At 68.4% G+C, this 57,671-nt stretch carries 48 protein-coding genes and 3 pseudogenes (1 of these 51 running past the window's edge); 15 read left to right on the forward strand and 36 right to left on the reverse strand.

The window, feature by feature from the left end; translation table 11 throughout:
• Positions 1-182: 182 nt before the first annotated feature.
• Entirely contained in the window at positions 183-620 is a 438-nt protein-coding gene (locus tag FHR84_RS20925; RefSeq protein ID WP_179537262.1) for an SPW repeat protein, read from the reverse strand.
• Positions 621-950: 330 nt separating this feature from the next.
• Positions 951-2,609, reverse strand: a complete 1,659-nt coding sequence (qcrB, locus tag FHR84_RS20930; protein WP_179537263.1) for a cytochrome bc1 complex cytochrome b subunit — start codon at positions 2,607-2,609, stop codon at positions 951-953.
• Positions 2,610-2,764: 155 nt separating this feature from the next.
• Between qcrB and FHR84_RS20935 the strand changes: the two genes are divergently transcribed.
• On the forward strand, positions 2,765-3,421 hold the full coding sequence (locus FHR84_RS20935; protein ID WP_179537264.1) for a class I SAM-dependent methyltransferase: 657 nt from the start codon (positions 2,765-2,767) through the stop codon (positions 3,419-3,421).
• Positions 3,422-3,661: 240 nt separating this feature from the next.
• Complete coding sequence (locus FHR84_RS20940) at positions 3,662-4,060, forward strand: DUF2267 domain-containing protein (RefSeq protein ID WP_179537265.1); 399 nt, start codon at positions 3,662-3,664, stop codon at positions 4,058-4,060.
• A gap of 145 nt (positions 4,061-4,205) precedes the next feature.
• On the opposite strand, the gene FHR84_RS20945 is transcribed toward FHR84_RS20940, so the two are convergent.
• On the reverse strand, positions 4,206-5,000 hold the full coding sequence (locus tag FHR84_RS20945) for a DeoR/GlpR family DNA-binding transcription regulator (RefSeq protein ID WP_179537266.1): 795 nt from the start codon (positions 4,998-5,000) through the stop codon (positions 4,206-4,208).
• 229 nt (positions 5,001-5,229) lie between these two features.
• On the opposite strand from FHR84_RS20945, the gene fdxA reads away from it, so the two are divergent.
• From fdxA to FHR84_RS20965, 4 genes are all read left to right on the forward strand, one after another.
• Positions 5,230-5,553, forward strand: a complete 324-nt coding sequence (gene fdxA, locus FHR84_RS20950) for a ferredoxin (protein WP_179537267.1) — start codon at positions 5,230-5,232, stop codon at positions 5,551-5,553.
• Between the two features lie 169 nt (positions 5,554-5,722).
• Entirely contained in the window at positions 5,723-8,218 is a 2,496-nt protein-coding gene (locus FHR84_RS20955; RefSeq protein ID WP_179537268.1) for a WS/DGAT domain-containing protein, read from the forward strand.
• Positions 8,215-9,138, forward strand: coding sequence for a DMT family transporter (locus FHR84_RS20960; protein WP_179537269.1), 924 nt, complete (start codon positions 8,215-8,217; stop codon positions 9,136-9,138). The genes FHR84_RS20955 and FHR84_RS20960 overlap by 4 nt, the downstream gene beginning before the upstream one ends.
• A gap of 5 nt (positions 9,139-9,143) precedes the next feature.
• On the forward strand, positions 9,144-9,896 hold the full coding sequence (locus FHR84_RS20965; protein WP_343075366.1) for an SDR family NAD(P)-dependent oxidoreductase: 753 nt from the start codon (positions 9,144-9,146) through the stop codon (positions 9,894-9,896).
• A 78-nt stretch (positions 9,897-9,974) separates the two neighbouring features.
• On the opposite strand, the gene FHR84_RS20970 is transcribed toward FHR84_RS20965, so the two are convergent.
• From FHR84_RS20970 to FHR84_RS21010, 10 genes and pseudogenes are all read right to left on the reverse strand, one after another.
• A complete protein-coding gene (locus tag FHR84_RS20970) occupies positions 9,975-10,676 on the reverse strand; it encodes a VC0807 family protein (protein ID WP_179537271.1) in 702 nt (233 codons plus the stop codon).
• 186 nt (positions 10,677-10,862) lie between these two features.
• On the reverse strand, positions 10,863-11,864 hold the full coding sequence (gene hpnH / locus FHR84_RS20975; RefSeq protein ID WP_179537272.1) for an adenosyl-hopene transferase HpnH: 1,002 nt from the start codon (positions 11,862-11,864) through the stop codon (positions 10,863-10,865).
• Positions 11,864-12,484, reverse strand: coding sequence for a phosphorylase family protein (locus tag FHR84_RS20980; protein ID WP_179537273.1), 621 nt, complete (start codon positions 12,482-12,484; stop codon positions 11,864-11,866). Before FHR84_RS20980 ends, hpnH begins: the two co-directional genes overlap by 1 nt.
• An 8-nt stretch (positions 12,485-12,492) precedes the next feature.
• On the reverse strand, positions 12,493-14,358 hold the full coding sequence (shc, locus tag FHR84_RS20985; protein ID WP_179537326.1) for a squalene--hopene cyclase: 1,866 nt from the start codon (positions 14,356-14,358) through the stop codon (positions 12,493-12,495).
• A 146-nt stretch (positions 14,359-14,504) separates the two neighbouring features.
• Complete coding sequence (locus tag FHR84_RS20990) at positions 14,505-15,515, reverse strand: polyprenyl synthetase family protein (protein ID WP_179537274.1); 1,011 nt, start codon at positions 15,513-15,515, stop codon at positions 14,505-14,507.
• Positions 15,516-15,518: 3 nt separating this feature from the next.
• Entirely contained in the window at positions 15,519-16,877 is a 1,359-nt protein-coding gene (gene hpnE, locus FHR84_RS20995) for a hydroxysqualene dehydroxylase HpnE (RefSeq protein WP_179537275.1), read from the reverse strand.
• The gene (gene hpnD / locus FHR84_RS23415; RefSeq protein WP_343075370.1) at positions 16,874-17,785 is read right to left on the reverse strand and encodes a presqualene diphosphate synthase HpnD; all 912 of its coding nucleotides are present in this window, start codon (positions 17,783-17,785) and stop codon (positions 16,874-16,876) included. The genes hpnE and hpnD overlap by 4 nt, the downstream gene beginning before the upstream one ends.
• Before the next feature lie 3 nt (positions 17,786-17,788).
• Positions 17,789-18,643, reverse strand: a pseudogene (gene hpnC / locus FHR84_RS23420) (squalene synthase HpnC); the annotation flags it as partial.
• A gap of 147 nt (positions 18,644-18,790) precedes the next feature.
• Positions 18,791-19,600 (reverse strand): PRC-barrel domain-containing protein, encoded by an 810-nt coding sequence (locus FHR84_RS21005; RefSeq protein WP_179537276.1) that lies wholly within the window; start codon positions 19,598-19,600, stop codon positions 18,791-18,793.
• An 18-nt stretch (positions 19,601-19,618) separates the two neighbouring features.
• Entirely contained in the window at positions 19,619-20,503 is an 885-nt protein-coding gene (locus FHR84_RS21010) for a mechanosensitive ion channel family protein (RefSeq protein WP_246300884.1), read from the reverse strand.
• 196 nt (positions 20,504-20,699) lie between these two features.
• Here FHR84_RS21010 and FHR84_RS21015 point away from each other — a divergent pair, with 196 nt between their 5' ends.
• Together FHR84_RS21015 and FHR84_RS21020 are read left to right on the forward strand one after the other, a co-directional pair.
• Entirely contained in the window at positions 20,700-22,526 is a 1,827-nt protein-coding gene (locus FHR84_RS21015) for a transketolase (RefSeq protein WP_179537277.1), read from the forward strand.
• Between the two features lie 199 nt (positions 22,527-22,725).
• On the forward strand, positions 22,726-25,122 hold the full coding sequence (locus tag FHR84_RS21020) for a Tex-like N-terminal domain-containing protein (protein WP_179537278.1): 2,397 nt from the start codon (positions 22,726-22,728) through the stop codon (positions 25,120-25,122).
• Here FHR84_RS21020 and FHR84_RS21025 read toward each other — a convergent pair.
• From FHR84_RS21025 to FHR84_RS21040, 4 genes are read right to left on the reverse strand one after another with little or no spacing between them, the layout of a single operon-like run.
• A complete protein-coding gene (locus FHR84_RS21025; protein ID WP_343075367.1) occupies positions 25,104-25,406 on the reverse strand; it encodes a hypothetical protein in 303 nt (100 codons plus the stop codon). The genes FHR84_RS21020 and FHR84_RS21025 overlap by 19 nt on opposite strands.
• Entirely contained in the window at positions 25,403-25,645 is a 243-nt protein-coding gene (locus FHR84_RS21030; RefSeq protein ID WP_179537279.1) for a non-oxidative hydroxyarylic acid decarboxylases subunit D, read from the reverse strand. Before FHR84_RS21030 ends, FHR84_RS21025 begins: the two co-directional genes overlap by 4 nt.
• 33 nt (positions 25,646-25,678) lie before the next feature.
• Positions 25,679-27,118 (reverse strand): non-oxidative hydroxyarylic acid decarboxylases subunit C, encoded by a 1,440-nt coding sequence (locus tag FHR84_RS21035; protein WP_179537280.1) that lies wholly within the window; start codon positions 27,116-27,118, stop codon positions 25,679-25,681.
• 36 nt (positions 27,119-27,154) lie between these two features.
• Complete coding sequence (locus FHR84_RS21040) at positions 27,155-27,739, reverse strand: non-oxidative hydroxyarylic acid decarboxylases subunit B (protein WP_179537281.1); 585 nt, start codon at positions 27,737-27,739, stop codon at positions 27,155-27,157.
• 356 nt (positions 27,740-28,095) lie between these two features.
• On the opposite strand from FHR84_RS21040, the gene FHR84_RS21045 reads away from it, so the two are divergent.
• From FHR84_RS21045 to FHR84_RS21060, 4 genes are all read left to right on the forward strand, one after another.
• Positions 28,096-28,566: a MarR family transcriptional regulator gene (locus FHR84_RS21045; protein ID WP_179537282.1), complete on the forward strand. Its 471-nt coding sequence runs from the start codon at positions 28,096-28,098 to the stop codon at positions 28,564-28,566.
• Positions 28,567-28,631: 65 nt separating this feature from the next.
• Entirely contained in the window at positions 28,632-30,608 is a 1,977-nt protein-coding gene (locus tag FHR84_RS21050; RefSeq protein WP_179537283.1) for an ABC transporter ATP-binding protein, read from the forward strand.
• Positions 30,609-30,801: 193 nt separating this feature from the next.
• Positions 30,802-31,365, forward strand: coding sequence for a TetR/AcrR family transcriptional regulator (locus FHR84_RS21055; RefSeq protein ID WP_218863578.1), 564 nt, complete (start codon positions 30,802-30,804; stop codon positions 31,363-31,365).
• 108 nt (positions 31,366-31,473) lie between these two features.
• Complete coding sequence (locus tag FHR84_RS21060; RefSeq protein WP_179537284.1) at positions 31,474-32,448, forward strand: NAD-dependent epimerase/dehydratase family protein; 975 nt, start codon at positions 31,474-31,476, stop codon at positions 32,446-32,448.
• Between the two features lie 105 nt (positions 32,449-32,553).
• Here FHR84_RS21060 and FHR84_RS21065 read toward each other — a convergent pair whose 3' ends face one another.
• The 8 genes and pseudogenes from FHR84_RS21065 to FHR84_RS21095 form a co-directional block, all read right to left on the reverse strand.
• A complete protein-coding gene (locus FHR84_RS21065; RefSeq protein WP_179537285.1) occupies positions 32,554-32,787 on the reverse strand; it encodes a DUF397 domain-containing protein in 234 nt (77 codons plus the stop codon).
• Positions 32,788-32,842: 55 nt separating this feature from the next.
• Positions 32,843-33,064, reverse strand: a pseudogene (locus FHR84_RS23560) (Scr1 family TA system antitoxin-like transcriptional regulator); the annotation flags it as partial.
• A 137-nt stretch (positions 33,065-33,201) separates the two neighbouring features.
• A complete protein-coding gene (locus FHR84_RS21070) occupies positions 33,202-34,002 on the reverse strand; it encodes an IclR family transcriptional regulator (RefSeq protein WP_179537331.1) in 801 nt (266 codons plus the stop codon).
• A 21-nt stretch (positions 34,003-34,023) separates the two neighbouring features.
• Entirely contained in the window at positions 34,024-35,214 is a 1,191-nt protein-coding gene (pcaDC, locus tag FHR84_RS21075; RefSeq protein ID WP_179537286.1) for a bifunctional 3-oxoadipate enol-lactonase/4-carboxymuconolactone decarboxylase PcaDC, read from the reverse strand.
• Entirely contained in the window at positions 35,198-36,544 is a 1,347-nt protein-coding gene (gene pcaB / locus FHR84_RS21080; RefSeq protein WP_179537287.1) for a 3-carboxy-cis,cis-muconate cycloisomerase, read from the reverse strand. The genes pcaDC and pcaB overlap by 17 nt, the downstream gene beginning before the upstream one ends.
• Positions 36,545-36,671: 127 nt before the next feature.
• Positions 36,672-37,247, reverse strand: a complete 576-nt coding sequence (gene pcaG / locus FHR84_RS21085; protein WP_179537288.1) for a protocatechuate 3,4-dioxygenase subunit alpha — start codon at positions 37,245-37,247, stop codon at positions 36,672-36,674.
• Positions 37,237-37,992, reverse strand: coding sequence for a protocatechuate 3,4-dioxygenase subunit beta (gene pcaH, locus FHR84_RS21090; protein ID WP_179537289.1), 756 nt, complete (start codon positions 37,990-37,992; stop codon positions 37,237-37,239). Before pcaH ends, pcaG begins: the two co-directional genes overlap by 11 nt.
• A gap of 141 nt (positions 37,993-38,133) precedes the next feature.
• Entirely contained in the window at positions 38,134-39,315 is a 1,182-nt protein-coding gene (locus tag FHR84_RS21095) for an acetyl-CoA C-acyltransferase (protein WP_179537290.1), read from the reverse strand.
• Positions 39,316-39,434: 119 nt separating this feature from the next.
• Between FHR84_RS21095 and FHR84_RS21100 the strand changes: the two are divergent.
• Positions 39,435-40,685, forward strand: a pseudogene (locus FHR84_RS21100) (RNA-guided endonuclease InsQ/TnpB family protein); the annotation flags it as partial.
• Between the two features lie 28 nt (positions 40,686-40,713).
• Here FHR84_RS21100 and FHR84_RS21105 read toward each other — a convergent pair.
• From FHR84_RS21105 to cysC, 3 genes are all read right to left on the reverse strand, one after another.
• Positions 40,714-41,514 (reverse strand): CoA-transferase subunit beta, encoded by an 801-nt coding sequence (locus tag FHR84_RS21105; protein ID WP_179537292.1) that lies wholly within the window; start codon positions 41,512-41,514, stop codon positions 40,714-40,716.
• Positions 41,511-42,332 (reverse strand): CoA-transferase, encoded by an 822-nt coding sequence (locus FHR84_RS21110; protein ID WP_179537293.1) that lies wholly within the window; start codon positions 42,330-42,332, stop codon positions 41,511-41,513. The genes FHR84_RS21105 and FHR84_RS21110 overlap by 4 nt, the downstream gene beginning before the upstream one ends.
• 633 nt (positions 42,333-42,965) lie before the next feature.
• On the reverse strand, positions 42,966-43,574 hold the full coding sequence (gene cysC, locus FHR84_RS21115) for an adenylyl-sulfate kinase (protein WP_179537294.1): 609 nt from the start codon (positions 43,572-43,574) through the stop codon (positions 42,966-42,968).
• A 315-nt stretch (positions 43,575-43,889) separates the two neighbouring features.
• Between cysC and FHR84_RS21120 the strand changes: the two genes are divergently transcribed.
• The gene (locus FHR84_RS21120) at positions 43,890-45,095 is read left to right on the forward strand and encodes a hypothetical protein (RefSeq protein ID WP_179537295.1); all 1,206 of its coding nucleotides are present in this window, start codon (positions 43,890-43,892) and stop codon (positions 45,093-45,095) included.
• Between the two features lie 32 nt (positions 45,096-45,127).
• Here FHR84_RS21120 and FHR84_RS21125 read toward each other — a convergent pair whose 3' ends face one another.
• The 3 genes from FHR84_RS21125 to wrbA all read right to left on the reverse strand — a co-directional run bounded on the left by FHR84_RS21125 (position 45,128) and on the right by wrbA (position 47,484).
• Entirely contained in the window at positions 45,128-45,745 is a 618-nt protein-coding gene (locus FHR84_RS21125) for an alpha/beta hydrolase (protein WP_179537296.1), read from the reverse strand.
• On the reverse strand, positions 45,742-46,710 hold the full coding sequence (locus FHR84_RS21130; protein ID WP_179537297.1) for a ring-cleaving dioxygenase: 969 nt from the start codon (positions 46,708-46,710) through the stop codon (positions 45,742-45,744). The genes FHR84_RS21125 and FHR84_RS21130 overlap by 4 nt, the downstream gene beginning before the upstream one ends.
• Positions 46,711-46,869: 159 nt before the next feature.
• Entirely contained in the window at positions 46,870-47,484 is a 615-nt protein-coding gene (wrbA, locus tag FHR84_RS21135; RefSeq protein ID WP_179537298.1) for an NAD(P)H:quinone oxidoreductase, read from the reverse strand.
• A gap of 164 nt (positions 47,485-47,648) precedes the next feature.
• Between wrbA and FHR84_RS21140 the strand changes: the two genes are divergently transcribed.
• Positions 47,649-48,143, forward strand: a complete 495-nt coding sequence (locus tag FHR84_RS21140; protein WP_179537332.1) for a MarR family transcriptional regulator — start codon at positions 47,649-47,651, stop codon at positions 48,141-48,143.
• Between the two features lie 101 nt (positions 48,144-48,244).
• Here the strand turns inward: FHR84_RS21140 and FHR84_RS21145 are convergent, their stop codons facing one another.
• The 5 genes from FHR84_RS21145 to gltB all read right to left on the reverse strand — a co-directional run.
• A complete protein-coding gene (locus FHR84_RS21145) occupies positions 48,245-49,165 on the reverse strand; it encodes a sulfite exporter TauE/SafE family protein (RefSeq protein ID WP_343075368.1) in 921 nt (306 codons plus the stop codon).
• A gap of 138 nt (positions 49,166-49,303) precedes the next feature.
• Entirely contained in the window at positions 49,304-49,759 is a 456-nt protein-coding gene (locus FHR84_RS21150; protein ID WP_017974635.1) for an RrF2 family transcriptional regulator, read from the reverse strand.
• 170 nt (positions 49,760-49,929) lie between these two features.
• Complete coding sequence (locus FHR84_RS21155) at positions 49,930-51,069, reverse strand: S1 family peptidase (RefSeq protein ID WP_179537299.1); 1,140 nt, start codon at positions 51,067-51,069, stop codon at positions 49,930-49,932.
• Between the two features lie 603 nt (positions 51,070-51,672).
• Positions 51,673-53,124, reverse strand: coding sequence for a glutamate synthase subunit beta (locus FHR84_RS21160; protein WP_179537300.1), 1,452 nt, complete (start codon positions 53,122-53,124; stop codon positions 51,673-51,675).
• A protein-coding gene (gltB, locus tag FHR84_RS21165) for a glutamate synthase large subunit (RefSeq protein ID WP_179537301.1) crosses the window boundary here: on the reverse strand, positions 53,117-57,671 show its 3' portion. It continues 17 nt past the right edge of the window; 4,555 of the gene's 4,572 nt are visible here — the last part of the coding sequence; its start codon lies off the right edge, out of view; its stop codon occupies positions 53,117-53,119. Before gltB ends, FHR84_RS21160 begins: the two co-directional genes overlap by 8 nt.

Here is a 57,671-nt window from a genome sequence, read left to right on the forward strand (position 1 = left end):
GGGAAACCCGCGACGACATGCACCAAGCCCTCCTCCAACTCGCCCACTGCATGATCCTCGCCCGCAAACACCCCGCATTCTGAAAGCACCCCTAAGTCCACCAACAACTCGACCGGAAGACATCAGCGAGCCGGGGAGCTCGGGCCGGTGCGATTCCCGGACCACCGGCCCGAGCGTCCCGATCAACCACGGCCACGACGCATGAGCACCAGGGAGCTCATCCCCAAACCGAGCAGCACTATCGCTCCACCCACGATCACGTTGCTGAGCATCATCCCGAGACCGACTCCGGCTCCGACGATCACGAACGGAGCGATTATCGTCCACGCTCCCAGCAGCGGAACCACCCAGGAGACGGTGTGCGTGCGGCTGTACGCGGAGGCGAAGCCGAGCGCCAGCACGGCCACCGTCAGACCGATGACCAGATTCCCCATCGCCACGTCGAAACTCGTGGCGCTGAACTGGATCACCCAGGGCGAGATCGCCAGGTACACCCCGGCCAGCAGCGTCCCCCCTTCCAAGGTCTGGCCCTGCGGAGTCTCGCTGGCCTCCTCGTAGCGCGCCCGCATCTCGACGAGATCGGGATGCCTCTCGATCGAACCGGCTTGCGACATCTCCATCACCCCTACCGTTCGCCGTTGCAAACGGCCCCCTCTGTCCGGCCGCCTCGATCGGTCGCGGCTCAATCCGCGGAGGTCGTAGGGCACCTCGTCGTTCCGCGGCCGGTTCGGAGAGCCCGCACCGCTACTGTGAACCCGTACACCGCGAATGTCCAGCTACAACCACCCGGCACACCCGAGTATTTTCCGTCGCACCGCCCGCCGGGGTTCGCCCCCGCGGAACCCGCTTCCACCCCTTCTCCGACATCCGGGCACGCACCTCGCGACGAGGGGCCCGGTACTCGGCCGGACCGGTGGCGGGGCGACGCTCCGAAGCCGGCCCCCGCTGGATCAGTCCTCCGAACCTCCCGGGTGACCACTCGTCAGCTCGTCCCGATCCCGCGACTGCCGCTCCTGCTCCTCCTGCTCGGCCGCCCGCAACTGCTCGGTCTCCTCGGAAGGATCGGGCCACAGCAAACTCCCCGGCATGGGACGTCCGGCGGCCCCCAGCTTGTTCATCTTCTTCGGAACCGGCGCCCCCTGGTAGGACAGCGGTTCGGGGTGACCGTGCTCGTCGGTGGGGCCCAGCGGTTGGTGAATCTCGATCACCTCCCCGTGGGGCAGTCTGCGGACGACGCCGGTTTCCACACCGTGCTCCAGCACGTGACGGTCGGCCCGCTGCAGACCCACGCAGATCCGATACGCCGTGTAGTAGGCGATGGGCGGTCCGAGCAGCACACCGATACGGCCCAACCAGGTCATCAGCTCCAACGCGATGTCGAACTTGAAGGCGACGATGTCGTTGGCCCCGCTTACCAGCACGATCGTGAAGAACGTGATGGCCATGGCCCCCAGCCCGGTCCGGACGGGGACGTCTCTCGGACGTTGGACCAGGTTGTGATGAGCGTCGTCACCGCTGAGTTTCCGTTCCAGGAACGGATAGGCCAGCGCCAGCGTGAACACCAGCCCCAGCCCCAGAACGAGCGGGAAGAACGGAGCCGGAAGTGTGACGCTCCCTCCGAAATAGACCTCCCAGGGTGGCCAGAGCCTTCCCATCCCGTCGGTCCACATCAGGTACCAGTCGGGTTGTGAGGCCGCCGACACCTTGGAGGCGACGTAGGGACCGAGGTTCCAGACCGGGTTGATCTGGAAGATCCCGGCCATGATGATGACCACTCCGGCCACCGTCGCGAAGAAGCCTCCGGACTTGAGCGCGAACACGGGCAGGATGCGCACCCCGACGACGTTGCTCTCCTTGCGGCGCACCCCCGGGAACTGCGTGTGCTTCTGGTACCAGACCAGCGCCAGGTGGACGGCGATCAGAGCGGCGATTATCCCGGGCAGGAGGAATATGTGGATCATGTAGAAACGCTGGATGATCTCGTCACCGGGGAACTCGCTGCCGAACAGCAGCCAGTGCAACCAGGTACCGATGACCGGAACGGAAAGCGTGATCCCCGAGGCGATCCGCACCCCGGTTCCCGACAACAGGTCGTCCGGGAGGGAGTAGCCGGTGAACCCCTCGAACATCCCGGTGATGAACAGCAGTATCCCGATGGCCCAGTTCGTCTCACGCGGGCGGCGGAACGCCCCCGTGAAAAAGATCCGGAACATGTGCACCACGATCGCGGCCACGAATATGAGCGCGGCCCAGTGGTGTATCTGCCGGGCGAACATCCCACCGCGCACTTCGAAGGATATGTCCAGCGTGGATTCGTAGGCACGGGACATTTCGACGCCCCGCATGTCGGTGAACACCCCGTTGTAGGTGACCTCGGTCATCGAGGGGTCGAAGAAATAGGCGAGATAGGTTCCCGTGAGCAGCAGCAGGATGAATGTGTAGAGGGCTATCTCACCGAGCAGGAAGGACCAGTGCGTCGGGAAGACCTTGTTCATCTGCCGCCGCGCCCCGGAGGCCAGCTGCAGACGTTCGTCCACTTCGTTCGCCTGACTCGCCGCAATCCGGTAGGCCTTGCTCGACTGCCTCGTCGGCCGTGTCAATCTGCTCATCGCGACGATCACGCCTACCCTTCGGGAGCTCCCCGGTCGGCGGTTTCCGCAATCTCCGCGTGTAAGCGTAAACAGACAGACCACGCTACGCGACTGCGCCGAGCCGGGTGCCGCGCTGAGTTGCGCAGGTGCCCCGCTCGAGTAGCGTCGGTGAGGTGACCCGCAAGTCGGCTCAGCTCGACGAGCAACTACACGAGTACCTGCTGGAGCACGGAGCACGGCCGGACCCGCTGCAGCGGGAACTGATCACCGACACCGAACGGTTGTGGCCGGACAGCGCGGAGATGCAGATATCGCCGGAGCAGGCCGGTCTGCTGACCCTGCTCGCCAAGGCGATCCACGCGCGGACCGCGGTGGAGGTGGGCACGTTCACCGGCTACTCCGCCCTGGCCATAGCCCGCGGGCTGGACAAGAGCGGAAAGCTGTTGTGCTGCGACATCAGCACCGAGTACACCGATGTGGCACGGGATTTCTGGCACCGCGCCGGTATGACCGAACGCATCGAGCTCAGAATCGGGCCCGCTCTGAGCACGCTGCGTGACCTCGAGGCGGAACCGAAGATCGACCTCAGTTTCATCGACGCCGACAAGACGAGCTACATCGCGTACTGGAACGAGATAGTGCCGCGCACCCGTTCCGGTGGCTTCGTCGTCGTGGACAACGTCCTGGCCGGTGGCAACGTGCTGGCCGCGGAACAGGACGAGAACGCGCACGCGATTCACGAGTTCAACAGGTACGTGCTGCGCGACCACCGCGTGGAACTCACGATGCTGCCGATCAGCGACGGGATCACCCTGGCGCGTCGACGCTGATCGAGGTCTCCGTTCCCCCGCCGTGAGTGGCTGCTGAGCGGAGCATCCCGCGGCGGGGCCGACGGTCGGGGGTTCCGGCGCCGCCTGCTCCGGAGAAGTCCCCGACCCGACCAACGACTCGACCGGAAAACACCGGTGAGTTCCCGGCCGGGACGCGGCCCGTGCCGCCTCGCGCGTTTCGATCAACGTCGGTGCGGGTAGCTCGTCACTGCGAGTTCCCGAAACGACGAAGGGCGAGTCATGACCCAACCGGAGTCCACTGGCCGCACGATGGCCAGCTTCCAGGAGCAGATCCAGCAGCGCACCGGGTTGACCGACGACACGGAGACCGAGAGGTTGGCCCGTGCGACGATCCGGGCGCTCTCCGAGCGGCTGGCGGCGGGCCAGCTGAACGACCTGGAACCCGCGCTGCCTCCGGAACTGCACGAGGAGTTGTACCGGTTCGACGGCCAGGCCATCTCCTTCGACAGGGACACCTTCCTGGACCAGGTCAGCGGGGAGGTGGACACGGTGGACATCGACGAGGTCGAACGCAGGGTCCGTGCCGTCTTCGAGGTGCTGCTGCAGTGGGCCCCCAGCGAGGAGATCGAGGACACCATCGCACAGCTGCCCCCGGACCTCGCGGAGATGTTCCGCTGACGGAGGTCCTCCGTCGAGGCCGTCGGGCCGGCAGGACCTCGGCGGCCCGGTTCTCTTGTCGCCCCGGTTCACGGGGTGTCCGGTTGGCGGATCCCACGGTCCCGGGAGCGGGTGTCCCGGCCTCGGGAATTGCTTCCGGGCCGGTTCACGCTCCGTCCGTGGGGGCGATCGTCACGTCGATCACGTCGCCCGCCGCCGTGAGCAGTTCCCGGTCGGCCCCGTCGTCGACGACGAGCCTGTCGTAGTCGCTCAACGGGGCCATCCGGTGCAGGGCCTTGCGCGGCATCTTGCTGGAATCCATCAACAGCACGTTCGTCCCCGCGGCCGAGAGCATGGCCCGCTTCACCTGCACGAGTTCGTGTTCCTGGTGGAAGGTCATGCTCGCGTTCATCGCCGAAGTCGACACGAAGGCCATGTCCACGGACAGCGCCCCGACCGCTTCGATGCAGGGCAGCCCGAGGAAGGAGTCGTGCGTCGCCGAGTAGTTGCCCCCCAGGCACATCAGGTGCACCTCGGAGAAGGTCTTGAGCACCTCGATGGCGGGGAGGTAGTTGGTGGCCACCGTCAGCGGGCCGACGCCTCCGAGCAGACCGGCGAGGGTGAGTGCCGTGGTCGAGTCGTCGAGCAGGATCGACGAGCCCGGTTCGACCATCTCGAGGGCGACCTTGGCGATGGCGTCCTTGAGTTCGCGATTGGCCCCCATCCGGTACTCGGAGCTTCCCTCGAAGACCGTGGAGGGCTGGGCCGAGACCCCTCCGTGGAACTTGCGCAGCAAACCGCGTCTGGCCAGCTCGTCCAGATCGCGATGCACCGTCATCAGGCTGACGCCGACCAGCTCGGCGAGTTCGGCGGCGCTGGCCGAACTCCTGTGGAGGACGTAATCCACGATCTGCTGCTGACGCTGCTCCCTCGAGCGCGTCCCCTTGGATGTCCTGCTCATTCCTCACGCCTATGCATTGGCCGTTCCGGCGCTCCCCGGCGACCGCGGCACGTGTCGGACCCCGCCGAGAGGTGGTCCCGCCGACCGCCGACACGGCTGCCGAGAACCCGACCGGGCAAATCTACCAATCGAGCGGAGGATCTTTCGCAGTCGATCTGTGCCCGCATGTGTCGCGTCGGCACCGCGTGGGTATCCCGAGGCGAAATCCCCCATAGCTGGAACGGTTGCCTTGACTTACGTGATCACTCAGCCCTGCGTGGACGTGCTGGACAAGTCCTGCATCGACGAGTGCCCGGTGGACTGCATATACGAGGGCGACCGCATGCTCTACATCCACCCCGACGAATGCATCGACTGCGCCGCGTGCGAACCGGTGTGCCCGGTGGAGGCCATCTACTACGAGGACGACGTGCCCGACGAATGGGCCGGTTACACCACGGCCAACGCGGAGTTCTTCAACGCCACGGGCCTGGGTTCCCCCGGCGGGGCCGCCAACGTCGGGAGGACCGGCACGGACGTGGCTCCGGTGTCCGAACTGCCACCGCAGGCCTGACCCCGGGAGCACTGGCACCAGGAAGGGTGGCGACACACAGCAACGGTACGATCGCCAAACGCACACGGGAGCGGTACCGTTCCGCGGAGACGAATGGTGCACACACCGGTACTCACGAGCCCGGAACCACCGCCGTCGAGTGCCGAGATCGGTGGAAGGACATTGGCCGGTGACCCCGCACGATCCACCCGACCGGAAACCGGAACGCGTGCTGCTGCTCAGCGCCGACATAGGTGAGGGGCACAACGCGACCGCGCGCGCCACCGAGGAAGCGCTGCGGCGGCTGTGGCCGGGGTGCGAAACACTCCGGTTGGACACCCTGAAGGTGATGGGACCCGGTGTGGGGCCGCTGTTCAGGTGGATCTACGTGCGCAACGTCGAATCCACACCGTGGCTCTACGACCTGTTCTACAACGCGCTGTGGCGTCAACGCTGGTTCGCCGACGCGTCCCGCGGGTTCGTGGGGGCCTGGGTCGGCCCGCTGCTGCGACGACGGATCCGGGACCACGCCCCCGATGTGGTGGTCTCCACCTATCCGATGGCCACTGCCGGGCTGGACCGTCTTCGCCGCGGAGGTGAACTGGCCGAGGTTCCGGTTTCGGCGATCGTCTCGGACTTCTGCCCCCACCCCTTCTGGGTCTACCCCGAGATCGACCTGCACTACGTCATGAGCCGGGCCAGTCTGCGGGCTCTCCACCGGGCTCAGCCCGACGCGGCCGGAGCCGTCTGCGTCCCTCCGGTAAGCGGGGACTTCCGGCCGGTCGCGAAGGAAACCGCCCGGGGCTCGGCCGGCGTGCCGGTGGCGGGGTTCCAACTGCTGGTCGCCTGTGGCTCGCTGTCGTTCGGTGCCGTGGAACGCGCCGTCGACACGGCACTGGCCGAACCGGGGATCGACCACATCGTGGTGGCCTGCGGCCGCAACGAACAACTGCGCCGGCGGCTGCTCGAACGCCCCGATCCCACCGGGAAACTGCTCCCGCTCGGCTGGCGCGACGACATGCCCGAGCTCACGGCCGCGGCCGACCTGGTGCTGTCCAACGCGGGCGGGGCCACGGCGCTCGAGGCGATGGCCTGCGGGCGCACCGTGCTCATGTTCGAACCGATCGCCGGACACGGCCGGGCCAACGCGGAGCTCATGGCCCGTGCCGGTCTGGCCGAGCTCTGCCACGACACGGACGAGCTGGCGAAAACGCTGCACGACCTCTCCACGGACGGGCAGCGGCTCGACCGGCGTGAGCGAGAAGTGCTGCGGCACGCCACTTCCGGGGATTTCACCGAACAGGTGAGCCGCCTCGCCCACCTGCCCCTGCACCGGGGAAGACGCGGACTGCGCGCGCAGGACCGGTTCTTCGTGCACGCGGCCGAGGCGGCCGTTCCACAGCAGACGGGAGCGATCCTGCGCCTGGACGGGGCGCCGGAGGGCAGCACCGCGCGGGACTGGGCGGGCCACCTCGCCGAGCTGATCGAACGGCGCGCCCGGCAGCTCCCCGTGCTGCGCAACGTGCTCGTCCAGCGTCGCCTGCGGGCTCCGAGCTGGTACACCGCCCCCCGGATCGAGCCCTGGCAGCATCTCGATCACCGGGACACCGACGAGCACGAGGCCTCCGGGGTGATCCGGGAGTTCTTCACCTCCGCGGTGCGCACCGACCGCCCACCGTGGCAGCTCATGGTGCTGCGCACCCCGGAAAGAACGCTGATCCTGGCCAAGCTCCACCACGCCCTCGGGGACGGCATAGCCGTCACCAGCACCCTCGTCCGGCTACTGCGCGACGACGGCGACCGGGGCGAGCAGCACGCCGAGGCCGCGAAACGGCAGGGGAAGTCCGCGGCCGGATCGGCACTGCCCACCCTCCTGAGCTCCCGGTTCCGGGAGGTCCGCACGGCGGCACGCGGCTTCCTCAGCCTGGCGAAGGCAGGACCCGCCCCGGACGGCCCCCTGAACGGCCCGAGCACACCGGGGCGTTCCTTCGACTCGGTCGAGCTCCCGATGCGGGAGGTGCGGGCCGCGGCCAGAGCGCACGGCGTTCCACGCAGCGTCCTGTTGATCGCTCTGGTCGCCGAGTCGCTGCACAGGGTGCTCGACGAGCACGAGGGCACCACGAGCGGGCAGCGAATGCGCGTCATGGTGCCGCGCACCACGCGCACACCGCGCGAGAACGCGACTCCCGAGGTCTTCGGCAATCACACCGTCGCGGTCTCGGTGGACCTCCCCGTCGGGCCGATGAGCCCCGCGGAACGCCTCGAACGGGTCACACGGCTGCTCCAGGACAGCCAGCGCAGCGGGCAGCCCCTCGCGGCCGGGATCGTCATGTCGGCCCTCGGGCTCCTCCCGACCCCGCTGCACCGTGGAATCGTCCGCACGATCTACCAGCGGCGGTTCTTCAACGCGATCGTCTCCGCGATGCCGGGCTCGCCCCGCCCACCCCGCGTGTGGGGTGCGCTGGTGGCCGGGGTCGTCCCGATCCTCCCGCTGGCCTCCGGTGTGGGAGCCGCTGTGGGGGTGATCAGCTGGGGGGAGATGGTCGGTATCGGGGTCACGGTGGACGCGCACAGCGGCCGCCTCGCCGAACGGCTGGGGCAACGAACACGTGAGGTCCTCGCGGAGCTGTCGAGCTCGCCCAGCGGACCGGAGATCTCACGTCCCATCCCGGAAGGACGAGGTTGAGCGCGGCCGGGGCCTGGTTCACGGTGGCCGTCCCCGCCGCCCTGGTCGGCGCGGCCAGCTTCGGCATGGCGAGCGCGGTACAGCAACGCGCCACCAAACAGGTCCCCAACATCCGCACGCTCAACCCCCGGCTGCTGTTCGAGCTCGTGCGCAAACCCGTCTGGCTGGCCAGCGTCGGAACGGTCATCGTCGGACTGTCGCTGCAGGTGGTGGCGCTGGCCTACGGCCCCCTGATGCTGGTGCAGCCGCTGCTGGTCACCAGCGTGCTGTTCGCGGCGGTGCACGCGGCGTGGCTGGCCCACAGGCGGCTGGACCGTCTCGTCGTGCTGGGGGCGCTCGCCTGCATGGGAGGGCTGTCCGCGTTCCTGCTGCTGGCCCGCCCCAAGGGGGGCACCGAGACGCTCGATCCACGGGCCGTTCCGCTGGCGGTGCTGCTGGGGGCGCTCACCGTCGCCTGCCTGCTGGCCGCGTCCCACTTTCCCGGCGAGATCCGCGTGATCGCCCTGGCGCTGGCCACCGGGGTGATATACGGCGTGACCGCGGCGCTGATGAAGGTCGTGGCCGATCAGTTCCGTACGGGCGGCATCGCGGCACCGTTCCAGCACTGGGTGCTGTACGCGGTGTGCCTGGTCGGTCCCTGTGGTTTCCTGCTGAGCCAGAACGCCTTCCAGCAGGGCAAGTTGATCTCCCCGGCCCTGGCCGTGATCACCACCGTCGACCCGCTCGTCGGTGTGGCCATCGGCATCAACTGGTTCGGGGAGAGCGTCAACTCCACACCGGCCGTGCTCGGCGGTGAGGCGGTGGCCGCGCTCGCCATAGTCGGGGGCATAGTGCTGCTGACCCATCGTGGGGAGACCCTGCGTCGGGTCCTGGAACGGGCCGACTCCCCCGGAGACGAGAACGACCGGACGTGGGGGTGAGACCGGTGGGAACCGCGCTGCGCGGACGGACGGTGCTGCTGACCGGCGGTTCTTCCGGAATCGGAGCGGCCACCGCCGAAGTGCTGGTACGACGCGGCTGTGACCTGGTCGTCACGGGAAGGGACGAGCAGGGGCTGAATCGGGTGGCCGAAAGGACCGGGGCGCGGACGCTGGCCGCCGATCTCGGTTCGGACGAGGGGCTGCGCCGGGTCGCCGATCGGGCCTCCCACGCGGAGGTCCTGATCAACAACGCCGGAGTCGGCTGGTCCGGGGAGCTGGAGGCGATGACGGGGCCGGAAGTCCACCGGCTGCTGGCGGTGAACCTGACCGCCCCCGTGGAGCTGACCAGGATGCTGCTGCCCGCCATGCGTGCCCGCGGCCGGGGCCACGTAGTCTTCGTCTCCTCGATCGCCGCGGTCGGAGTCGGCGGCGAAGCGGTCTACTCGGCGAGCAAGGCCGCGCTGCGGGCCTTCGCCGCCAGCCTGCGCTACGAGATCTCCGGGGACGGACTCACCGTGACCACCGTGCTGCCGGGCGCGGTTCGCACACCCTTCTTCCAACGTCGCGGTCTTCCCTACGAACGGAGCTTTCCCCGGATGCTGCCCGCGGAGAAAGCGGCCGAACAACTGGTGAGGGCCGTCGAGCGCGGCAGCGAGGAGATCTTCCTTCCCGGGTGGCTGGACCTCGCCGCACGTTTCCAGGGGGTGCTGCCCGGGACCTTCCACCGTTTGGGGCGCAGGTTCGGGCAGGTCCGCTGAGCGTCCCTCGCGGGACGGGCTTTCCACACGGCCGGGCACGAGCGCGGCGCTGCCTCGCCGCGGACGGCCGGGATCCGCTCAGCGAGCTCCGGACGGGAACGGCAACCAGCGCAACAGTCCGGCCGGCGTGACTCCCCCGCCGTCGCCGATCCGCAACCGGATCCCGTGGCCGCGCAGCTCTCTGCGAAACCACAGCAGCGACACCACGGCGGCAAGCGCTACCAGTCCGTAGGAACCTGCGGTGCTCACCAGCAGGAACTCCCCGATGGTGCGTTGTGCGAGCATCCACAGCGCTCCCACGCCGTTGGCGGTGAACACTGCCGCCCACAGCAGCGACACCCGCCTGAAGAACCGCTGCAGCGCCACGTGCCCGATCAGGTGGGGTGGGAAGACGCAGAAGTCGTCCGCGAGCCGTGCGATGAAGGTTCGTTCGAAGGGCACCGTCGCCAGCAGCACGGCCGCTATGAGGAAGTTCTGCAGACTCGGCTGGAGGAAGTAGAGGAAGGCACTCTGGGAGACCACCCCCACCACCGTCCGGACGACCAGCAGCGCGGTCGTCAGCATCAGCACGGCGGGAACCCGCATCCGCAGGACCAGACGACAGGTCACAGCGGCGACCGTCCAGCCGAGGGCGGCCAGCAGGCCGCCCGTCAGATCGGTCAGGCTGAGCAGCAGGTAGAACAACCCGAGCGGCACGAGCGTGGTCTCGAGGAGTTTCTTACCAGCGTGCGCCAAGTGGGTTCGAATCCCGCTCAGCTGGACGGTGGTCGATGTATGCATGCGTACCTCACGCGGCACGTGCGGGAGGGTCGGTCCCGCACCTGTGCCGTGGACGGTTTCATCGCGCTACGACTGTGCGAACTTGTGCGACGAGCGGCGCGGCGGAAACTTGCCTTGGGCTTTCACTGTATCCCGCCGGCACGCTACCGAACCGTCCCGCGTGAGTACAGCCACAACTGGAGACGATCACCCGCGCACGGCGCGCAGGGACTCGCGCAACGAGCCCATCGTGGCCATGACGGCGGTGGGTTCGTACCCGCAGTGCGCCATGCAGTTCGCGCACCGCGAGTCCCGTCCCCTGCCGTAGGACTCCCAGTCGGTCTCCTCCAGCAGCTCGCGGTAGGACTGCGCGTAACCGTCGGCCATGAGGTAGCAGGGGCGCTGCCAGCCGTACAGCGAGTAGGAGGGAATGGCCCAAGCGGTACAGGCGAAGTCCTTCTTCCCCTCCAGGAAGTCCAGGAACAGCGGCGAGTGGTTGAGTCGCCACTTCTTGCGCTTGCCGTCCGCGAAGGCCTTCTTGAACAGCTCCCTCGTCTCCTCGACTCCGAGGAAGTGCTCCTGGTCGGGAGCCTTGTCGTAGGCGTAGGCCGGCGAGAGCATCATCTGGTCGACCTGCAGTTCGTCGTTGAGGTAGTCCAGCACGTCGACGACCGTCTTCGGGGTGTCGGTGCTGAAGAAGGTGCTGTTGGTCGTTATGCGGAAACCGCGCTGCTGCGCGTCCTTGATGTTGTCCACGGCCTGCGCGAACACGCCCTGCTTGCTCACGGAGGCGTCGTGCCGCTCCTCGAGACCGTCGATGTGCACGGCCCAGGAGAAGTACGGGGAGGGTTTGATCTTGTCGATCTTGCGCGGCATCAGCAGGGCGTTGGTGCACAGGTAAACGAATTTCTTCCGCTTGACCAGTTCGTCCACGAGCACCTCGATCTCGGGGTGCATCAGCGGCTCACCGCCCGCGATGGAAACCACGGGGGCACCGCACTCCTCGACGGCGGAAAGGGCCTGGTCCACCGGCATGCGCTGCTTGAGCACGTTGGCCGGGTGCTGGATCTTTCCGCAACCCGCGCAGGCGAGGTTGCACGCGAACAACGGCTCCAACTCGAGAGTCAAAGCGTATTTCTTGCGCCTCAGAATCTTTTGTTTGGCCAAGTAAGCGCCGACCCTGATGGCTTGGCGGGGTGGAATGCCCATCACGGAACCTCTTTGCTCCAGCGAGATCGAACAGTGTCCTGCGAACCGGGCCCCGCAACGGTGCGGGACCACCGCAGCAGGGGGGCACCGGTGTCGCGTAGCCGCCGCAACGCCCCGACGAGTCGCCACGGCATTCCGGGGCCGATCAACGGTTGTCGCGGAGTGTCCAGAACGACCCGCACGACCGCGCAGGGGCGTTCCCCCGCCGCCGGGGCCAACACTCCCGACTCCATGTCCACAACCAGCGCGCCGGTGCGTGCCAGCGCGAGACGTTCGACTCCGGTCACGGGGTGATCGGTCGTCACCACGGTCCCCAGGCGAACGCTCAGACCGGATCGACGCAACTCGCGAGCGAGCGGCTCGGGAGCGCACAGCGGTCTGGTCCGCTCCCCCGTGAAGACCCCGGTCCCCACGACCACGTCGCCGGCACGCAACGTCGGATCGAGTCCGCCACCCAGTCCGGCCACCGCCAGCGCGTCGAAGTCGCCCCCGACGAGCCTCGTGGCCGAACGGGCACTGCGTCGCCGGCCGTATCCGGTTCGTACGACCCTGGGGCCGGAACCGCGCAACGCTGCGGACTCCACTCGCAGCGGCGCACAGACGAGTAGCTCCGGCCTCATGAACGCACCTATTCCCCTCGGACGGCCCGCCGGTACCGACCGAGCGCGGCGAGCGGGAAAACCTGCCGGTAGAGGTGGTAGTTGATGTAGAAGTCACCGGGAAAACCCGTTCCCGTGAACTGCGGCTCCGACCAGTACCCACCCGGTTGCTGGGTCGCCACCAGAAAAGCGATCCCCCCGCGTACCGCTCGCGTGTCGTGGCGCCCCACGGCGAGCAGGGCGAACAGTGCCCAGGCCGTCTGCGAAGCCGTCGAGTCCCCACGCCCGATCCACGCCGGGTCGTCGTAGGAACGCAGGTCCTCGCCCCAGCCACCGTCCGGGTTCTGGTGATCCTCCAGCCAACGCACCGCACGCCGCAACGCGTGGTGCTCCGTGGGGATCCCGGCCCGCACCAGGGCGGGGACCGCCGCCCCGGTGCCGTATACGTGGTTGACGCCCCACCGCCCGTACCACGAACCGTCGCCCTCCTGGTTCTCCAACAACCAGCGCACCCCGTCGCGCACCACCGGGTCGTCGCGGTCGCCGGTCTCGACCAGCGCTTCCACGACGTGGGCGGTCACGTCGGCGGAGGGCGGATCGATCACGGCCCCGAAGTCGCAGAACGGCAGCTTGTTGACCAACCAACGAGTGTTGTCCGCGTCGAAGGCCGCCCACCCCCCGTCCTTGGAGCGCATCCCGCGCAACCAGCGACGTCCCCTGGACACCGCCGAAGCGACCCGGTCCTGTTCGGCGTGGCCGGTGCGGGTGAACGCCAGCAGGACCTCGGCGGTGTCGTCTATGTCGGGATAGCCGTCGTTCTCGAACTCGAACGCCCAGCCACCCCCTCCCGGGAGCGTGGGGCGTCGAACGGCCCAGTCACCCCGGACCATGATCTCCTCACCGCGGACGTACTCCAGGGCGCGGTGCATCGCGGGGTCCTCCCCCGGGACTCCGGCGTCGTGGAGGGCCTGGATCCCGAGCACCGTGTCCCACACGGGGGACTGGCACGCCTCCATCCTGCGCACCCTTCCCTCTTCGGTGTCCTCCCTGATCAGGAACCCCTCCAGACCGGTGATCGCCGTACGCAGCACCGGGTGGTCCAGCGGATAACCCAGCAGGTTCAGGGCGATGATCGAGTACACCCACGGGGGCTGGATACCGCCCCAGCAACCGTCCGCCTCCTGTCGAGCGACGATCCACTCGGCGGCCCTGCGCATCGCCTGCCTGCGCAAGGGACGGACCGGGTGGCGGTCATAGCCGTGCAGCACCCGGTCGAGCGTGTGGAACACGGTGTCCCAGGCGGAACTACTCGAGCCCTGCTGCAGCCGCCCGGTCGGACCACCCGTGCGCAGTTCCTCGGTCCGCACTCCGAGCTCGCGCTGCGGCCGCAGAGTGCTCACCACCGTCAGCGGGACTATGGTCTGGCGAGCCCAGCACCCCCAGTCGGCCAGGTTCAGCGGGAACCAGCTCGGCAGAAAAACGATTTCCGGGGGCATCGTGGGGAGATCGTCCCAGGACCACTGGCCGAACATGGCCAACCACATCCGGGTGAAAACCCGGGTGCGCTCGACGCCGCCCTGCCGCAGGATCCAGTCGCGGGCACTGGCCATGTGCTCCTCGGCGACGTCGTCGCCCGCGATCTTCAGCGCCACATAGGCCTCGACGGTCACCGACAGATCGCCGGGGCCGCCGTAGAAGGTTCCCCACGTCCCGTCGGAGCGCTGCTGGGAGCGTACCCAGCGCGCGCTCTCGGCCGCCTCCTCCGCCGTGAGGATCCCGAGGAACCGCCGAAGCATCAGATCCTCGGCGTCCATCGTCACGTTGGTCTGCAACTCCCCCTTCCACCAGCCGTGCTCGTGCTGCAGGGAGAGCAGGTGGTCGCGGGCGGCCTCCATAGCGGCGAGCCAGTCCGGCTCCCCGCTCTCCCACCGCGTGTCCCCCCGGTCCGCCAGCACGGTGCGCGACCGCTCCCCCGTCTCGGGAGATGTCTCCGTCCCGTGCGCATCGGGCTCGACGGTCTCGGTTTGACGCAGGGATCCGGTCACTGATTCCTCCGGAGAACGAAATCGGCGAGTTCGGTCAGTCCTTCGGTCACGCCTTCGCAGTCGGCGCGGTGCAGTTGGCGGCGCGCGGCCGTCAATCTGCGTTCCGTCTCGGCTCTGGTCCAGTCCTCGGAACCGGAACGGCGCAGCAGTTCGGCCGCCTGCTCCAGCTGCGTCTCGGTGAGGGGTTCCGGCTGTTCGTAAAGCTCGCGCAGCCGCTGCCCCGCGTCCGTGCCGGAGTTGAGCGCATGAACCACCGGAACGGACTTCTTGCGAGCCCGCAGGTCGGAAAGCACGGGTTTTCCCGTCTCCTCCGGGTCCCCCCAGACACCGAGCAGATCGTCGACGAGCTGGAAAGCCATTCCCAGTTCGAAACCGAAGGCGTGCAGTCTTTCCACCGTGTGCTCCGAAGCCCCGGCCAGCAGAGCTCCGATGGAACACGAACAGGCGATCAGCGCGGCCGTCTTGCCCGCGATCATGCGCTGGCATTCCTCGATGCCGACGTCGATGCGTTGTTCGAAGTCCAGATCCGCCGCCTGGCCCGCGATGAGGCTGCGCACGGTTCCCGCGAGATCACGAGCCGCCCGCAGCGCACGCGGCGAGTCCTCCTCCAGCACCACGTCGTTGGCCAGTCCGAGCAGCGCGTCCCCGGCCAACAACGCCGTGGAGCGCCCGAAAACGCTCCACGCGGTCGGACGGTGCCTGCGGGAGAGGTCCCCGTCCATCAGATCGTCGTGCAGCAACGAGAAGTTGTGCACCAGCTCGACGGCGGTCGCACCGGCCAACGCGTCACGTTCCGTTCCGTTCCCCGCACGTGCGGAGAGCAGGACCAGGGCGGGACGCAGCGCCTTGCCCGAACGCTCCTCCGGAGTTCCGTCGGCGGCCGTCCAGCCGAAGTGGTACTCGCTGACCCGTCGGGTGTCCGGGTCCAGTCGGCCGATGGCCCGGCGCAGATGTGGGTCGACCGTTTCCCTGGCTCCGACCAGGACTGAGGGAACCGTCGCGGTCATGCGTCACCTCCACGCCACACTGCGATGGCTGTCGATGGCCCGGTCCACTACCCGGGCCGCCGTGTTCCCACTGCGCACAGCCCCCTCGAGGGTGTCCGGCCAGCCGGTGTCGGTCCACGCCCCCGCCAGCACCAAACCCGGTCGTCCCGTCCGCCCCGAGGGGCGCAGTCGTCCGGTTCCGGGTTCCGGCAGGAAGGTCGCGGCGGGTTCACGGGTGATGAAGAAATCCAGCACCCCGGCTTCACGTGCTGCCGGGAACAAGCTTTCCACCGCGGGCAGGAACTCGGCACGCAACCGCGCCGAGCGCACGTCGACTCGATCGTGTGCCGCCGACAGCGAGACCACCAGGTACTGTCCGCTCTCGGCGTTCGCCACCTCGGTGCGGTCGAACAACCACTGCACCGGCGAGTCGAGCGCAGCCGCCATGGGAAGTCTCGTGACCGGACGGTCGAAGTGGATGTGCACGTTGATGATCGGGGCACGCGACAAACCGCTCCAGTCGGGTTCCTCGGGCGTGCGTCGCTGTTCCAGCAGCTTTCCCGCCGCCACGTTGGGCACGGCGAGTACCACGGCATCGGCCGTGAGCTCCTGGTTCCGGTCCCCTTCCCTGGTCCGAACACGGTAGTCACCGAGTTCGCCGCTCACTTCCAGAACCTTGCTCCGGGGCAACAGCCGCACGCCGGCCTCGAGCAGTTTCTCCCTGGCAGGATCGCCGTGCACCTCGCTCAGCGGTCGTTCGACGGTCCCGATGTCCCCACCCGCGGCGGTGTCCAGCATTCCGGTCCGAAACACCTTGACGGCCAGGGCAAGGGAGGCGTGCTCCGGCACGGCGTTGAGCGCGGCCGTGCAGAACAGTTCCCACAACGCTGTTACCGCCCGGCGCGGCTCCCCGCGGGAACGAAGCCAGGAAGCGAAATCGGTCCGGTCCAGGCTCGGGTCGTCCGGGTCCAACCTCCGCAGCGCGAGCGCCGTGCGCGCGGCGGCGAGCCGCTCGCGCGGGGACAGCGCCTTGTGTCCGATCAGCGCGGGCAGCAAGTGCGCCGGGGCGGGAAGCCTGCTCCGCCGCAGCGTCCAGCTCGCGCCCGTGGGAGTGATCACGGGAACGCGGAAGCGCGGTTGGATCCGTACCTTGTCCACCGTTCCCAACCGACGCAGCAGGGCCGTGTACTCCGAATAGCAGCGCAGGAAAACGTGCTGTCCGGTGTCGACTGTCAGTTCCCCTCTGCGGAAGGAGTAGGTGGCTCCGCCCAGCCGCGCGCGGGCTTCCAGCAGGGTGACTTCGAACCCCGCGTCACGACATCCGAGTGCTGCCGAGATGCCCGCCAGGCCACCCCCGACGACGATCACGCGTCCAGGGGTCATGAGGACATCCCCGCGAAGGAACGCGCGGCGACCACGGCCTTCTGCCAACCGGACAGACCGGTCCGCCCGCGCATCACCAGGGCCGGGTCATCGGTAATGCGCCGCAGCAGTTCGTGGTAGATACCGGCCATCGCGGCACAACAGGCTCGGCTTCGATGATCGAGCATCGGCAACAAGCGGAGTCCTTCCCCGTACCAGCGTTCGGCCCGTTGGCTCTGGAACCGAACCAGCTCGGCCACCTTCGATTCGTCGTCCGTGAACATTCCCCGCGAGTCCAGGTCGAGAGTCACCCCGAAACGGCGCAGATCCTCCTGCGGCAGGTAGATCCGGCCACGGCGGCGGTCCTCCAGCAGGTCGCGCAGGATGTTGGTCAGCTGCAGGGCCACTCCCAGCGCGTCCGCGCGCTCGGCTGCCACTCCGGTCACCGGATGACCGAACACTCCCAGGGAGAGCCTGCCGATCGAGCCTGCCACGCACCTGCAGTACTGCGCGAGCTGCTCGAAGGTCTCGTAGTCGTTTCCGCGCACATCCGCTTCGCAGCCGTCTATGAGCTCGTGAAAGGCATCCAGCGGAATCGGCAGTCCGTGCGCGGCGTCGGCCAGCGCCACCAGCATCGGGTCCTTGGAGTCCCGGTGGATCCCCCGCAACTTCGTCCGCGTGTGGTCGAGTCGCTCGAGCTTCCGCTCGGTCGACAGCGTCCCGTCCCCGATGTCGTCCACTCTGCGCGCGAAGGCGTACACGGCTGACAGGGCCTTGCGCTTGCCCGCGGGGAGCAGCCGGATCCCGTAGGAGAAGTTGCGGGCCTGCGTTCTGGTGATCTGCTCGCAGTACTCGTAGGCGCTCTCGGTCCGGTCGTGCCCGCCCCCGCTCGTGGGCGCCAGCGAGAGCCGGGCCCACTCGCCCAGCATCCGCATCCGCCCCGGGCGGATCCGTACCGCCAGCGGGTCGTGACCTGCGGGCCGGAACGCACGGGCGGTGGCCAGCCCGCCTGCCACATAACCGGCCACGGCCAATCGCGCCAGCCCGGAGAGTCGCGCGACGAGCGGCTGTCCGGCACGAAGCATCCCGACCGCACGGTCCACTTCGAACCAGACGAGTCCGCGTAATTCGCTCGAGGCCGTGGAAGTGGCGAGCTCGGCTTCGCCGCAACCGAATTCGTGCAGGTCCTCGGCAGGAAGGTAGATCCGGTCCTGCTGGTAGTCCTCGGCGATGTCCTGCGAGTGTTCGAGTATCTGCAGCGCGGAGCAGATCCGGTCGGAAAGTTCCGTCAGTTCCGGGTCCGCCCTCCCGAAGATGTAGAGCACGAGCTCGCCCACCGGGTTGGCCGCGTACGTGCAGTAATCCAGCAGCTCCGCGAAAGTCCCGTAACGTCGCACGTACTGGTCCCGCCGGTTGGCGGTTATCAGCCGGGCGGGAACCTCGCGGGGAATCCCGCACTCGTGCACCGTGGGCGCGAAGGCCCGGAGCAACGGCAGGCGCGGACTGCCTTCGTAGACGCGAACGAGGTCGGAATCCAGCAGATCCAGCAGGCCTTCACGAGGCCCGCACGCCTCGTCTCCGGCGTAATCGACGAGCCGGGCGAAGCCGTACACCGCCATCAGGTGCTGCCTGATCCGATACGGCAGCACCCGAGCAGCGACCGTGAAGTTCTCCGACTGGGCCCGCGCCAGCACGTCTCCCGTTTCGGGCAGTTGGCCGGGCAACACCACCTCGAACGATCGTGCAGGCTGCCGAGCGGGGCGGGCACGGTCCGGTAGCGCAGCCATGTCCACCTCCTACCCCGCACAGTTGTTGAGGGCGTCCATTGTCGACAGCGTAGATCGCTGATGGACACGGCGCAGGCCTGCTGAGCTCATCCGATCGGGTGACTTGAAGTGGCAGAACCGGCACCCGGAGTACTCGCCCCGGTCCGATCAGTCCTTGACCGACCGCACGCTCAGCCGTCCCAACGCGACGGACGCGAGTGCAGTGACCAGCGCTCCGACCGCGAAGAAAAAACCGAGCTGGGCCCAAACCCACGTGCTCGGAGAGCCGAGCGGGGAACCGATCGCGGTGGCGACACCTTCGGTACCCCACAGCCGGCTCAGGCTGGGGCCGACCAACAGCCAAACTCCTCCTACCAGAGCAAGAGCACCTCCCATCGCGGCGAGGAAGCGATTACCGGCGGGCCCCAACACGAGCCCGCCCAGCAGAATCGCCACACCGGGCAGCACGCACAGCCACAACCGGTCGGCCGTGAACACCCAGGGCTGCCCCGAACCGAACCCGTAACCGAAGTACGGCCCCACGAAAGGGACCAGCCCCGTCCAGAGTCCCAACAACACCAGCAACAACCCGCTCACCGCGCCGCGACTGCGCGGCACGGCAGCGATGGAACCTCGTGCGGTGTTCGGAGCCCCCGAGTAGTGCTCGGTCAGCCTTCCCTCGAACTCGGGGCGCAGCTCGGGGTCCGTCGAAGCCGTGGGAGCGGATCGGACCTGACGTTTGCTCGCACTGACGCGCACGGCGTTCTCCCCGGGACTCGCGTCGTGCAACGGAACGAAACGCTGCTTGTTCCTGCCGGCTCGAACCACTCCCCAGGTCGGTGATCCCGACTCCGGAGCCAGATAGACCTGTTCCAGGGTCCCGAGTTTCGAACCGCCCCTGTCGACGACGGTTCTACCGGACAGGCTCGATCCCCGCTGCCCTTCGGAGCGCTCGGGACCGTGGGGTGCGGTGGACACGTCCCACCACCTCCACACTTACGTAGCACGATAGGAACCGCCACCGCTCTCGCCGGTGCTCCCACCGGAGCCCTCGGCCCCGCCGGGACTCCGGCGCTGCTCCCCTTCGGGGGCACCCTGCGGTTCCGGGGTGGTGCTGCCCGCACCGCGCATCGTCCAGCTCTGTGCCGATTCCTCGGTTCCCGTCCCCTCCGTGCCCGCGCTCGCGCGCTCCTCACCACGGACGGTCTGCCGATAGCTGGAATTGATCATATCGGCGGCGGCCTCACGCCCGCCCAGCCCGAAGGCGATGGCTGATCCGAGGGCGATGGCCCCCACCAGCGCCACATAAGTCACGGTGACGATCACCGGAGCGATACGCAGCTGCGTGAGGATCATGAAAACACCGATGGCCATCACCAGAGTCGGAGCCGCTGTCCGGGCCATCCGGCCCACAGGGGTGTTGCCCATCGTGCGGTCCACCAGCGACCCGACCGCTCCGGCCACCGCGGCGGCGAGCAGGAATATGGCCAGCGCGGCCAGCACTCTGGGGAGGTAGCCCAACACCGCGTTCATGAATCCGGTCAGGGCGGGAATGCCGAGCGTGCCGATCGCGGAGGAAAGCACGAACAGCATGACCACCGCGAAAACGACCGTGCCGATCAGCCTCGACGGGCTGCCCTGCGGGCTGAGGCTCTCCACGTAACGAGCCCCTTGGCCGGCTCGGGACATTCGAGCGTCCAGATGCAGCTTGCGCAGCACGCGGGTGACGATCATCCGGAGAACCTTGGCGATCAGGTAACCGATCACCAGCACGAGCAACGCGCCGATCAGCTGCGGCAAGTAGCCGACCAGCTGGGTGAAGCCGCTCTGCAGACTGTCCAACACGTTGAACCCGGTTCCTTGCGCGAGGATCATATCCATGGCGCGCCTCCTACTGCCGGCATCGTGTGCAGCCGATTGGAACCCCGCACCCGGGAACGCGCAAATGCAAGCAGTTCCCACTTCCGCGCGGCAGCACCCGAGCTCGCCTCGTGTGCCACGAGCACCTCCGGCAGATCCACCCGCGGGTAGCACAAAGCGGGTTTCGCCACCGCGCCGCGCGGGAACCCCCACGAACGTGGAACGAACGGAATTCAGGCACGAACTCGCCCAACAGCTGCGGGTGGACTCGATCAGGTCCTCCGCCGCCGCGGGATCCGGACACCCGACCTCGTCGATGTCGGCCGCCGATCTGATGGCGGCACTGCTGGACGGTCATCTGCGACTGGACTTCAGCCACCCGGACAATCCGGAAAACGACCATCTGATCTTTTCCAAGGGCCACGCCTCACCACTGCTTTACGCCTGCTTCAAAGCCGCGGGAGCCATCGAGGACGCGGAGATGATGACCTTCCGCGAATTCGGCAGCAGAATGGAAGGCCACCCCACCCCCGTGCTGCCGTGGGTGGATGTGGCCACCGGCTCCCTCGGCCAGGGACTTCCCATAGGCGTGGGGCTGGGGCTGACCATCAGCGCGCTGGACAACCTCAACAGCCGAGTGTGGGTGTTGTGCGGCGACAGCGAGATGGCCGAAGGGTCGATCTGGGAAGCGTTCGAACACGCCGCCCACTACCGGCTGGACAACGTGACCGCGCTCATCGACGTCAACCGGCTCGGGCAGACCGGGGAAACCATGCACGGTTGGGATCTGAGCGCCTACTCGGCCAGGGCACGCGCCATCGGTTGGCACGCCATCGAGGTGGACGGGCACGATCCCGCCCAGATAGAGGAGGCGTTCAACGAGGCGGAGTCCACCACGGGGCGCCCGACGGCCATCGTGGCCCGCACGCTCAAGGGGAAGGGCGTGAGCGAGGTCGAGAACCTCACCGGTAAGCACGGCAAACCGGTCTCGGACTCGGAGGCCGCAGTCACCGAGCTCGGCGGGTACCGCGACCTCGGTGTCAAGGTCTCCGCCCCGGAGGGGAACAACCGGCCGAGGACCTTCGAGAGCTCCGCCGCCGACCTCCCGAGCTTCGAGCTCGGTTCCTCCGTGGCCACCCGCAAGGCCTACGGGCAGGGGCTGCGCGCGCTGGGCACCCGGCGCGGTGACGTGGTCGCCATGGACGGCGAGGTGTCCAACTCGACCCATTCGGAGCAGTTCCGCGAGGGGCACCCCGAGCGCTACTTCGAGATGTACATCGCCGAGCAGCAGATGCTGGCGACCGCGGTCGGGATGCAGGTGCGGGGCTGGACGCCGTTCTCCTCCACCTTCGCGGCGTTCCTGACCCGTGCCTACGACTTCATCAGGATGGCGGCCGTCAGCCGGGCCGACCTGTGCCTGATGGGCTCGCACGCCGGAGTAGCGATCGGTGAGGACGGCCCCTCCCAGATGGCTCTGGAGGACCTGGCCGCCATGCGCGCGGTGCACGGCAGCACCGTGCTGTACCCGTGTGACGGGAACCAGGCGACTCAACTGCTGGAGCCGATGGCCGACCGGAGCGGGATCTGCTACATGCGCACCAGTCGCGGCGCCTCCCCCGTGATCTACGGCTCCGACGAGCAGTTCCCCATCGGGGGCTCCAAGACGGTCCGCGGCGGGGACCACGTGACGCTCGTCGGCGCGGGGGTGACTCTCCACGAGGCGCTGGACGCCGCCGAACGGCTCGAGTCGGAGGGCATCCGCGCACGGGTCATCGACCTCTACTCGATCAAGCCGATCGATTCGGAGACGTTGCGCTCCGCGGCGAACCAGACGGCCGGGCTGGTCACGGTCGAGGACCACTGGCCCGAGGGAGGACTCGGAGACGCGGTGCTGGCCGCGCTCGCGGATACGGGAACCCTCGCCCCGGTGCGCAAGCTCGCGGTGTCGGTCATGCCCGGCTCCGGCAAACCGGCCGAACTGCTCGGACAGGCCGGAATCGACGCGGCCGCCATCACCGAGGCCGCCCGCGAACTCGTACGCTGAGTCACCTTTCGGATGAATTAAGTTCTCCGGCCCCTCGGTTCGCGTGGCGGCACCTCCCGCGGCGGCGCCGGTCGCTCGGCTGCTTCTACGGCGCCGCCGCGCCACGCCGAGATCGCCCTGGCCCACCCGAACGGCGACAATGGGCGAGAATGCCCTCGCAACAAGGGCCAGCAGGTCGGTCGAAAGGCTGAACAGGAACGTGACGACGTCGATTCACCAAAAGATCGCCGAGGAGCTCGGTGCACGCGCGGAACAGGTGGCGGCTGCCGTGCAGCTGCTCGACGACGGGGCCACCGTCCCCTTCGTCGCCCGGTACCGCAAGGAGGTCACCGGCGCGCTCGACGACACACAGCTGCGCACTCTCGAGCAGCGGCTGCGCTACCTGCGCGAGCTGGAGCAGCGGCGCAACACGATCCTCGAGGAGATCCGCAAGCAGGGCAAGCTCGACGACGAACTGCACACCCGGATCTCCGCCGCCGACTCCAAGGCTCGGCTGGAGGATCTGTACCTGCCGTTCAAACCCAAGCGCCGCACCAAGGCGCAGGTGGCGCGGGAAGCAGGCCTGGAACCGCTCGCCGACACGCTGCTCACGGATCCGCAACAGGACCCGCAGGTCGTCGCCGCGGACTACGTCGGCTCCGACAACGGGATCGCCGACGCCTCGGCCGCCCTGACGGGAGCCCGTTCGATTCTGGTCGAGCGGTTCGCCGAGGACGGCGACCTGATCGGGGAGCTGCGCGAGCGGGCCTGGGGACGCGGCCTGCTCTCCTCCAAGGTCCGGGAGGGCGCGGAGAACGGCGGGGCGAAGTTCGCGGACTACTTCGACTTCTCCGAACCCCTGCGAACACTTCCCTCCCACCGGGCGCTGGCGCTGTTCCGCGGGGAGAAGGAAGAGATCCTCGAGCTGTCCCTGGACCCGGATCCGGAACACGACCCTACGCAGGGCCCCGGTGAGTACGAGACGGCCATAGCGGCCAGGTTCGACATCCGCGACGCGGGGCGTCCGGCCGACTCCTGGTTGCGCGAGACGGTTCGCTGGGCCTGGCGGACTCGGATCATGGTGCACATCGACATCGACCTGCGCGGCAGGCTGCGCCAACAGGCCGAGGACGAGGCCGTCCGGATCTTCGCGGGCAACCTCCGCGATCTGCTGCTGGCCGCTCCGGCCGGACCACGTCCCACGATCGGGCTCGATCCCGGGTACCGCACCGGTGTGAAGGTCGCGGTGGTGGACGGAACCGGCAAGCTCGTGGAGACGGCCACCATTCACCCGCACGAGCCGCAACGGCGCTGGGAAGAAGCGGTGGCGACCCTGGAGCGGCTGGCCGAGCAGCACGAGGCCGGACTCATCGCCGTCGGCAACGGGACGGCCTCCAGGGAGACCGACGAACTGGCGGCGCGGGTGGTGGCTTCCCGCGAGAACACGACCAAGGTTTCGGTGTCCGAGTCGGGGGCCTCGGTCTACTCCGCCTCGGCCTACGCCTCCAGGGAACTGCCCGATGTGGACGTTTCGCTGCGCGGGGCCGTCTCGATCGCCCGCAGGCTCCAGGACCCGCTGGCCGAGCTGGTCAAGATCGAACCGAAGTCCATCGGGGTCGGTCAGTACCAGCACGACGTGTCCGAGTCGAAGCTCTCGCAGTCCCTGGACGCAGTGGTCGAGGACTGCGTCAACGCGGTCGGCGTGGACGTCAACACCGCCTCGGCCCCGTTGCTCACCAGGGTTTCCGGGATCAACGCCGGACTGGCCGAGAACATCGTCGGGCACCGCGATACGCACGGCCCCTTCCGTTCCAGGCAGGGGCTCAGGGAGGTGTCCCGGCTGGGACCGAAGGCGTTCGAGCAGTGCGCCGGATTCCTGCGCATCACCAACGGTGACGACCCGCTGGACTCCTCCAGCGTCCATCCGGAGAGCTACCCCGTGGTGCACCGCATCGTCGATTCCACCGGCGGGTCGCTGACCGAGATCATCGGCAACGCGCGGCTGCTGCGCGGACTGCGCCCCGCCGATTTCGCGGACGACTCCTTCGGGCTCCCCACGATCACCGACATCATTTCAGAACTGGAAAAGCCCGGCCGCGATCCGCGTCCCGAATTCCGCACCGCCCACTTCGCGGAAGGGGTGCACTCGCTGAACGACCTGAAACCGGGCATGGTGCTGGAGGGCGCGGTCACCAACGTCGCCGCGTTCGGCGCCTTCGTCGACGTGGGGGTGCACCAGGACGGCCTGGTCCACGTCTCGGCCATGTCGAAGTCCTTCGTCGAGGACCCGCGCGAGGTGGTCAAACCCGGCGACGTGGTGCGCGTCAAGGTCAGGGAGGTGGACGTGGAACGCAAACGCATCTCCCTGACCCTGCGGTTGGAGGACGAGGTCGCCGCCGGGAGCGGCAGCACGAACGGTTCCGGCTCCGGCGACGAGCCGACCTCCGGCCGGGGCTCACGTCCACGCCGGGAGAACGGCAGCGGCGGAGGCGGTGGAACCGGCAAGAACGGGAAGAGCGGAAAGGCGGGCAAGCAGCGGGACGGCAAACGCGAGGGGACCCAGCAGGGCGCCCTGGCCGACGCCCTGCGGCGCGCGGGTTACGACGCGGGCTCCTGACCGCCGACCGCGTGGCCGGGGCGGAACTCGTAACCGCTGATCCTGGTGAACGGCCACTGGTGCACCGGACGGGCGAGCAGCTCTCCGGGAGGGTCCGTGAGCTCTTCCGGTGCACCGTCGAAATGCGCGAGGACGACCACCCGGTCCTGTCCGCCGCGGTAGACGGTCGCGTCGCGGCACGAGCCGTGCTCGCTCATCTCCGCCAGGGCGTTTTCCGCCCACCCGACCAGCTCTTCCAGCTTCCCCTCGGCGGCGCGGGCCTCCCACATGAGGGCCTCCGTCACGGCGTCTCCCCCCTCGCCTCGGCACGCAGCTCCGGTATCGCGGGGACCTGCGGGGCGTTGTCGATGTCGGCCCTGCTCATCCGGAACCGCTCGGGGTAGGCCTCCCGGGTGCTTCGCCGTGCTGGTTCGCTGGTGCGCCAGGTGTACAGGCACAGGTCGCAGCGCAGCACCTTCCACACCCCCGGCACGGGCGAGGCGGTGAGCTCGCTGACGTTCTCATCGGCACAACGTGGACACATCGTCTGCTGTCTCCGGTTTCCTCGTTCGGTGGTTCAGCGGTTCTCGCTCGCCCGTTCGGCGATCAGCGACGAGAGCTTGTCGATCCAGGCGCCGGTTTCGGGAAGGTCCGTGACCGGCTGGCCGTAGCGGCCGCGGTCGTCCGGTGCCACGGGGGTGGTCGCGTCGATGACGAGCTTGTTGGTCACCCCGGGCGGCTGCGATCCGGGATCCAGTTCCAGCACCGACATGTTCGGCAGGTTGACCAGGTCGGAAGCCGGGTTGACCTTGGTGGACAGCGCCCACATGACCTGGGGCAGGTCGAAGGGATCGACGTCCTCGTCGACGACGATGACCATCTTGCAGTAGCCGAGTCCGTGCGGGGTGGTCATGGTGCGGAGACCGACCGCGCGGGCGAAGCCGCCGTAGCGCTTCTTGGTGGACACGATCGCCAGCAGCCCGTGGGTGTACATCGCGTTGACGGCCTGCACCTCGGGGAAGTCGGCCCGCAGCTGCTGGTAGAGCGGAACGCAGGTGGCGGGGCCGATCAGGTAGTCGACCTCGGTCCACGGCATCCCGAGGTACAGCGACTCGAAGACCGGGGAGGTGCGGTAGGAGATCCGGTCCACGCGCAGCACCGTCATGCCGCGCCCGCCCGAGTAGTGTCCGGTGAACTCGCCGAACGGCCCCTCGATCTCGCGTTCGCGCCCCTCGATGACTCCTTCGAGCACGACTTCGCTGCCCCACGGCACGTCGAGCCCGGTCAGCGGGGCCTTCGCGATCGGCTCCGGCGTGCCCCGCAGCGCGCCGGCCATCTCGTACTCGGACTGCTCGTACCCGAGCGGAGTTCCCGCCACCACGGAGATCACCGGCTCGTTGCCCAGGGCGACCGCGACCGGAAGGTCCTCTCCGCGCTGTTCCGCCGCGTTGAGGTGCAGCGCGATGTCGTGCATCGGCACCGGCTGGAGCCCGAGGCGGTCGGTGCCCTTGACCTCCATCCGGTAGGTGCCCACGTTCTGCTTGTCGAAGTTCTCGGGGTCATCCGGGTCACGGGAGACGACGGCGGCCTTGTCCAGGTAGAAACCTCCGTCTCCGTCGTTGAGCCGGAACAGCGGGAGCACGTCGAACAGGTTCGCCTCCCCGCCGCTGACGGAGTTCTCCGCCCACGGCGGGTTCTCCCTGCGCTCGACGGGAGCGGGGAAGTTCTCCCAGCGCCGGATGAACTCCTCCACCTGCCCCCTGGTCGAGGTGTTGGGGGGAAGGTCGAACGCGACGGCGTGATTGGCCCACGAACCGTGCGTGTTCAACGCGATCCGGGGCTCGTCGAATCCGGTGACGTTGTCGAAGTACAGCGCCGGGGCCCGTTCACCGAGCCTGTTGGCCGCGTTGGCGGCGGCCCCCAGGTCGGGTTCCGGGGCGACCTGTTCCTCGACGTGCAGCAACTGTCCCTGCCCGTCTAGGGCTTCGAGGTAGGAACGCAGATCGTCGTGGGGCATGTGGCACTCTCCTGATGTTCGAGCGGCGAGGTGGGGTCACGAATCCGTCCGACGCGCGGCGTCGAGACCTCGCCAGCGTCCGGCCGCGGAGCTCGACAGGCCGAACTGGTCGAGCACGCGGGTCACGACGTGGTCGACGACGTCGCCGACGACTTCCGGGTGGTTGTAGAAGGCGGGCATCGGCGGCACCAGCACGGCTCCCATGCGGGCCAGCGCGAGCATGTTCTCCAGGTGGATCTCGTTGAGCGGGGTTTCCCTGGGCACCAGAACGAGCTTGCGGTGTTCCTTGAGAGTGACGTCGGCGGCTCGACCGATGAGGCCGTCGGCGTAGCCGGTGCGTATCCCGGCGACCGTCTTCATGCTGCAGGGCAGAATCACCATGCCGTCGGTGTGGAACGACCCCGAGGAGATCGTGGCCGCCTGATCCCCCGGCCCGTGCACCTCGTCCGCCAGTTTGGTGAACTCCCGCGCTCCGTATCCGGTTTCCAGTTCGACCGTGGCCCTGGCCCACCTGCTGAGCACGAGATGAGTGCGCACGTCCGGGTCGCCCCGCAGCGCTTCGAGCAGCCCCGCGGCCAACGGAGCCCCGGTGGCTCCGGTGACGCCCACCACCAACCGCATCCTCACTCCAAAATCGTTCGTAGACGAACGTTCGTGTACATACTAACACTGGGTGAGGCCGGGTCGCACGGGGTCGCGGCCCGACTCCGCGAAACGACCGCCCCGCGGGACGAACACGCCTCCCGAGCGGACGATGCTTCCCGGCAGGACGGACACACCGCAGCGGGACCTCTGCCGAGATCTCCCCGTCGAGCCGACGCCCCGCTGCCCTTCGGCGCGGCAACGCGGAAACGGCCACGCTGCCAGCAGGCGGCGCCGCGAGGGGCCCCGCCGACCGAGCACCTGAGACGGGGGAGAGCGGAAAACTTCAATAAGATGCACGAGCCCCCGACGACGACCGACTGCGAGAGAACACAGTGGAACTGGACGCGGCCGTCTTCCACCTGCTGCGCCGCACGCTGCAGGAGCACAACGCCAACTGGCAGGCACAACTGCCCGAGCTGACCAAACCGCAGTACGCGGTGCTGCGCGCGGTGGACGAGCACCCCGGCATCGAACAGGCCACCGTCGGCCAACAGGCGGCCATCGACAAGGCCACCCTGGCCTCGCTGCTGCCGAGGCTCGAACAGCGCGGACTGCTGTCCCGCACGATCGACAGCGGCGACCGCAGACGACGTCTGCTCCACCTGACCGAGCAGGGCCGGAGCGTCCTGCTTCAGGCGGACTCGGTCGCGGAATCCGTGAACGGGGCCATGCTCGCCCGCCTGTCCGAGGCGGAGCACGACCAGCTGCGCCGCCTACTGCTGAAGCTGGCCGACGAGCAGGACAGCTCCACCACCCCGAACCAGCAGGACGCCCCGCCCCATCGATCCCCGAAAAACTCTTGACTTCCAGTGAACTTCAAGTCATCTGATCGAACGACACCGATCCCACCACGAAGAAAGGTGCCGGCATGGACAACGGAGTGAGCTGGGCGACGATGCGGTCGCTGACCAGGGACAGTTCGGTCACCCGACAACGGCTCCCTCCCGGCCTGGCGAAACGGATACTGGGATACGCACGGCCCTACCTCGGCGTGATCGTGCCCTTCCTGCTCATGGTCGCGGCCACGGCCGTGCTCGGAGTGGTCACTCCCCTGCTGTTCAAGGCGATCATCGACCGCGGGGTCGTGCCGGGGCGCATGGGAGTGGTCCTCTGGCTCGCCGTGGCGGTGGCCGGGGTGGCCCTCGCAGAGGCGGTGCTGACACTGCTGCAGCGCTGGTACTCCTCCCGCCTCGGGGAGGGGCTGATCTACGAGCTGCGCCGCGACGTGTTCGACCACGTGCAGCGGATGCCGCTGGCGTTCTTCGTCCGCGCGCAGACCGGGGCGTTGACCAGCAGGCTCAACAGCGACGTCATCGGGGCGCAGCGCGCCCTGACCAGCACGCTGTCCTCCGTGGTGTCCAACGTGCTGAGCCTGGTGCTGGTCCTGGCCGCGATGTTCGCGCTGTCCTGGAAGATCACGCTGATCGCGCTGGCCCTGCTGCCGCTGTTCCTGTTCCCGGTCCGCTGGGTCGGCAAGAGGCTACAGCGCGTCACCCGCGAACAGATGGCCGTGGACGCGGAGATGAGTTCGCTGATGACCGAGCGCTTCGGGGTCGGCGGCGCCATGCTGACCAAGCTCTACGGCAGGGCCGACGAGGAGACCGAGCAGTTCGCGGGCAAGGCCGCGCGGGTGCGCGACCTCGGTGTGCTGTCGGCCATGTACAGCCGGGTCTTCTTCGTCGGGCTGACACTGCTGGCCGCGCTGGCCACCGCGGTGGCCTACGGCCTGGGGGGCACGCTGGTGATCGACGGTTCGCTGCAGCTCGGCACCCTGGTGGCGCTGACCTCGCTGCTCACCCGCCTGTACGGTCCACTGACCTCGCTGTCCAACGTGCACGTCGACGTGATGACGGCCCTGGTCAGCTTCCACCGCGTGTTCGAGGTGCTGGATCTGCAGCCGATGATCCGCGAACGGGAGGACGCGATCGAACTCCCCTCCGGGGTGAACAGCCTGGAGTTCGATTCGGTCTCGTTCCACTACCCCGGTTCCGACGAGGTCTCGCTGGCCTCCCTGGAGTCGGTGGCGCGCCAGGAGAGCACGCCCGCGCACCAGGTCCTGCACGACGTCTCCTTCCGCGCCGATCCGGGGGAGATGATCGCACTGGTCGGGCACTCCGGAGCGGGCAAGACCACGATCGCCCAGCTGGCAGGCAGGTTGTACGAGGTGGGTTCGGGAAGTGTCCGCGTCGGCGGGCACGACGTCCGGGACGTCACCCTGGCCTCGTTGTACTCCACCATCGGCGTGGTCACCCAGGAAGCGCACCTGTTCCACGACACGATCCGGGCGAACCTCGCCTACGCGCGTCCCTCCGCCACCGACGCGGAACTACTGGAGGCGCTGCGGACCGCCCAGCTCGAGGAGCTGCTCACCGAACTCCCGGACGGGTTGGACACCGTCGTCGGTGACCGGGGATATCGGCTCTCCGGCGGGGAGAAGCAACGCATCGCCATCGCGAGACTGCTGCTCAAGCAACCGCCCATCGTCGTGCTGGACGAGGCCACCGCGCATCTCGACTCGGAGTCCGAGGCCGCGGTGCAGCAGGCGCTGCGCGGAGCGCTCTCCGGGCGCACCTCGCTGGTGATCGCCCACAGGCTGGCCACCATCCGCCGGGCCGACCGCATCCTGGTGATCTCGGAGGGACGCATCGCCGAGCAGGGGACCCACACCGAGCTGCTGGAACACGACGGGCACTACGCCGAGCTGTACCGGACCCAGTTCGCGGACGGAGCGGAGTCCCGCTCCTCGGCAGCGGCGGACGGGGCCGAGCCCGGTCTGGCGGAGATCGCCGAGCACTCCGGGATCGTCGAAAGCGGGGACAACGGGCAGACAGCACGGCGGAGCTGAGCCCGAGACCGCCGGCCGGTTCGGAGGCGTTTCCGAGCCGGCCCACTCCCCGTCCCGAGTTCGCGTCACCTCCGTGCCCTACCCGTCACCGCGCGAGCGTCCTCCGGGAGCCCGGGCGGAGAGATCCGTCCGAGCGGAAAGCTCCGGCGGACTCGCTTGCGCCCACCCAGAAGTGAATGTACAGTCACTCACCATGAGGGCGGGTTCGAGGGCGACGGCCGGAGAGCGTCGGCGCGCGGTCATCCGCAGCGCGGTGACCGTGTTCGCTCGCCGTGGCTACGACACCAGCCCGGTCACCCGGGTCGCCGAGCACGCGGGCATCTCCTCGGCGTACGTCATGAAGCTCTTCCCGCGCAAGGTCGACCTGTTCGTCGCCGCGATCGAGGACTGCTACGACCGCATCGTGGGCACGCTCGAGGAGGCCGCCGACCAGGCGGAAAGCCCGGACAGCGCCGAGATCCTGGACCGCATGGGGGCGCGGTACGCCGAGCTGATCGCCGACCGCGACCTGCTGCTGCTCCAGGTGCAGGCACTGGCCTCGACCCAGACCCCGGAAGTGGCCTCGGCCGTGCGCGACGGCATCGGCAGGATCACCTCGCTGGCCGTTTCCAGGGCCGGAGCGGACGCGGCCCAGGCTCAGAACTTCCTCGCTCGCGGCCAGCTGTGCCACCTGCTGACCGCGATCGACGCGTTCGACACCGCCACCGACTGGGCGGCCGCGCTCACGGAGGGCTTCCGGCACAGTCCGTCTTCCTGACTCGCGCGACGGTTCCACGCCCAGTCGAAGGGCTCCGAGAGAACGGGCACCGCTTGTCCTGCCCTCAAAAGTGAATGAACAGTCACTCACGAAATTGAAGGAGTACTGATGACCACGACCACCGGTGAAACGCACGTCGTGCTCGGCGCAGGTCCGGCGGGAAAGACCATCGTGGACGAACTGCTCGCACGCGGGCTCCGGGTGCGCCACGTCAGCCGCAGTCCGCTCGAGGAGGCCCCCGCCGGGGTCGAGACGGTGCGTGCCGACATCTCCTCCGCCGACCGGGCCGTCTCCGCGACCGCGGGTGCCGCGGCGATCTACCACGCCGTCAACGTGCCGTACCACCTACAGGTCGAGCAGCTGCCGGAGATCGGCCGAGCGGTGCTCGCCGCCGCGGGCCGGAGCGGCGCCCGGCTCGTGGTGCTCGACACGCTCTACCCGTACGGCGAGGCGGACGGCACGGCCATCACCGAGCACACCCCCTGGGCGGCGACGAGCCGCAAGGGACGGATGCGCGCCGCGCTGGACCAGTCCTACCTGGACGCGCATCACGCCGGACACGCCAACGTCGTGCTGGGCCGTGCGGCCGACTTCTACGGTCCTCGCGTGCTGAACTCCACCCTCGGCGGGGCGTTCTTCCCCGCCGTGCTGACCGGGGAGCCCGCGCTCGGGCTCGGCGACATCACGCTGCCGCACAGCTACTCCTACCTGCCGGACGTCGCCCGTGGTCTCGTCGACCTCGGCACCACCACCGACGAGGCCGCCACCGGCCGGGTGTGGCACCTGCCCACCGTGCCCGCGGTCAGCACCGAACACCTCCACGATCTCGTCGAGCGGATCACCGGAAGCGAGATCACCGCACGAGTACTCGACCGGCCCACCGCCGCGGGCCCGTTCGACGAGCGGTTCATGAACGAGTACGCCGAGCTCTTCTACCAGCACCTCGTCCCGCAGAACATGGTCTCGGCACCGTTCGAGCGGCACTTCGACCGGCGTCCCACCCCACTCGTGGACGGGCTGCGGGCCACCCTCGACTGGTATCGCGACTTCCTGGCCGCCCAGTCGGCCGCGGAAAGCGCCTGAGCGGAAAAGAGCTCGGATCACGCCGAGACGCGAGCGCGGTGAGCACGCCCGTCACGAACGTGGGCCTCACCGCACCGTGCCCGGCCCCGTCTCCGGCGAGGTCGGTCAGTGCGGAGCGTTCCGGGTCAGCCCGCGCCGCCGGAGTCGGGGGGCGCGCCGCTTCACTCCGGCCAGGAACCTCTCCCACTCCGCGGCTCCCACCCGCAGTGCCGGCCCCTCCGGGGCCTTGGAATCCCGCACCGCCGCGGTGGCGGCACCCAACGCCACCTCGGCGCGATCCGAACCATTGCTGCTGTGACTCGACTTCCGCCACTCCGAACGGTGATCGGCGGTGGCCACACTTGCTGCGCCTCTCCACTTGGACCGGAGCCTCCGCGCGAGCCCTGATCACTCCGAGCGATTCCTCCTGTGAATGCGCGATAGAGCGCAGTGCTTCGGCGTTTCGGGTGTAACCGGTCACCTGGTCCTGATCCCGGACATGGATCGCCCCGTCCGGGACCTCCACATATCCGATCGACTGAGCCGCGTCGAAATCCAGCACGGTGAACCGTCCCTCCAAACCGTCGCGTCTACCAACGCTCGTGGGAGAACCAGCACCTCGACATTGGACCAGCACGCCAGTTCGAGTAGATGTTCGAACCGTGCCCGCATGATTTCGGTACTCCCGGTCGGCCGATCCCGGAGAAACACGTCTGATGTGGGCTCAGGGCCCGTGATCGGACTTCGCCCGGGGCCGGTTGCCGGCCGCGAGCCTCACCGCGCGCTGCTCCCGGCCTGCGGGGCCACCCGCAGATCGGCCTCGATCCTGGCCGCCGTCTCCAACAGCGGCGGAAGGAGCTCCTCGCGCGCCTGCTCGGGGCCGGTCCTGCTGGCGTGCGAGGAAACGTTCACGGCAGCCACCACCCGGTCGGAGCGGTCCCGGATGGGGGCGGCCACCGAACGCAGTCCCGCCTCCAGTTCCTGGTCGACGATCGCCCACCCCTGGGACCGGATGCGCTCCAGTTCACGGCGCAGCTCCCCCGCGCTGGTCACGGTCTGGGGGGCCAACGGCTCCGGGCGAACACGGTCCAGGTACTCCGCCAGCTCCGCCTCGTCGAGGCTCGCCAACAGCACCCGTCCCATCGAAGTGGCATAGGCCGGGAAGCGGGTGCCGATGTTGATGGCCACGGTCATGATCCGCGAAGTCGGCACCCGCCCCACGTAGACGATCTCGTCCCCGTCGAGCACCGACACCGACACCGACTCGTGCACCTGGGCGGTCAACCGCTCCAGATGTGGCTGGGCGATCTCCGGCAGGGACAGGCTGGACAGGTAGGAGAAACCGAGTTCGAGCACCCTGGGGGTCAGGGCGAACAGCCGACCGTCGGTCCAGACGTAGCCGAGCTGCACGAGGGTGTGCAGAAAACGACGGGTGGAGGCGCGGGAGAGACCGGTGGTGCGGGCGACCTCGCTGAGGGTCATCTCCGGACGCGTCTCGTCGAAGGCTCGGATCACCATGAGTCCACGAGCCAAGGACTGCACCGGCCCCACCCCGGAATCGGCCTCCGGCTCCATCACGCCACCCCCTCGTGGATCTCAAGCACCGCTCTGCTCGTCCTCTTCGGACAGTATCCGGTCGGCGAGCGCGAAGGCACTGTTGGCCTTGGGCACACCGGCGTAGACGGCCACGTGCATCAGCACCTGCCTGATGGTCTCCACGGCCACGCCGTTGCGCCGAGCCGCTCGAACGTGCATCGCGAGCTCGTCGTGATTACCGGTCGCCGCCAGGATCGCGAGGGTGACGCAGCTGCGGGTCGGCCGGTCCATCTCCTCCGAGGCCCAGAGCTCGCCCCAAGCGTAACGGGTGATGAAGTCCTGGAAGGGCGCGGTGAACTCCGTGGTCCGCTCGTTGGTCCGATCGACGTGGGCGTCGCCGAGCACCTGCCTGCGAACGGCCGTTCCGGTGCCGGTCCTGCCCGGGGCCGACCCGTCACCGGCGGCTTCCTCGGCACCGAGGGACATGCGCTGTTCCTCACCCGCGAAATGCTCGCCCAGCAGACGATCGACCTGCTCGGGCCGCTCCACATTGGCCAGGTGCGCGGCGTTTTCCAGCACCTCCAGGCGCGCACCGGCGACACTCCCGGCGATGCGCTCGGCGTGCTCGGGCGGTGTCGCCCGGTCATCATACCCCGCCACCACGAGCGTGGGAGCGGTGATCCCGGCCAGCCGCTCGTCCAGCTCCATCGTCGCGATGGCTTCGCAGCACCCCGCGTAGCCCTCGTCGTCGGTGGCCGCGATCATGGCGCCGTACTTGGCGGACACGTCCCGCCTGGAAGCCAACTCGGGCGTGAACCAGCGTTCCAGAGTGGACCGCACCATCGCCGAGGTGCCGTTCGTCCGCACGAACTCGGCACGCTCCCGCCAACCGGACGCGGGCCCGAGGGCCGCGGAGGTGCACAGCAGGGCGAGCCGGTCGATCCGTTCCGGCGCGTTGCACGCCAACCACATGCCGGTCATCCCCCCGAGCGAGACACCGGCGAAGTGAGCTCTTCCGATCTCGAGGTGATCCAGCAGATCGAGCACGTCACGCCCGAGCAGCTCCAGGTCGTAGGGACCGGACGTGGCCGGGGTCTTTCCGTGACCACGCTGGTCGTAACGCAGCACCCGGAACCGCGCGGACAGGGCGGGCAGCTGCGCGTCCCACATCGTCCGGTCCGTGCCCAGCGAGTTGGACAGCACCAACACCGGGGCATGCGGCGGACCGGTCAGTTCATAGTCCGGAATCACCGGCACTCGTCTCCTTCCAACGCGCGTACGCCTCCAGCGCACGGTCGACGAACTCCCCGGAGGAGCCCAGATAGCCCTCCGGGTCGGTCACCTCCAGCACGGCCTCCTCGGACAGCACCGAACGCACCGTCGGATCGTCGAGCAGCTCCGCACGCAGCCCGCCCTCGTCGTCCCCGATCCTGCTCACCAGCCCGGTGACCAGTTCCTTGGCCCGCCGCGCACCGAGCTCCGGCGCGAGGACCGCGGAGACGCGCTCGGCGAGCAACGCCCCCTTGGTGACGTCCAGGTTGGTGCGCATGGCCGTGGTGCTCACCCGCAGATCGACCAGCATCTCCCTGGTCAGCGAAGCCGCGGACCCCGTGAGCCGCAGCAGCTCCGTGAACGGTTCCCACTCGGCCTGCCAGTTCCCCGCACCCCGCTCGTGCTCCTGGGGCATGGCCGAGAGCAACGTGGCGACCAGGCCGGGAACCCGCCGCGCCACGGCCGTCACGCGAACGGCACGGACCGGATTCCGCTTGTGCGGCATCGCCGAGGAACCACCGGAACGCCCTTCGGAGAGCTCACCCAACTCGGTCTGGGCACCCAGCTTGACGTCCAGCGCGATCTTTCCGAGCGTCCCGGCCACGGTGCCCAGGGCGGAGGCCAGTTCCCCCGTCCTCGTACGTTCGGTGTGCCAGGGAAGCACCGGCTCGGCCAGCCCCAGGCGTTCGGCCAGCGCGGCCGCGACCGGGACTCCGTCCGTCCCCAGCGTGGCCAGCGTTCCCACCGGGCCCCCGAACTGGACCGCGAGCCGTTCCCGCCGCAACCGCGACACCGACTCGGTCGCGTCGACCACCCCGCCGAGCCAGCTCGCGGTCTTCCTCCCGAAAGTGGTCGGCAGCGCCTGCTGCAACAGGCTCCGGCCCGTCATCACGGTGTCCCGGTGCTCCCGCGTGAGTCGCGCGCACTCGTCGGCCACACCGTGCAGCTCCTCCAGCAGCAGGTCCAGGGCCGCACGAGCCACCAGCATGGCGGCGGTGTCCACGACGTCCTGGCTCGTGGCCCCCCGGTGCACCCAACCGGACACGTCCTCCGGCACCCGTTCGGTCAGATCGCCGACCAGGGGAATGACCGGTGTCGCCGAGGCGGCCGCGCGTTCGGCGATCGAGTCGGCGTCGAACCCGTCCACCACGCACTCGCGGGCGATCCGCTCGGCGACTTCCGGGTCGAGCACTCCGACGTCGGCCTGTGCGCGGGCCAGCGCGGCCTCGAAGTCGAGCATGGCGGCCAGCCACGCGCGGCGGTCGGTGCACGCGGCGAAGCGTTCGGTGACGAACGTTGGGGTGAACAAGCCGTGCCCGTCCTCACTGATGTTCGCTGTTCGGGTCGTCGTGGGTCCGCCGGAGCGGAACCTCCGCTGCCGCTGAGCCGGTGCCCCGAGCCATCGGGGAGCGACCGACTCGACCGGAAGACACCGGTCATACCGCGAAGAAGACGGTCTCGCCGGTTCCCTGCAACCTGATGTCGAAGCGGAAGGCCCCGTCCTCGACGCCCGCGATCAGGGTGCCGCGACGTTGTTGGTCCACCGTGGACAGCACGGGGTCGGCGGCGTTGGCCTCTTCCTCGTCCGGGAAGTAGATCCTGGTCACCACCCGGTCGAGCAAGCCGCGGGCCAGCACGGTCACGTCGATGTGCGGGGCCTCCCACTCCCCCTCCGGGGTGGGAAGCGCACCGGGCCGGACCGTGCGGAACCAGAACTCCCCGTCCGATCCGGTGGCGCACCGCCCGAAACCGCGCGCGGAGGTGCTCGAACCGCGCGGGTCGTCCGGGTGGGCGAAACGACCGTGCTCGTCGGCCTGCCACATCTCGACCAGACCGTCCGGAACCGGTTCACCGGCGCCGTCGAGCAGGCGCCCCCGCAGCAGGAAGGCGTCCTCCGTGTCCGGGCCGACGACTTCGGGACCGTCCGGCCACGGCAAACCACCCGGCAGCGCGAAGAAGGGCCCCACCGTCTGGGACGGCGTGGTCGCGGGACCGCCGTGCTCAGTCGTCATCGTCGTCCTCCTCGTTCTCGAACGGGGTCGCCCTGCTACCGCGCAGCACGATGTCGAAGTGGTACGACAGCGCCCATTCCGGGATCGTGCTGTCCAGATCGAACTCGCAGATCATCCGCTCGCGCGCCTTCGGGTCGCGCACCGAGTTGAAGATCGGGTCCTGATGGAACAACGGATCCCCGGGAAAATACATCTGGGTGATCAGCCGCTGCGTGAAGGCGCGCCCGAACAGCGAGAAATGAATGTGCGCCGGGCGCCAGGCGTTGTCGTGGTTCCGCCACGGGTAGGCACCGGGCTTGATCGTGACGAACCGGTAGCGACCGTGCTCATCGGTCATGCAACGCCCGACACCGGAGAAGTTCGGATCCAACGGGGCCGGGTGCCGGTCGCCCGCGTGCCGGTACCGGCCCGCGGCGTTGGCCTGCCAGGCCTCGACCAGCGTGTCCGGCACGGGTTTGCCGTCCGAGTCGAGCACCCGCCCACTGACAACTATCCGCTCGCCCAGCGGCTCGCCTTCGTGCTGGATCGTCAGGTCGTGGTCGGTTTCGGACACCCGCTCGTGGCCGAGCACCGGTCCGGTGACCTCGGTGAGGTTCTGCGGTAAACGTTGAAGCGGTTCACTCGGGTGACGCAGCGACGTGGACCTGTACTCGGGGGTGTCCAGCGCCGGATGGCTGGAGTCATCACGCGCGTAGCTGGGCAGGAGCAGCCGGTCGGCCTGCCCCTCGATCGAGTCAGTGGACATGCTCACTCCCGACGTCTATAGGGTTTTCCCGTTCCTCGTTGAGGTTTTCCGCTCGGGTTGCCGGTTGGGCCGGGGGTTTCCTTCCGGCGCTCCCAGCGCCGGAACTTCCGCCCCGGCCGTCAACACGACAGAGAGCACCGGTCACGCGCGCAGCACGACGGCAAGGCCCTGACCGACCCCGATGCAGATCGCGGCGAGCCCCCAACCACCCCCGCTACGGCGCAGCTGATGCGCCAGCGTGGTGAGGATGCGCGCCCCCGAGGCTCCGAGCGGGTGGCCGATGGCGATCGCGCCTCCCCGCTGATTGACGATCTCCGGATCGAGCTCGGGCCACTCCGCCAGGCAGGCCAACGACTGCGCCGCGAACGCCTCGTTGAGCTCGACCGCGCTCAGATCACCCCATCCGATCCCGGCCCGCTCCAGCGCGGTGCGCGCGGCCTCCACCGGTCCGATGCCGAAGACGTCGGGGTCCACGGCCGCGACCCCCCTGCTGACGACCCGTGCCAGCGGTTCGGCACCGGCCTGCTCGGCTCCCCGCTCGCTGCCGAGCAGCACGGCGGCGGCACCGTCGTTCATCGGGGAGGAATTGCCCGCGGTGACCGTTCCCCCCGAGCGGAAGACCGGCTTGAGCTTGCCGAGCTTGTCCGGCGAGGAATCCGTTCTGACCCCTTCGTCCTCGGTGAGCTCGGTCCCCGGAACCGGCACCACCTCGTCGGCGAAGAGACCGTCACGCCAGGCGGCAGCGGCCCGCTCGTGACTGCGCGCGGCGAACGCGTCCTGATCCGCGCGGGTGATCCCGTAACGATCCGCCAGGACCTCCGCGCTCTCCCCCAGGGAGATGGTCCACTCCGGCGGCATCTCGGGATTGACCATGCGCCACCCCAGCGTCGTGGAGTGCAGCGTTTCGTGTCCCCGCGGGTAAGCGCGTTCCGGCTTCTGCAGCACCCACGGAGCGCGGCTCATCGACTCGACTCCGCCGGCCAGCACCACGTCCCCGTCACCGGTCTGCACGAACCTGCTCGCCTCGATGACGGCTTCCAGCCCCGAGCCGCACAACCGGTTGACCGTGGCCCCCGGGACACCGGTGGGAAGTCCTGCCAGCAGCGCGGCCATCCGCGCCACGTTGCGATTGTCCTCGCCCGCCCCGTTGGCGTCGCCGAACAGCACGTCGCACACCCGGGCCGGATCCAGTTCGGGGCTCCTGTCCAGCAGTGCCCTGACGGTGTGCGCGGCGAGGTCGTCTGGACGGACCTCGGCGAGCCCCTTGCCGTAACGCCCCACCGGGGTGCGTACCGCGTCGAGTACGTATACCTCGTTGCTCACCTGTTCTCCTATCGGCGGAAGCCCCGGCGCTCACGCCGGGGAGGAAGCCGATCCCGAGTGTTGTTGGGTGCCCACGCTCCGGACTTACTCGTGATCGACTGTCGTGTAAAATGATCAGCATGCGGACGGCGTACAAGGTTCGGGCTTACCCGACCCCCGAGCAGGCGGCCCAGCTGGGCCGCACGTTCGGGTGCGTGCGCCTGGTGTGGAACAAGACCCTCGATGCGCGGCACCGCCGCTACCACACCGAAGGCCGCATAACCTCGTACAAAGAGACCGACGCGCAGCTGGCGGCGTGGAAACGCACCGATGATCTGGCGTTTTTGTCCGAGGTCTCCAGCGTGCCGCTGCAACAAACGCTGCGGCACCAGCACACCGCTTACGCGAGCTTCTTCGCCGGACGGGCGAAGTATCCGCGTTTCAAGTCCCGCAACGGAGGCCAGTCGGCGCACTACACGCGCTCCGCGTTCAAGCTCCGCGACGGGAAGCTGACGCTGGCCAAGCAGACGGCGCCGCTGGAGTTCGTGTGGTCCTGGGAAGCCGACCTGCTGGAGTCGTTGACCCCGACGATGGTGGTCGTCGCCCGCGAGCCGGACGGGCGCTGGTACGTGACCTTCGTCGTGGACACCGACGAGCCCGAACCCGCTCCACGCACGGGCGAGACTATCGGCGTCGACCTCGGAGTGAAGGACTTCGCTACCCTGTCCACCGGCGAGACCATCGCCAACCCGCGCCACCTGGACCGCAAAGCCCGCAACCTGGCCCGCTACCAGCGTCAAATGGCCCGCAAACAGCGCGGCTCCGCGAACCGGCGCAAAGCCAAGAAGAAGGTGGCACGGGCGCACCGCAAGGTTCGCCACGCCCGGCAGGATTTCCTGCACCGCACCACCACGAACCTCGTGCACCGGGCCGACACGATCGCGATTGAAGACCTCAACGTGTCCGACATGACCAATAGCGCACGCGGCACCGAGCAGCAGCCCGGCCGCAACGTCAAGGCCAAGGCCGGGCTCAACCGCGCCGTGCTGGACGCCGCGTTGGGCGAGTTCCGGCGTCAGCTGGAGTACAAGACCAGCCGCGCGGGCACGACCCTCGCGGTGGTCGACCGCTGGTACCCGTCCAGCAAGACCTGCTCCGCGTGTGGATACCTGCTGGAGAAGTTGAGTCTTTCCACCCGGGCGTGGACGTGTCCCGACTGCGGCACCCGGCACGACCGGGACCACAACGCCGCGAAGAACATCCTTGCCGCTGGTCGAGCGGTAGCCGGGCCGTAGCCGGGCGAAGCCTGTGGAGCCGATGTCAGCCTGCAAGGGTCCTCCCTTCAGCAGTCGGCAACGAAGCAGGAAGCATCGGGTGCGAGCCCGATGGGAATCCCCCGCCCCCAGGCAGGGGAAGAAGTCAAGACGACTCTCCGTTCCCGAGGGTTGCCTTCAGTTCCCGCAGGACCGTCAGTTCCCGCTCGGTGGGCGGTTCCTGCGTTCCCACCTCGTCAGCGGTGCGCAGCGGCCAGCCGGTGGCAGCACGTACCTGTTCCACCTCGACCTCGGGAGCGACCCGGCTCAGGACCAGCTCCCCGGTCGCGAGGTCCGGTTCCAGCACACCGAGGTCGGTGATCACCCGTACCGGCCCCTTGCCCGGCAGTCCCAGCTGTTCGCGCGCACGGCCGTCCCTGCCGTATCCCACCGAGGTGACGAAGTCCACCGCGGAGACGAACGCCTTCGGGTTGTGCCGCATCACGATGAGCACCTCACCGCAGGAAGTGGCGATCTCCGGCGCGCCTCCCGCACCGGGAAGACGGACCTTCGGGTCGTGGTAGTCCTCCCCGATGACGGTGGTGTTGATGTTGCCGTAACGGTCCACCTGAGCACCGCCGAGAAAACCGACGTCGACCCTGCCCGGCTGCAACCAGTAGTTGAAGATCTCGGGAACACCGACCACGGAGTCAGCGGTCTCCGCGAGGACACCGTCCCCGATGGACAGCGGCAACCGTTCCGGTTCGGCACCGAGAGTACCGGACTCGTAGATCAGCACCAGTCCCGGAGCGTGGGTGCGACGCGCGAGGTTGGCCGCCGTGCTCGGCAGGCCGATCCCGACGAAACACACCGCCTCGTCACGCAGCGAGCGGGCGGCGGCCACGGTCATCATCTCGTCCGAGGTGAACTCGCCCCCGGTTGCGGAATCGGATCGAGGACTGCTCATCGTGCGCTCCTCCCCGCGCCGTGAATCTCGGTGTCCAACCATTCCCGGAACCGCTCCCGGTCCCGGCCGATCGCGTCCCAGTCCTGGTAGTAGCCGTTGTCCCTCTCGTAGTACCCCTGGGCGTAGGAGGGATGCGCGCCTCCGGGGACCTCGGCCACCGCGGTGACAGCCCAGGTTGGCAGGACCACGGCCCCCGGCTGTTCCGGCAGTTCGTCGACCACCTCCTCGACGGTCACCAGCGACCGCGCCGAGGCGAGCACGGTTTCCTTCTGCACTCCCGTGATGCCCCAGAGCTGCACGTTGCCCGCCCGGTCCGCGCGTTGGGCGTGGACGATGCCGACGTCCGGGTTGAGGGCCGCGACGGCGGCCAGTTCCTCCCCCGTGAAAGGACAGCGGACCGTGCTGATCGTGTCGGTGTGGTTCGGCAGATCGGTGCCCGCGTAGCCACGCAGCACCGCGAACGGCAGTCCGGAAGCCCCCGCCACGTAACGATTGGCCATGCCGGCGTGGCTGTGCTCCTCGATCTCCAACGGCACGGGCCAGGAGTGCTGCACGGCGTCCCTGAACCGGTGCAGCGAGCCAACCCCTGGATTGCCGCCCCAGGAGAAGACGAGCTTGTCCGCGCACCCGGCCCCGATCAGCTGATCGTAGATCACGTCGGGGGTCATCCTGACCAGCGTCAGATTCCTGGTCCGTTGCCGGATGATCTCGTGTCCCGCCGCGACCGGAATGAGATGTGTGAATCCTTCCAGAGCGACGGTGTCCCCGTCGTCGACCAGCTCGGCCACCGCCGTGTCGAGCTGCAGAATGCGTGCCACTGGCCACTCCGTTCCGCGGTGTTCGCACAGAATCCGCACGGATCGCCGTCAGCCAACCTTGTTCGCTGAGAGAACGTACGTGCTTCATGCGAACATAATCGTGCGTTCCCCTCCGGTCAATACCGCCGCACGACCCGCGTTCCGCCACGGCCCGACCACCGCGGGGACCGCGCACGACGAGGGGAGCACCGGACCGCTCGGTGCCCGGGGAGTCCCCCGGACGAAGCGATACAACCCGGCTTGCGGGAGGAGTCGAACCACCGGCGGGGATCCCCGCCGGGCAGAGGAGGGCGGGATCGGAGCGTTCGCGGGTCGACGCTTTCCGACCCCGCCCGGCGAAGTCCGCCGTCGGCGGATCGCTTTCGGGCACCGCGGAGGCCCGCCGCATCGCCCGGACGACCCGCACGACTCGGCGGGCGGGACGAGCGCCACGGACACGCGCTCCCCGCGCGAGAGCCGCGATCCAGCTCCGCGTGTCCGGGCGACGGCGCCGCGAGGTGTTCTCTCAGCCCCGGAACGGGAAAGAACGAAACCCCGTTCCACCTGCTCGTGGAGGCTCCCGCGCACCTTCCGCGCTCTTCCGGATCCCGGCTCCGGAATCGGGGGCCTCCGGAGAACGGGTCCCGACGACGATCACAGCGGGTACAACCGCTTGCCCCCGTCGAGGACCTCCTCGTCACCTTCCGTGAAGGACAGGTGCGCGGACGAGGCCACCGCACGCGTCAACATTCCCAGCACGGCGTCCCGCGCCGTGGCTATGTCGGTGGTGGTGGTGTCCAACCGCAGATCGGGCTCGCCGGGCTCCTGGTACTCGGCGTCGTATCCGGTGAGGCCGGACAGCTCCCCTGCCGCGGCACGCCGGTAGAGCCCCTTGGGATCACGGCGCATGCACTCCGCCGCAGGAGTCGCCACATGAACCTCGAAGTAGGGGCACCCGTGCGCCTCGTGCTGTTCGCGCACACCGGAACGCACCTCCGAGTAAGGCGCTATCACGGGCACGAGAACGGTGACCCCGTTCGTGGCCAGCAACCTGGCCACGAACCCCGTACGGCGGACGTGCTCCGCCCGATCCGCCGCGCTGAATCCGAGATCGGCCGACAGGTTGGTGCGCAAGCGATCCCCGTCGAGGATCTCCACTCGCGCGCCCCGCCCCCGAAGGCTCTCCCCCACCGCTTCGGCGATGGTGGACTTGCCCGCCCCGGGTAAGCCGGTCAACCAGAGCGTAGCTCCCGAGAAATCCATCGTCGGTTCCTTCCCGTACGACACTGAGGTGGAACTGGCGGTGCGATCATCTCGAAACGCCCCAACCCGTACGCATACGTGGTGGCTACTGTACAGAAAACCGGACCCCCCGAGTCACCCTTTCAGGGGACCTCTAAGCCCCTCAGGAGGGAAAACCATTCCCGCTCGTTCCCGCCCGCGGAAGTGCCCGTCCCTTCCTCCGCGGCGCTCCCGATGATCACCCCGTGAGCGCCTCCCCGGGGTGGCCCGCGGGATTGTTAGGCTGTCGCACTCCGTTCAGCGTGTGCCCCCGAGTCATCACCGACTGGAGAATCGATGAACCCTGCAGGTCCCGAACGGGTCTACATCCACCTCGGCTCGCCCAAAACCGGGACGACGTACTTACAGGAAGTCCTCTGGAACAACCGAACGGACCTCCGCCGTGCGGGAGTGTTGTATCCGGGAAGCCGTCCCGACGCGCATTTCCACGCGGCCTTGGATCTGCAGCACAAACAGTTCCAGTCGGACTGGTTCGACGAGAACGTGCCGCACGCGTGGAGTCGTCTCGTGGCGGAGGCGGCCGAGTGGCCGGGGACCGTGGTGATCTCCCACGAGCTGTTCTGCACCGCCACCCCGGAACAGATCGAACGGGCGATGAACGACCTGTCCTCCGCGGAGGTGCACCTGGTGTGCACGGCGCGGGACCTGCTGCGCCAGCTCCCGGCCGTGTGGCAGGAGGACGTCAAGAACCGCCACACGCTGTCCTTCGAGGAGTTCGTCGGGGGCATCCGAGGAACGACCGAGGAGACGAACCCGCTCAGCGAGTTGTTCTGGCCGCGCCAGGACACGGCCGCGATCCTGGACAAGTGGGCCGCCGACGTTCCCGCGGAACGGGTGCACGTGATCACCGTTCCCCCCAGGGGCGGTGATCCGACCACGGTCTGGAACCGTTTCGCGGAACTCATCGGTGTCCAGCCGGAAGCGTTCGACACCGCGGTGCGTCGGCCCAACCGGTCGCTCGGCGTGGCCGAGACCGAAGTCATCAGAAAGCTCAACCAGCGGTTGAACGAGCGCATCCCCTGGTCCGAGCACGACGAGACGGTCAAAACCCGCATAGCGGGCGGCATCCTCGGCGGCAGGAAACCGCGGACCCCCCTCGAGGTCCCCGCCGAACACCGGCAGTGGATCGGTGAACAGTCCGAACGGATGATCTCCGAACTGGCCGAGAGCGGCTACCACGTGATCGGCGATCTGGCGGAGCTGCGCCCCGGGGAAAGCTCCACCGCCCCGCTGTCCCACCCGGACGCCGCCGACCCGGAGGAAACGACCGAGGTGGCCGTCGAGCTGCTGGCGGAGTTGATCAGCGATCCGCCCGTCCGCGTGCTGGAACCGGAGCCGGACCCACGGGATCCGGCACCCACCGGAGTCAGGCAGAGCCTGGTGCACCTCTGCGAGCAGCATCCGGCCTCCCGGAAGGCCCTGGAACTCTACCGCGGGGGCAGGCGAACGCTGCGGGAAGCGCGATCCCGTTCGACGCGGTGACCTCTCGGGAGCGCGTCCCGCGGGAAGGTCGTTCAGGTGTTCAGCCAGGCCGCGGCCCGCTCCAACGCTTCACCGGTGATCTCGTGCCCACCCCGGTGGCGATGTGCGGTCACCTCGGCGCCGCGCTCCCGGAGCGTCCCGGTCAACCGATCCACCGCGGGCAACGGTGCCATCGGGTCCCGTTCCCCGTTGGACATCCACACCCTGCTGCCCGTGAGCTCGTGCCACGGCGGATCGCCGACCGGCAGCATGGCCGCGAACAGAACGGCCTCACTGAGCACGTCCGGCCGCAACAGGGTCATCGCCGCCGCGATGTTGGCTCCGTTGGAGAAACCGGCGGCGACGATCCTGCGGTCGGTGAGCCCGTAGTGCTCGCGCGCCCGTCGGACGAACTCGGCCAGTTCCTCGGTGCGTTCGCGCACGTCGGCCTCGTCGAACACTCCCTCGGCGTGCCTGCGGAACCACCGGGCCGCTCCGTTCTCGGAAACCGGCCCCGCAGGGGCGAGCAGGGTCGCCGAGGGGGCGATCCGCTGACCGAGCACGGCGATGTCCTCGGGGCCACCGCCGGTGCCGTGCAACAGCAGCAACACCGGGGAACCGGGCTCCCCCTCGGCGAAACCGTGGCGCAGGAAAAGCCCGTTCGAGGTCATGAAGCCAGCCTTTCCGGGTTGTTCTCGCTCGGCAAGTCGAGCCGCGGCAGGGTCGCCTCGATCTGTTCCCTGTTCGGCTCCAACCACGGCGGGAGTTTGAGCGCCCGTCCCAGTTCGAGCAGCGGTTCGTCCGCGGTGAACCCCGGCTCGTCGGTCGCGATCTCCAGCAGCGTTCCGCCCGGCTCGCGGAAATAGACGGAGCGGAAGTACTGCCGATCCAGCACGGAGGTCACCGACACCCCGCTGTCCACGAGTTCGCTCCGCCAGGCGGCCTGGGTGGACTCGTCCGGGGCGCGCCACGCGACGTGGTGCACGGTGCCCGAAGCCACCAGTCCCCGCTCGGCACCCGGACGTACGACGACGTCCACGAACGCGCCCGGTCCGCCGGCTCCGGCGGCGAAGCGCAGCCGGTTGCCCTCCTGGCCGGACAGCGTGAGCCCCATGCCACCGAGCATCTCGGCCGTGGCCTCCTCGCTGTCCACCGAGAGAGTGACCGAGTGCAGCCCGCGAATGCCGTGCTCGGCGGGTACTGCACCGTTGTCCCAGGGATCCCGCGGGTCCGGCTGGGGATGCGCCACGAGCGACAGGACGAGCCCGTCGGGGTCGTGGAAGGTCAGCACGTCCTCGCCCTCACGGTTCTGCACCCGGCTCGCCTCGACCCCGGCCTCGTTCAGATGCCGTTGCCACCAGCCGATGGACTGCTCCGGCACCGAGAATGCGGTCGCCGTCGCCTGTCCGTTCCCGTGCTTGCCCGGAGGGGCGCCGTGGAAGGGGAAGAAGGTCATCAGCGTGCCGGGGCGCCCCGCCTCGTCACCGTAGTAGAGGTGGTAGGTGCCCGGGTCGTCGAAGTTGACGGTGGTCTTGACCATCCGCAGACCGAGAGTGCGCAGGTAGAAGTCAGCGTTGCGCTGCGGATCACCCGCTATCGCGGTCACGTGGTGCAGTCCGCTGGTGGAGATGGTCATACTCGACCTCCTGACTGGTGTGTTGTCCGTTCGGGCTGTCGTGGGTGACGGAAAGCGGCTGCACCGCTCACCCGACGACCGACCCGCGTGGAGCACCTCGCCCCTCCGGAGTGCTCGCCACCCGGACGCGGGAGCCGGACGTGCTCGGGCGGGAGCGCCTCAGGCCGCACCGTCACGCAGCGCGCGAGCGACGTCGACGACGCGGCGCGCCTGCACCGAAGCGGCCTGCCGGGTCTCGGCGTCCACCTTGAGCTCCCCCTGTCCGTCGACGTGGCTGGTCCCGTACGGATTTCCGTCGACGAACTTCGAACCGTCCGTGTACCCGGGGGCCACCAGGATCCCGCCGAAGTGGTGCACGCTGTTGTACAGCGCCAGGAGCGTGGACTCCTGCCCACCGTGCTTGCTCGCGGTCGAGGTGAAACCGCTGTAGACCTTGTCGGCGAGCAGCCCCTGCTGCCATTGCGGTCCCAGCGAGTCGATGAACTGCTTCAGCTGCGCGGCGACGTTGCCGTACCTGGTCGGAGTACCGAAGATCACCGCGTCGGCCCAGACGAGATCGTCCGCGGTCACCTCGGCGACCGAACGGGTGGCCTCGAGGTTGGCGCGCCATGCCGGATTGGAGTCGACGGCTGAGTCCGGGGCCAGTTCGGCGACACGACGCAGCCGGACCTCGGCACCCGCCGCCTCCGCTTCGGAGACCAGCGCGTTGGCGATCTCGGCGATGGTTCCCGTGGCCGAGTAGTAGACGACCGTGAGCTTCACCGGTGTGCTCATCTGGACAGCTCCCGTGTTTCGGGGTCGAACCGATCGACCCGCTTCCTCTTGCAACAGAAGACTACCATAAAACTTCTCGCTAGCAAGAGTTTTCTTTGCAAGAGTTATTACGGTGGGAGTTAGACTGCGTGAAGCGAAACAAACACGAGGAGAAAGGCGGCCAGGTGGGAACCGAGGACATCGCCCCCGCACCCCCGGCGGCGACCGACAAGGACACCGACGACGACGAGATCGTCACCTGGTGGGGACTCGTGATCGAGGGCTACCACACCACCCAGGAAAGACTCATGTCCGAGATCGCCGAACGATTCGAACTCACTCCGGGTGCCTTCGACATCCTCGTAAGGCTCGTGCGCTCACCGGAATGCCGCATGCCCATGACCAAGCTGGCCAAGGAGGCGGCGCTGAGCAGCGGAGGGTTCACCAAGGTGGCCGACAGGTTGGTCTCGGCCGGCCTGATCCGGCGGGAACCGTGCGACACCGACCGCCGGGTCACCTACGTCGTGCTGACCGAACACGGGCGCACGACGGCCGAGGAGGCCAAGCACGCCTGCGCCGAGATCCTGCGTCGTACCGTTCTCGATCCCCTCGGGCCGGAGAACTCGGAACAACTGGCCAACGCGATGCGCACGCTGCGCGCCGCCAACGCGGACGCGTGAACCCCCGCGCCGCATCCCCCCCACCCGGACGAAACGTGGGCCCCTGTGCCGCACGGCGCACGTGCTTCACAGGGGCCCACGAACGGATCGCCCTCGACGGGTCAGGCCCTTTCGTAGAGGCTCCGGGGATCGGCGGCGGCCACTTCCGACCGGGCGATCCTGCGCTGGTGCAGCTCGGCGCGCACCGCCCAGACCAGCCCCACGAGCCAGGCCAGGCCGAGAACAGCACTGACGAATCCGACCGCGAGCGCGGGGACGCCGAGCGAGTCCAACAGCAGCCGCACGTTCGTGAAAACGATCAGTCCGCCCGCACCGACCCCCAGCACGCGCACCGGCAACAAGCGCACCAACCACGCGGCCAGCGGAGCGGCCACCACTCCACCGATGAGCAAACCGAGGATCACGGACCACTTCCAGGCCCCTCCCCCGTTGTGCACCAGGAATCCCGAGGTCGCCCCGAGCGAGACGATCAGCTCGCTGGCACTGACCGTTCCCACGGTGCGCCGGGGCTGAATCCGTCCCGTGCTCAGCAGAGTGGAGGTGGTGACCGGCCCCCAACCGCCACCACCCACGGCGTCCACGAAACCGCCCACGCCCCCCAGGGGAACCAACCAGCGCCTCCCGGACGGGGTGAACCCCGATCCGCGAACGGGCTTCGACCAGGCGGAGAAGCGCAGCACGACATAGCTGCCCAGCACCACCAGCAGCACCGCCATCCAGGGGCGGGCCGATCCGGCCGCCACGGACGAGAGCGTCGAGGCCCCCAGGAACCCCCCGAGCCCTCCGGGGACGGCCAGCCAACCGACCATCCGCCAGTCCACGTTCCGCATTCCCCAGTGCGCGGCTCCCGAAGCGATCCCGGTGCCGATCTTGGCCAGGTGAACCGAGGCCGAGGCCATCACGGGCACGGTTCCCACAGCCAGCAGCCCGGTTGTGGCCGTTACACCGAACCCCATGCCCAGCGAACCGTCGACCAGCTGGGCGAGAAACCCGGCCACCGCCACGAGTAACAGAGTGGGCACCAACGCCTCCAGACCGTTTCCGCCCGTCCCGGTAACCACGGGCAGCATTTACAACTAAGTTGATAAAAACGGTACACTTTCCGGTGGACCGGTCAAGCCACTCCCATGACTCGGGACGATCGGCACGCTCGGACACGCTCAGCGCGACTCCCAGACCCCGCTCTCGCTGGTTCGCGCCGCCACGTCAGCCGGGAGCTCACCGGAGACGAGCTGGGCTATGGTGACATTCTCGAGCACCTCGCGCAGACTGCTGCGCACAGCGATCCAGACCCACTGCAGGACGGCTACCGAGGGATCGTACTGCACATCCTCCGCCCGGATGCCGTGTATGCTCACCAGCGGTCCGTCGGTCGCCCGAATCACGTCGGCTATCGAGATGGTGGCCGCATCCCGGTCCAGCACCCATCCGCCGGACTGCCCTCGTCGGCTCGCCACGAACCCGGCCCGCCGAAGATCACTGAGCACCGCCTGCAGAAAGTTGCGCGGAATCTGCTGGGCGTGAGCCACGTCCTCGGCGCTGACCGGCCCGGTCTCCGCGCGGGCTATCTGCACCAACGCGCGCAGCGCGTAATCCACCTTGGCCGAAATCCGCATGACTCGATTGTTCATCACCGAAAGAGCGACAGTGCCGCCAGCCCGTGATCGACACGCTCACCGGGGGCACGACAACAGGGACACGACAGCATCGGGGCCGTCCGTCTGATTCGACGGACGGCCCCGATGGCTCACGGACTCACACCCCAGAGGTGCTCCTCCGGATGAGGTCAGCCGGTGACCAGACTCAGTCCGTAGGCGCTCAGCGCCTCGTTGACGGGCTGGAAGTACGTCGTCCCACCGTAGGTGCAGTCACCCGAACCGCCGGAGGTCATCCCCTGGGCCTGGTTGCCGGAGATGAACGATCCGCCGGAGTCACCGGGCTCGGCGCACACGTCCGTGCGGGTCAGTCCCGAAACGGTCCCACTCGGATAGCTCACGGTCTGGTTCTTGGCCTCCACGGTGCCGCAGTGCCAACCCGTGGTCTGACCGGAGCGGCACACGGAGGAGCCGACGGGGGCCGACTGGGACCCCTGAACCGTGCGGGTGGATCCGTCGTGCGTGTCCACCAGCGGCCGGGGGGTGTCGTCGGAGCCGGTCTCCACGTAGGCGTAGTCGTCACCGGGGAACGACGACCCCGCGAACGAGCCGCTCGGGCTGTTCGTGCTGTCCCCGGGGCTTCCGCAGTGCCCCGCGGTGACGAAGCCGCCGGAAACGGAGAACCCGGTGGAGCAGATCGTCGATCCGTTGATGGTGTAGCGCTGCCCGCCGATCACGTCCGCGTAGGTGCGCGGTTGTTCACCGGACTCGACCACGCGCACCGCGTCGGTCGATGCGCCGGAGGACTCGACGAACCGCTCGGCTTCGTCGGCCGTTCCGAACCCGGTGGTCATGACCACCGAGTTGCTGGCGGAATCCACGTACCACCCGGTCACCGACTCCGGGGCCTGCTGTGCGTGCGCGTCCAACGTGGAACTGGCGCTCTCGAGGTCGGCACGGCTGTCGTCCACCAGTCGCGGGACCGCCCCGGTGGACCTCACCTCGTCGAACTGGGCCCGATCGGTGACGCCGACGACGAGATCTCCGCTCTCGGCCTTGTAGTGGAACCCGCCGAAACCGTTGCCCAGCATCCCCTTGACACGGTCGGCGATGTCCCGCGCCTCGGCCTCGTCGGCGATCCGCTGTTCGGCCTGAGCGTGAGTCAGTCCCAGATCGCGTTGCATGGCCTGCATCATCGTAGTCGCCCGCTCGGGGGCCTCGTTCTCAGGAGCAGCCGCGGTGTTCGCCGTGGCTGGAGCCGCCATGGCGGTCAGGGTTCCAGCCGCCAGCAGCGCGGTCGCGGCCATACGGCCGGCCATTTTCCGTTGCATCCGTGTTCTCCCTAACTACGAAAACGGATCGTCTTCGGTGACCGGCAAGTTTCCGGAGAAAAGGGACGGGCGACAATACTGCGTTTGCAGCAGCGCTCGCAAAAGGAGCAATCCCGAAAGATCACGATGCGTAAAAACCCAACGGAAATTACGAGCATAAATCACGAAAAAATTAAGATCATTTCCTTCGCGTTGTTGACATCACGCCGGAACCGGCTAGAGTAGCTTGGCTCTTTCGCGGCGTCTCACCGGAATAACCTGGGGTTTCACGTCCACGCAACATACCCGTCGGTCGTTCCTCCTGGCGAAAACACGACGAACACACTGGGTGGCACCGCTGACCATCCAGCGCGCCGATGCCGGAGAAGAACGCGAAAAACGGCAACGAAGAACGTGTCCGGACGAGGGTGGACCGCCCGCGGCGAAGAAGCAGGCCCGGTTTCCCGCCGTTCGCCCGCCCTACAGGAAGGACGCAGCACGACGGTTCGAGGTTGCTTCCGCGAAGCCCGAAAACGACGACGCCCCACATCGGCCGCCTCCGGGACAAGAAAAGTGGGGCCCCGATTCCGGGACCCCACTTTCGAACGCCCTACGACTCGGGAGTCAGGAAAGCGGCCGATCGGTCGGAGCGATGGGCGCCGGAAGCACATCGCGTCCGGTCAGATAGCGGTCGACGCCCGCGGCGGCGGAACGCCCCTCCGAAATCGCCCACACGATCAACGACTGCCCGCGTCCCATGTCGCCCGCGCTGAACACACCGTCCACGCTGGTCATGAACGAATCGTTCCGCGCGACGTTGCCCCTGGGGTCGAGTTCCACACCCAGCTCGTCGATCAGTCCCGCCCGCTCCGGACCGACGAACCCCATGGCCAGCAGAACCAACTGGCAAGGCAGTTCCCGCTCCGTGCCTTCCACCGGAACGAACGCGCCGTCCTCCCGGCGAACCTCGACCAGGCGCAGCGCGCGCAGATCACCCTGCTCGTCGCCGAGGAACTCCTGCGTGTTCACCGAGAACAACCGCTGTCCGCCCTCCTCGTGCGCCGAGGAGACCCGGTAGAGCATCGGGTAGGTCGGCCACGGCTGAGTGTCCGGCCGCTCCCCAGGAGGAGTGGGCATGATCTCCAGCTGCGTAACGGAGGCCGCGCCCTGCCGATGCGCCGTGCCCAGGCAGTCGGCACCGGTGTCACCACCTCCGATGATGACCACGTCCTTGCCCGCGGCATCGATGGGCGAACGCTCCAGGTCGCCCTCCTGCACCCGGTTCGCAGGCGGTAGGTACTCCATCGCCTGGTGCACACCGTTGATCTCCCTGCCCGTGGTCGGAAGATCACGGGAGCGGGTGGAACCACCGGCCAGCACCACGGCGTCGTGTTCCTCGCGCAACTGCTCGACCGTGAGATCCACACCCACGTTCACGCCGGTCCGGAACTCGGTCCCCTCCGCACGCATCTGATCGAGCCTGCGCTCCAGCCGGAACTTCTCCATCTTGAACTCGGGGATGCCGTAGCGCAGCAGCCCGCCGATCCGGTCGGCGCGTTCGTAGACGACCACGCGATGCCCCGACCGGGTGAGCTGCTGAGCGGCGGCCAGTCCCGCCGGTCCCGAACCGACCACGGCCACGGTGTGCCCGGTCCGCGCCTCGGGGGGCTGCGGCTGGACCCAGCCCTCCTCCCAGGCCCGGTCGACGATCTCGATCTCGACCTGCTTGATGCTCACGGCATCCGAGTTGATGCCGAGCACGCAGGCGGCCTCGCAGGGAGCCGGGCACAACGTCCCCGTGAACTCGGGGAAGTTGTTGGTCGCGTGCAACCGCTCGATGGCACCGCGCCAGTCCTCACGCCAGACGAGGTCGTTCCACTCCGGGATCAGATTGCCCAGCGGACAGCCCTGGTGGCAGAACGGGATCCCGCAGTCCATGCAGCGACCGGCTTGCTGCTGCAGGTTCTGCTGGGAGAACTCCTCGTAGACCTCCCGCCAGTCCTTGAGTCGGATGTCCACCGGACGGCGCCGCGGGGTCTCGCGCGGCGTGGTCAGAAAGCCCTTCGGATCAGCCATGTGCGGCCTCCATGATCGCCTCGTTGACGTCGCGGCCGTCGCGTTCGGCATCGGCCTTGGCATTGAGCACGCGCTTGAAGTCCTTCGGCATGACCCTGACGAAACGCCGCACGGCGGAGTCCCAGTCAGCCAGCAGGTCGCGCGCCACGGTGGAGCCCGTCTCCGCACGGTGCTTGTCGATCAGTTCGGCCAGCTCCCGCCGGTCCCCCTCTTCGAGCGGATCCAGATCCACCATCTCCTGGTTGACCCGCTCGGGACGCAGGTCGAGAACGTAGGCGAGGCCACCGGACATGCCCGCCGCGAAGTTGCGTCCCGTGTCGCCCAGAACCACGACACGGCCACCCGTCATGTACTCACAACCGTGGTCGCCCACTCCCTCGACGACCGCGAAGGCACCCGAGTTCCGCACGGCGAACCGCTCGCCGACCATCCCGCGGACGAACATCTCGCCGCCGGTGGAACCGTAGAGCAGCACGTTGCCCGCGATCACGTTCCGCTCGGCCGCGAAGCCCGCGTCCTCCTGCGGACGCAGCACTATCCGGCCACCGGACAACCCCTTGCCGACGTAGTCGTTGGAGTCGCCGACCAGCCTCAGCGTGATGCCGCGCGGTACGAAGGCACCGAACGACTGGCCCGCCGAACCGGTGAAGGTGAGGTCGATCGTGTCGTCGGCCAGTCCGGCTCCACCCCACTTCCGGGTGAGCTCGGAACCGAGCATGGTGCCGACCGAACGGTTCACGTTGCGTACCGGCATCTCCAGCCGCAGCGGGGACCCGTCCGACAGCGCCCCCTCGCTGAGCTGGATCAGGGTGTTGTCCAGCGCCTTCTCCAGCCCGTGCTCCTGCTTGCCGGTGCAGTGCCTCGCCTCGCCCTCGGCGACCTCGGGGACGTGCAGGATCGGTGAGAGATCGATGCCCTCGGTCTTCCAGTGCTTGGAGGCCGGATCGGTGTCGAGCACCTCCGTGTGCCCGATGGCTTCCTCGATGGAACGGAAACCGAGCGCGGCGAGGTGCTCCCTGACCTCCTGGGCGATGAACTCGAAGAACTTGACGATGTAGTCGGCCCGCCCGTCGAACTTGGCCCGGAGGTCGGGATTCTGCGTCGCCACCCCGACGGGGCAGGTGTCCAGATGGCACACCCGCATCATGACGCAGCCGGACACCACCAGCGGCGCGGTGGCGAAACCGAACTCCTCGGCCCCGAGCAGGGCCGCGAGTACCACGTCCCGGCCGGTCTTGAGCTGGCCGTCGGTCTGCACGACGATCCGGTCGCGCAGCCCGTTTGCCAGCAACGTCTGCTGCGTCTCGGCCAGTCCGAGTTCCCAGGGAGCACCCGCGTGCTTGATCGAGGACAGCGGCGAGGCACCCGTGCCGCCGTCGTGCCCCGAGATGAGCACGACGTCCGCGTGTGCCTTGCTCACACCGGCGGCGACCGTACCGACGCCGACCTCGGAAACGAGCTTGACGTGCACCCGCGCCCGTGGATTGGCGTTCTTCAGGTCGTAGATGAGCTGGGCTATGTCCTCGATCGAGTAGATGTCGTGGTGCGGAGGTGGTGAGATCAGCCCCACGCCCGGGGTGGAGTGCCGCGTTTCGGCGATCCACGGATACACCTTGTGGCCGGGAAGCTGTCCACCCTCTCCCGGCTTGGCCCCCTGCGCGATCTTGATCTGAATGTCGTCCGCGTTGACCAGGTACTCGCTGGTCACGCCGAAACGTCCGCTGGCGGCCTGTTTGATGGCGGAACGACGCCAGTCCCCGTTGGAATCCACGGTGAACCTGTCGGCGTCCTCACCGCCCTCACCGGTGTTGGACTTGGCGCCCAGCCTGTTCATGGCCACAGCGAGGACCTCGTGCATCTCCTTGGAGATCGAGCCGTAGGAGATACCGCCGGTGGCGAACCGCTTCACGATCTCGGAAACCGGCTCCACCTCGTCGATGTCGACCGGCTCGCGCGCACCTTCCTTGAAACGCAGCAGCCCGCGCAGGGTCATCAGCCGTTCGGACTGCTCGTCCACGTAGTTGGTGTATTCCTTGAAGATGTCGTACTGACCGCTGCGCGTGGAATGCTGCAGCTTGAAGACCGTGTGCGGGTTGAACAGGTGGGGGTCGCCCTCACGGCGCCACTGGTACTCCCCGCCCACGTCGAGTTCGCGGTGGTGGGCCTTGAGCCCGTCCGCCGGGAAGGTTTTGCGGTGCCGTTCGCCGATCTCGGTGGCCAGCGTCTCGAAGTCGAGTCCGCCGAGCCTGGAGGTGGTACCGGTGAAGCACCGGTTCACGATCTCCTCGCCGAGACCGATGGCCTCGAAGATCTGCGCCCCCGTGTAGGAGGCGACCGTGGAGACGCCGATCTTCGACATGGTCTTGCGCAGTCCCTTGCCGAGAGCCTTGATCAGGTTCTTGGTGGCCTGCTTGCCGTCCACGCCCGAGAGCTCGCCGCGTTCGGCCAGTTCCTCCACGCTCGCCATCGCCAGGTACGGGTTGACGGCGGCGGCACCGTAGCCGATCAGCAGCGCGACGTGGTGCACCTCGCGCACGTCACCCGCTTCGACGACGAGCCCGACCTGGGTCCTGGTCTTCTCCCGGACGAGGTGGTGGTGTACCGCCCCGGTCAGCAGCAGCGAGGGAATCGCCGCGTACTCGGAGTCGGCCCCTCGGTCGGACAGCACGATGATCCGCGCGCCGTCGGCGACGGCCTCGGAGACCTCGCGGGATATCTCCTCGATCCGCTCCCGCAGCGCCTGTCCTCCGCCCGAGGCGCGGTAGACCATGTGGATGGTCACCGATGCCAGTTCGGGGCGGTCGCCGTCGTCGTTGATGTGAACGAGCTTGGCGAGCTCGTCGTTGTCCAGCACGGGGAAGGGCAGCACGAGCTGACGACACGCGGCCGGGTCGGTTTCCAGCAGGTTGTGCTCGGGACCGACGTGCGTGCTCAGCGAGGTGACCATCTCTTCGCGGATGGCGTCCAACGCCGGGTTGGTCACCTGGGCGAACAGCTGGGTGAAGTAGTCGAACAGCTGCCTGGGGCGCTCGGACAGCGGGGCGAGCGGGGCATCGTTACCCATCGAACCGACCGGCTCGGCGCCTCCGGTGGCCATGGGCTTGAGAAGCCTGTCCACCTCTTCCGCGGTGTAACCGAACAACTGCTGGTGCTGCACCAGCGAGGAGTGCGTCGGGACCTCCCTGGACCGCTGCGGCAGCTCGTCGAGGTGCAGCAGCCCCTCGTCGAGCCACTGCCGGTAGGGGTACTGCGTGGCGAGGTCGTTCTTCACCTCCTCGTCGGGGACGAGGCGGCCCCGCTCCGTGTCGACGAGGAACATCCGGCCCGGCTGCAGTCTGCCCTTGCGGGCGATGCGCTCCGGCTCGATGTCCAGAACACCGGTTTCACTGGCGAGCACGACCATGTTGTCGTGCGTGATCCAGTACCGTCCGGGGCGCAGTCCGTTGCGATCGAGCACGGCGCCGATCTGCGTCCCGTCGGTGAAGGTCACGAGGGCGGGTCCGTCCCACGGCTCCATGAGATTGTTGTGGAACTCGTAGAAGGCCCGGCGCTGCTGATCCATCTCCGCGTGGTTCTCCCACGCTTCGGGGATCATCATCAGCACGGAGTGCGGCAGCGACCGTCCTCCCAGGTGCAGCAGTTCGAGCACCTCGTCGAACGAGGCCGAGTCGCTGGCCTCCGGTGTGGCTATCGGGTAGAGCCGGGACAGGTCCCCCGGGATCAGATCGGTGTCGAGCATGCTCTCGCGGGTGCGCATCCAGTTCCGGTTCCCGCGCATGGTGTTGATCTCACCGTTGTGCGCGATGTAGCGGTACGGGTGCGCCAGGGGCCACGAGGGGAAGGTGTTCGTGGAGAACCGCGAGTGGACCAGCCCGATGGCGCTGGTGAAGCGCTCGTCGGTCAGATCCATGAAGAAGGCGTCGAGCTGCGCCTCGGTCAACATCCCCTTGTAGACGAGGGTGCGCGCCGACAGGCTCGGAAAGTAGACGTCCGCCTCGTGCTCGGCCCGCTTGCGCAGGCAGAAGGCACGGCGCTCCAGCCGCATCCGCTCGTCCCGCCCGTCGGAGTCCACACCGGAGCCCTCGGTGACGAACAGCTGGCGGAAACGCGGCATCACGCTCCGCGCCAACGAACCGGCGCAATTCGGCTCGACCGGCAACGTGCGCCAGCCGAGAACGTTCAGCCCCTCTTCCTCGGCGAGCCGCTCGACCTCGGCCGTGGCTCGCTCGAACTCGGCCTCGTCGTCCGGGAGAAAAGCGTTGCCCACCGCGTAGTGCCCCGCGGGAGGCAGTTCGAACGGAACAACCTCGCGCAAGAACGCGTCCGGCACCTGGGTCAGGATTCCCACCCCGTCACCGGTGTCCGGATCGGCGCCTTTCGCGCCCCGGTGCTCCAGATTACGCAGCGCTTCCAGCGCGTTGCGCACGATCGCGCGATCTTTGCGTCCGGTCATGTCGGCGACCAGCGCCACACCGCACGCGTCGTGATCGTTGGCGGGGTCGTAGAGCCCCGCGCCGTCGGCGCCCCGTTGCGTCCGACCTCTCGCA

The sequence above is a fragment of the Actinopolyspora biskrensis genome (assembly GCF_013408175.1).
Lineage (GTDB): Bacteria > Actinomycetota > Actinomycetes > Mycobacteriales > Pseudonocardiaceae > Actinopolyspora > Actinopolyspora biskrensis.

Bases quoted from the DNA above. Each gene is read 5' to 3' on its own strand.
- FHR84_RS20925 (WP_179537262.1), bottom strand. From the start codon at position 620: ATGGAGATGTCGCAAGCCGGTTCGATCGAGAGGCATCCCGATCTCGTC.
- qcrB (WP_179537263.1), bottom strand. From the start codon at position 2,609: ATGAGCAGATTGACACGGCCGACGAGGCAGTCGAGCAAGGCCTACCGG.
- FHR84_RS20940 (WP_179537265.1), top strand. From the start codon at position 3,662: ATGACCCAACCGGAGTCCACTGGCCGCACGATGGCCAGCTTCCAGGAG.
- FHR84_RS20945 (WP_179537266.1), bottom strand. From the start codon at position 5,000: ATGAGCAGGACATCCAAGGGGACGCGCTCGAGGGAGCAGCGTCAGCAG.
- FHR84_RS20970 (WP_179537271.1), bottom strand. From the start codon at position 10,676: ATGCATACATCGACCACCGTCCAGCTGAGCGGGATTCGAACCCACTTG.
- hpnH (WP_179537272.1), bottom strand. From the start codon at position 11,864: ATGGGCATTCCACCCCGCCAAGCCATCAGGGTCGGCGCTTACTTGGCC.
- FHR84_RS20980 (WP_179537273.1), bottom strand. From the start codon at position 12,484: ATGAGGCCGGAGCTACTCGTCTGTGCGCCGCTGCGAGTGGAGTCCGCA.
- shc (WP_179537326.1), bottom strand. From the start codon at position 14,358: ATGGAGGCCGCCCGCGACCACCTGCTCTCCCTGCAGCACGAGCACGGC.
- FHR84_RS20990 (WP_179537274.1), bottom strand. From the start codon at position 15,515: ATGACCGCGACGGTTCCCTCAGTCCTGGTCGGAGCCAGGGAAACGGTC.
- hpnE (WP_179537275.1), bottom strand. From the start codon at position 16,877: ATGACCCCTGGACGCGTGATCGTCGTCGGGGGTGGCCTGGCGGGCATC.
- hpnD (WP_343075370.1), bottom strand. From the start codon at position 17,785: ATGCTGGGCGAGTGGGCCCGGCTCTCGCTGGCGCCCACGAGCGGGGGC.
- FHR84_RS21010 (WP_246300884.1), bottom strand. From the start codon at position 20,503: ATGGATATGATCCTCGCGCAAGGAACCGGGTTCAACGTGTTGGACAGT.
- FHR84_RS21030 (WP_179537279.1), bottom strand. From the start codon at position 25,645: ATGTGTCCACGTTGTGCCGATGAGAACGTCAGCGAGCTCACCGCCTCG.
- FHR84_RS21035 (WP_179537280.1), bottom strand. From the start codon at position 27,118: ATGCCCCACGACGATCTGCGTTCCTACCTCGAAGCCCTAGACGGGCAG.
- FHR84_RS21040 (WP_179537281.1), bottom strand. From the start codon at position 27,739: ATGCGGTTGGTGGTGGGCGTCACCGGAGCCACCGGGGCTCCGTTGGCC.
- FHR84_RS21050 (WP_179537283.1), top strand. From the start codon at position 28,632: ATGGACAACGGAGTGAGCTGGGCGACGATGCGGTCGCTGACCAGGGAC.
- FHR84_RS21055 (WP_218863578.1), top strand. From the start codon at position 30,802: ATGAGGGCGGGTTCGAGGGCGACGGCCGGAGAGCGTCGGCGCGCGGTC.
- FHR84_RS21060 (WP_179537284.1), top strand. From the start codon at position 31,474: ATGACCACGACCACCGGTGAAACGCACGTCGTGCTCGGCGCAGGTCCG.
- FHR84_RS21070 (WP_179537331.1), bottom strand. From the start codon at position 34,002: ATGGAGCCGGAGGCCGATTCCGGGGTGGGGCCGGTGCAGTCCTTGGCT.
- pcaG (WP_179537288.1), bottom strand. From the start codon at position 37,247: ATGACGACTGAGCACGGCGGTCCCGCGACCACGCCGTCCCAGACGGTG.
- pcaH (WP_179537289.1), bottom strand. From the start codon at position 37,992: ATGTCCACTGACTCGATCGAGGGGCAGGCCGACCGGCTGCTCCTGCCC.
- FHR84_RS21105 (WP_179537292.1), bottom strand. From the start codon at position 41,514: ATGAGCAGTCCTCGATCCGATTCCGCAACCGGGGGCGAGTTCACCTCG.
- cysC (WP_179537294.1), bottom strand. From the start codon at position 43,574: ATGGATTTCTCGGGAGCTACGCTCTGGTTGACCGGCTTACCCGGGGCG.
- FHR84_RS21120 (WP_179537295.1), top strand. From the start codon at position 43,890: ATGAACCCTGCAGGTCCCGAACGGGTCTACATCCACCTCGGCTCGCCC.
- FHR84_RS21125 (WP_179537296.1), bottom strand. From the start codon at position 45,745: ATGACCTCGAACGGGCTTTTCCTGCGCCACGGTTTCGCCGAGGGGGAG.
- FHR84_RS21130 (WP_179537297.1), bottom strand. From the start codon at position 46,710: ATGACCATCTCCACCAGCGGACTGCACCACGTGACCGCGATAGCGGGT.
- wrbA (WP_179537298.1), bottom strand. From the start codon at position 47,484: ATGAGCACACCGGTGAAGCTCACGGTCGTCTACTACTCGGCCACGGGA.
- FHR84_RS21150 (WP_017974635.1), bottom strand. From the start codon at position 49,759: ATGCGGATTTCGGCCAAGGTGGATTACGCGCTGCGCGCGTTGGTGCAG.
- FHR84_RS21155 (WP_179537299.1), bottom strand. From the start codon at position 51,069: ATGCAACGGAAAATGGCCGGCCGTATGGCCGCGACCGCGCTGCTGGCG.
- FHR84_RS21160 (WP_179537300.1), bottom strand. From the start codon at position 53,124: ATGGCTGATCCGAAGGGCTTTCTGACCACGCCGCGCGAGACCCCGCGG.